The organism is Pseudomonas sp. XWY-1 (assembly GCF_002953115.1).
GTDB classification, from domain to species: Bacteria; Pseudomonadota; Gammaproteobacteria; order Pseudomonadales; family Pseudomonadaceae; genus Aquipseudomonas; species Aquipseudomonas alloputida.
This window is the reverse complement of record NZ_CP026332.1, coordinates 5,293,264-5,350,934: the sequence shown is the minus strand read 5'-3', so window position 1 is coordinate 5,350,934 and position 57,671 is coordinate 5,293,264. Positions and strand designations below refer to the sequence as shown.

Here is a 57,671-nt window from a genome sequence, read left to right as displayed (position 1 = left end):
GCCGCTGCGGTTCTCGTTCGGCCGTGCTGACCGTGAGTACAAGGACCGCTGGTGCAACCCTGTGCCGGTGTATCAAGCGTGAGCCGCAAGCAGCAGTTGCTCAAGCGCCACCGGCGCAACAAACGCCTGGGGCTGCTGGCGGGCCTGGTTGCGCTGGTCGCCCTCGGTGTTTTCAGCTGGTGGTGGATGCCACTGCTGTTGTTGCCGCTGCTCTGGTCTGCCCATGAGGCCTGGTTTGCCGACCACCTGTTCTATGCACCGGGTGAGGACTATGCCTACGACTTCGGCGATCAGGTGCAGCAGGTTCCTGCCAGCCTGCACGATGGCTGGCTCAAGGCTGATTGCACGTTGCAGGGTGACGAAACCCTGGTGCTTGAGCTGCGGCTAAAGAGCAGCTGGTTGGGGCGCTTTCTCGACCCTCGGGTCGAGCTGCTGGCTGGCGAACAGGCCGATCGGCAAGCGTTCGAGCGTGGCGTCGATGGCGTGCGCTTCCTTAACCTGACGGGTCTTGCTGCGCCACTGCAGGCCGGTACGTTGCGACTGCGCGGCCGGCATTGCCGGCTGCAGGGTCAGTTGCGCCTGTGGATAACCCCCTCGGTCGAGCTGCAGCGGCGCCGGGTGATGGTGATCGCGCCACATGCCGATGACGCCGAGTTGGCCGCGTATGGGTTGTACAGCCAGGCCGACGAAAGCTGGGTGGTGACCCTGACCGCCGGTGAGATAGAGGCCGAGCACTATCAGCAGATGGGCCTGGCAAAGGCCGAGGCCGCGCGCCTGAAGGGGCGCCTGCGTGCCTGGGACAGCATCGTCGTGCCGCGTTGGGCCGGCGTGCCGGAGTCGCGTTGCATACAGCTGGGCTACTTTTGCCTGCAGCTGCCTGCCATGCAGGCAGCACCCGACCAGCCGGCCGCCTCACGTGAAGCCGACCTGGCCGATATCCGCGTGTTCCGCCAGTTCAACCCGTTCCCGTTACCGGGCGACCGTGATGGCGCACCCACCTGGCACAACCTGCTGGCCGACCTGCGAGCCTTGCTGGAGCTGGCCAAACCAGAGGTGCTGGTGATGCCGCACCCGCAGCTAGACCCCCATCCGGACCATATCTGCGCTCAGGCGGCGGTATTGGAAGCCTTGCAAGGCATGACCTGGCAGCCACAAACCTTGCTGTGCTACGCCAACCACCTGCACGATAACGACCGCTGGCCGATGGGCGACAGTGGCGATGGCGTGGCTTTACCGCCGCAATTGAGCGCTGCCCAGGCCTGGGCACCCTGCAGCCTGGTGCTGGACTGCGCGACCCAGCGCGACAAGGCGATGGCCTTGGGCATGATGCATGACCTGCAGCCGCCGGCACCGTTCAAGCGCCGCCTGCGCCGCCTGCTGCAACGCTGGCTTGCCGGGCGACAGCCATCGCCTTTTGGGGAGAACGAATTCTTCCGCAAGGCCGTGCGCCGACACGAACTGTTCTGGCGGCGTGAGCTGTAAGCACGCCCCATGGTTGACCGCGAAGGCGCAGAGCGCCCAAGGAAAGCAATGAAAGTCCTATTTCTGGTGCAGAAGGAACAGCGGGCGATTCTTGACCGCCTGTACGATGGCGTCGCGGCCAACTGCGAGTGCGACCTGCGCTGGCTGACCAGCCAGGATCAGCGCAACCTGCGCCGTTACTTCAAGCGTGAGGTGCAAGTCGAGCGCTATGACCGCATCGTGTTCTTCCTGCGTTTCAAGCAGGAGATCCGCCAGGTGGCCTTCATCCGCACTGTGCCGAACCTGGTGATTCTCGAGCACGACGCCTACCAGAACTACATCCCGTGCAAGTACACCGGCAAGTTCAGCGCTCATTACCGCCAGTTGCCATGGGCGCGGGTGATCAGCTCCGGCTACATGGTCAGCGAGCGCTTGCGCCAGGAAGGTTTCGACGCGGTGTTCGTGCCCAAGGGCTATGACGAGCAGTTGCTGGCTGACCAAGGGCGTGAGCGTGATATCGAACTGGCCTTTGTCGGCAGCGTCAACAGTGTGGCCTACAGCGGCCGCAAGGCACTGCTGGACGAGTTGGGGCAGGTCGAGAACCTGTTGGTAACCCGTACCAAGTCGGGCGAGGACTACTGCAACACGCTCAACCGTATTCGTTTCTTCGTCAGTGCCGATGTCGGCATGGGCGAATATATGATCAAGAACTTCGAAGCCATGGCCTGTGGCTGTGTGTTGCTGGCATACGATCAGGGCGAGGAAGAGAACCGTGCGCTAGGCCTGCAAGACATGCACAACGTGGTGTTCTATGACAACATCCCGACCCTTCAGGAAAAGCTCCGTCGTTTGCGCGCGAACCCCGAGCTAGCCCGGCAGATTGCAGAAAATGGCCGCCATCTGGCGGTTTCCCGTTTTAGTTTCGGCGCAGTTGGACGTAGCATCGTCGACCACATGCGCCCGGCGCTCAGGCCCCACCCGCCATTGTCTGCATGGCAGCGGCTGCGTCTGAAGCTGGGCATCTAAACAAGAGCTTTCACGCCCAGGAGCGGGTTGTTGAAGGCCGATAGTCGTAATGCGGAGGGAATCCGGTGCGCTTTTCAAATGAGAGTGACGTCACGCTCGTCGTGACCAGTTGTGGGCGGTTCGATCTGCTCAAAGACACCCTTGAGAGTTTCGATCGCTACAACACCGCGCCCATTCGCGAGGTATTCATCACCGAAGACTCTGGCGACGATGCTGTGCATGCCGCTGTGCCGGCGCACTGGAAGCCGCACTGCAAGGTGTTCGTCAACCGGCCCAAACTTGGCCAGTTGCCGTCTATCGACCTGGCCTACAGCCAGGTCAAGACGCCGTACATTTTTCACTGCGAAGACGACTGGCAATTCTATCGCCAAGGCTTTGTCGAAGACTCGCAGGCCATCCTTGATGTCAGTCCCAACATCTTGCAGGTCTGGTTGCGCAGCCATGCCCACGACCTGGCCATCCACAGCCCATACATCCACTTGGGCGATCGCCAGGTGATCGCTGGGGTGCCGTGCTATCCGCTGCTGTCCGACAAGGCCGAGTGGCAGGCGTTCTCGCTCAACCCTGGGCTGCGCCGATTGAGCGATTACCAGCGCTGTGCGCCATTTGCCGCCTATGCTGGAGAAAAGGCGCTTTCCCGCCGCTACGCTGAGTTAAATCTGACAGCGGTCACCTTGGAGGGTGACGCAGTATTGCACACTGGATTCGGCAATCACGTGACCTTGCCCATTGAAGTGGAGCGTAAGGCCAAGCGTCGTCAGCGTGATCGGTTGAAGCTGGCATTGACGCTGGTTGCGGGGGCCTTGATCGGCATGGGAATCACCATTTTTGTTCAATGAAGTCGCTGTCCCACCTGACTTGAGCGGGAGAGGGCCCATGAACATCGTCAATATGATGTGGGCGGGTGGAACGCCGTACATGTCCATCCACAAGGTGCACCGGCAGGTCTTGTCGAACGCGGGTGCCGATGCCCGGATCAGTAACTGGCTGCTGCTGGGGAGCGGGCTCTGCTGTGGGCTCGGTTCGACCCGGGAATGGCATATGCCCTCACGTGCGCTCAAAGGGCGGCACTTGTGGCGCTTGCTGCGCCCGTGGCTGCGTATGCGCTTGCGCAAGGCATTGGCCGAGGCCGGGGCAGAAGTGGTGCTGCTCGATGGTATTGGCGTCGCCCGGTTGGTGCTGCCGTTGTTGCAGCGCATCGGGCACGTACGTGCCAAGGTCCTGTTCCATGGCAAGACGCGTCTGCATGCCAGCGATATCCGCTTGTTGCAGAGTTTTCCGTCCGAGCGTCTGAGTATCGCGGCGGTATCACAGACGTTGGCCGAGTCGCTGGAGCGTGACCTGGGCAGGCCGGTGCAGACGCTGCGCATGGCGCTCGACCCGCTTGCATTCGTCGAGCCTTTGCTGAACCGGGATCAGGCCAGGCAGGCGCTGAAGTTGCCTCAGGACGCCGAGGTGATGCTGGGTGCGGTAGGGCGATTGGTAGAGAGCAAAGGCTTCGAAATGCTGATCGAGGCATTCGCCAGGGCCAGTGCACGGCAACCGGGCTTGCAGCTGGCGATCATTGGCGAGGGGCCGCAGCATGCCGTGCTGCAGCAGCGTATCGACGCGTTGGGCCTGGCCGAGCGCGTTCATCTGCGCGGTCACCGCGAAGACCTGCAGCAGCTGTATCGGGCATTCGACTGGCTATTGGTACCTTCGCGTTCCGAAGGCCTGGGGTTGGTGGTGCAAGAGGCGGTGATGGCCGATGTACCGGTGGTGTGCAGCGACCTGGAAGTGTTTCGCGAGCAATTGCGCGACACGGGTGGCTACCTGCCGGTTGCCGACGAAAGCGCCTGGGCTGAGGCGATTGAGCGCTGTACGGCGCTCAGTGCATCGACGATCGCCGCGAAGCAGCGCCAGGCACTGGCACCGGAGCAGGCCTGGCAGGCGTTCTGCAGCGGCTCGCAGAGCCTGTTGCGCAGCTGACCTTCAGCGTGTCAGCAAGGCTGCCTCGAAGGCGGCAAGGGGGAACCGGTCGCCCAGGTTCTCCCGCTCGATATAGCGCACCATGTGCTGCACATTGCGTCGAATCATGCGGGCCGACAGTGGCGGGCGCAGAAAGCGCATGTCGGCCACGTCGATCAAGCCCAGACGCTGGTCGGGGGTGACCACCACGTTGCCCAGGTGCAGCGAGCGGAAATAAATGCCGCTGCGGTGCAGCTGACGGATCAGCTCGATCAGGCGTGGCAGGTAAGTGTCCCAGCTGAAGCCGTCATCGCGCGACATCTGCAGCAGCGTTCGCCCGGGTAGCGGGCGGTACAGCACCGCAGTGCGGCCCGGCAGGTCGAGCTTGTGCTGGCTGATCACTTCGAGGGTTGGGATGCCCAGTTGCGCCAGGCGCGCGGCGTTATCGACGAAGCGCTGCGAGTAAGGACGTAGCAGTGCAGATGAAATCAGACGCTTCCTACGAAAAACCTTGAGGAAATTTCCATCTGTGAGCAGGTAGACTTTGGCGCCATGGCTGTCTGCCTCAAGCACCTGTGCGCCGAGTGTCAGCTGATCGAAGTCGACCTGGGTGAGCCGGGAGCATTGCATGAATAGAGCCTTGTCGTCTGGCGAGCAAAATGACCGGCAATAATGCCGAAAATAATGCTGTAGCACCATGGATGGTGTTTCTGATTCATCGGGGGAAAGGATGTTGTATCAAAAAAACTGGGCACAAGCGTGGTTAGGTTTGGGCCTGGTCTGGTTCCTGGCGGCGATTGCCCTGGCACCCAGCAACAAGGTTTATCAGCAAGGTCTGGTGTTGTTCTTGTGGCTGCCAACGCTGGTATTGGCCTGGTCGGCCCGAGGTGTGCTGGTGCAAGCCTGGAGGCGGCAACCGGCGTTGTGGGGGAGTGTGCTGCTGCTGTTGGCCTGGAGCGGCCTGAGCCTGGCATGGTCGCCCGCCGAGGAGCCCATGCGCGAGCTCAAGCGCTTGCTCTACATTCTGGTGTTCCTGCTGGCGTTTCCGCTGTTGGCCCAGCTTGGCCAAGCCCGCATTCGTCAGTTATTGCTGCTTGGCAGCGCGCTGCTGGCCATCGCTGCGTTGGTCTCCATCATCAAGTTCTATGGGGTGCAGCGTGCGCCTTTGTTGTTCAGGCTGGCGGGTATCGGCGAGATATCCCACCCCATCCTGGGGGCTTATGTCATTGGTTCGGCCTTGCTCTTGATGCTCTACGAGCCACCTCGGCGACGTGGCTTGCAGTTGTTGTGGCTGGCGGTACTGGCTTGCCTGGGGGCCTTCGCCATGCTCAGCCAGAGCCGTGGTGCGGTTCTGGCACTGGTGATTACCGTGGTGATGGCGCCGTTGTGGTTCCGTGACCGCCACAGCCGGGTGTTCTCTGTTCTGGCACTGCTTGCCACCGGCCTGGCCTTTTTGGCCGTGTACGACGTTATCGCCCAACGGGGCTCGTCCTACCGGCCGGAAATTTTCCATGCCGTTCTCCAGATGATTGCCGCGCACCCTTGGACTGGTCTTGGCCTGGGGGCTGATTACGAAGTGAGCGCCGTCGGCATGCACTTCGATCACACCCACAACATGTTCACCCATGTTGCCGTTGAAATGGGCTTGCCCGGCATGTTGCTGTGGGTAATGGTATGGCTGCTTACGCTGGGCGAAATCGTGCGCGCCCGTGGCACCCTGTTCGGCAAGGTGCTGCTGGGCTTCTGGGTCTATTCGACCCTGGCCATGCAGTTCGATGCCGCCAGCCTCACCGGTACGCCACGTGCCGAATGGTTCATCAGCTGGCTGCCGGTGGGCCTTGCCATGTTGCTGCCATGGGGGCGTGCCGAAAATGACGCCTGTGGTAAAATTGCCGGTTCAACCTGAACAGCGAGCTCGATAATGGCCGAAACACCGCGACCAGCGGAGCACACCTCCAGCCTGAAGATCTACTTCCGGCTGTTGAGCTATGTGAAACCCTATGTCGGCATTTTCCTGCTGAGCATTGTCGGTTTCGTGATCTTTGCCTCGACCCAGCCAATGCTGGCCGGCATTCTCAAGTACTTCGTCGATGGGCTGAGCAACCCCGAAGCGGTATTGTTCCCCAACGTCCCCTACCTGCGTGACCTGCAATTGCTGCAGGCGGTGCCGCTGCTGATCATCCTGATCGCTGCGTGGCAGGGCCTGGGCTCGTTCCTCGGCAACTACTTCCTGGCCAAGGTCTCTCTGAGCCTGGTGCATGACCTGCGGGTGGCGTTGTTCAACAAGCTGCTGGTGTTGCCCAACCGCTACTTCGACAACCACAACTCCGGGCACCTGATTTCGCGCATTACCTTCAATGTGACCATGGTCACCGGCGCCGCTACCGACGCCATCAAGGTGGTGATCCGCGAAGGCCTGACCGTGGTGTTCCTGTTTGCCTACCTGCTTTGGATGAACTGGCACTTGACCCTGGTGATGGTCGCCATCTTGCCGGTGATCGCGGTTATGGTCAGCATCGCCAGCAAGAAATTCCGCAAGCAGAGCAAGAAGATCCAGGTAGCCATGGGCGACGTCACCCACGTTGCCTCGGAAACCATCCAGGGTTACCGCGTGGTCCGTAGCTTCGGTGGCGAGGCCTACGAACAGCAGCGATTCGGCCAGGCCAGCCAGAGCAACACCGACAAGCAACTGCGCATGACCAAGACCGGCTCGCTGTACACGCCGATGCTTCAGCTGGTGATCTACAGCGCCATGGCTGCGCTGATGTTCCTGGTGTTGTTCCTGCGCGGGGACTCTACTGCTGGTGACCTGGTGGCGTATATCACCGCTGCCGGCCTGCTGCCCAAGCCGATTCGCCAGTTGTCGGAAGTCAGCTCGACCATCCAGAAGGGCCTGGCAGGTGCCGAGAGCATCTTCGAGCAACTGGACGAAGCGCCTGAAGTGGACACTGGTACGGTCGAGAAGGAACGCGTGGAAGGGCGCCTGGAAGTGCGTAACCTGAGCTTTACCTACCCGGGTACCGAGCGTGAAGTGCTGAGCGATATCAGTTTTGTCGCCGAGCCCGGGCAGATGATCGCCCTGGTCGGCCGCTCCGGCAGTGGCAAGTCCACCCTGGCGGCGCTGATCCCGCGCTTCTATCACCACGACAAGGGGCAGATCCTGCTCGATGGCGTGGAGATCGAGCACTATCGCCTGCGCAACCTGCGTCGCCATGTTTCGCAAGTCACCCAGCATGTGACCCTGTTCAACGACACGGTGGCCAACAACATCGCTTATGGCGATCTGGCCGGCGCGCCGCGCGCAGACATCGAAGCCGCCGCGGCCGATGCCTATGCCAAGGAATTCGTCGACCGGCTGCCAAAGGGCTTCGATACCGAAGTGGGTGAGAACGGTGTACTGCTTTCCGGTGGCCAGCGCCAGCGCCTGGCAATTGCCCGTGCGCTGCTTAAAAACGCGCCGTTGCTGATCCTCGACGAAGCGACTTCGGCGTTGGATACCGAGTCCGAGCGGCATATCCAGGCCGCCCTGGATCACGTGATGCAAGGCCGTACCACGCTGGTGATTGCTCATCGCCTGTCGACCATCGAGAAGGCCGACCAGATCCTGGTCATGGACCAGGGCCGCCTGGTCGAGCGCGGTACTCACGCCGAGCTGCTTGCGGCCAATGGCCATTATGCCCGCCTGCATGCCATGGGGCTGGATGAGCCGGCCAAGGCCGATATCACCTGAACCCTCCTTGATCGGGGCCGTCATGGCCCCGATTGTCACGGGAATTTTCCAGGGATGATCTGGCCACAAAGCCATTGACTACCCTGTGCTAATATCCTGCCCCTGTTCATTATTTCCATATGGGTTGCCCATGAAGTTGTCCATGCCGCGTTTCGATCAAGCCCCGGTACTGGTGGTCGGCGATGTCATGCTCGACCGCTACTGGCATGGCGGTACTTCGCGTATTTCGCCTGAAGCGCCAGTTCCGGTGGTCAAGGTCGATCAGATCGAGGATCGCCCCGGCGGCGCGGCCAACGTTGCCTTGAACATTGCTGCGCTGGGCGCGCCGGCTTCGCTGATCGGCGTCACCGGCCAGGATGAGGCTGCCGACAGCCTGGCCAACAGCCTGCAGGCTGCCGGTGTCCGTTCGGTGTTCCAGCGCATCGCGCACCAGCCGACTATCGTCAAGCTGCGGGTCATGAGCCGTCACCAGCAGTTGCTGCGTATCGATTTCGAAGAGCCGTTCGCCACCGACCCACTGTCGCTGGGCGCGGAGGTCGACAGCCTGCTCGAAGGCGTCAAGGTGCTGGTCCTGTCCGACTACGGCAAAGGCGCACTGAAAAATCACCAAAACCTGATCCAGGCGGCGCGGGCCAAGGGCATTCCGGTGCTGGCCGACCCCAAGGGCAAGGACTTTTCCATCTACCGTGGCGCCAGCCTGATTACCCCGAACCTCAGCGAGTTCGAGACCATCGTCGGCCGTTGCGTCGATGAGGCCGAACTGGTCGCCAAGGGCTTGCAGTTGCTGCAGGACCTGGACCTGGGCGCCCTGCTGGTCACCCGCGGTGAGCATGGCATGACCCTGCTGCGCGTTGGTCAGCCGCCGTTGCACCTGCCAGCGCGGGCACGCGAAGTGTTCGATGTGACCGGTGCCGGCGATACTGTCATTTCCACCCTTGCCGCGGCCATTGCTGCGGGTGAGGACCTGCCCCATGCGGTGGCCCTGGCCAACCTGGCGGCGGGCATTGTGGTCGGCAAGCTGGGTACGGCTGCCATCAGCGCCCCTGAGCTGCGTCGGGCCATCCAGCGTGAGGAAGGCTCCGAACGCGGCGTGCTGGGCCTTGAGCAACTGCTGCTGGCCATTGATGACGCGCGGGCGCACAACGAGAAGATCGTCTTTACCAATGGCTGCTTCGACATCCTGCATGCCGGGCATGTCACCTACCTGGAACAGGCGCGGGCCCAGGGTGATCGCCTGATCGTTGCGGTAAACGACGATGCCTCGGTAAGCCGCCTGAAGGGGCCGGGCCGGCCGATCAACAGCGTTGACCGGCGTATGGCCGTGCTGGCCGGTTTGGGCGCGGTGGACTGGGTGATCAGTTTCCCGGAAGGCACCCCGGAAAACCTGCTGAGCCAGGTCAAGCCGGATGTGTTGGTCAAGGGTGGAGACTATGGCATCGACCAGGTGGTTGGCGCTGATATCGTCAAGGGCTATGGCGGCACCGTGAAGGTGCTGGGGCTGGTCGAGAACAGCTCGACCACGGCGATTGTCGAGAAAATTCGCAAGAACTGATCTGACCTTGGGGCCGTTGTGGCGGCCCTCGGCTGGGGCGGGTTTACCCGCCCCAGCAAGCAGGCGAAAGCTCCCGGGATGTCACTTGTTCAGCGAGGTCCGCGCCCGCTCCAGCAGCGCTCGCGCCTTGTCGCCAAACCTTTGCAAGTGCGACGCCCTTGCGGGCTTGCTTTCCACCAACCCCTGCTGCTTCACCCAATCCTTCCAGCGTACCCGTTCATCTGCCACCACCCAGCCTTCCTGCCGGGCAAAACTTTCTGCCAGGTACAGCCCACGCGTACTCGCCGGCACCAGCTCATCCTTTTTCAGCGTGTACAGCTCTGCCAGTGGCTGGCCGTCCTTCAATGGCATCAGGTACAGGTCGGGGCGTTTGCGGTTGAGCCGCGCCACCAGCTGGTCGCCCTCCAGCCGCTCGTCAACGTGGAACAAGCTGAGTTTCTTGGCGTCCCGGGGCACTTGCAGGCGCATGTCATAGATCAGCTGTAGCGAAGCGGTGGGCAAGTGCACATAGGCCCGTGGGCGCTCCAGGAGCATCAGCTTGCCGCAATGCACCGGGCGTGCGGCACCGGACTCCGGAGCCAGCACGAAGTGGGGTGTTTCGCGGTAGTGCAGGGCGGCGGCGTAGGGGATGGGCAGCCAGGTGTCGTTGAAGCGCCCGCCCAGCCAACCTTCCGGGGTTTCCAGCAGGCACTCCTCGGCCACTTCCTGTACGGCCGTGTGCAGCGGCAGGTTCAGCTCCTGCGCCGGTACATAACCGGAAATCAGTTTCAGTACCACATCGCCACGGTCTTGTCGGCGCTGACGCACCAGTACCCAGTAATCGCGGTTCTGCCAATGCAGCGTGAGGCGCACTGACACGCCCAGGTTGGCCAGTTCGACCACGAAGTGTTGTGTATCGGGTAACTGGATGGCCTTGCGCCGTTGCTGGGTCTGGGCAAAGTTCAGCGGCATGCCGATGCTTTGGTAGATCAAGCCTTCGGGCGTGGCCTCGACATGCAGTGGCAGTGTCTTGAAGTTGCTCGGGTTCTTGCGGATCAGCGTTCGCGCCACGAGGCTCCTCCTTGCGTCGGGTCAGTCTTCAGTCCCTGAGTCGGGAGCCTGAGGTAACTCAATGCTGGCCCAGGATGCGGGCGACGGTGGCCACGTTGTGGGCCAGGTGCAACGGGTTGATGGTGCCGACAATAGCACTGCTGACGCCCGGGTGGGCGAATAGCAGCTCGAAGCTGGCCTGCACCGGGTCGACGCCCGGGGCCAGGCAGATATGCCCGCTCGCCAAGGCCTTCTTTACCAGGATGGCCTTGCCGTGTTCGGCAGCGTAGTCCAGCACCGGGCGTTCTGCCTGTTCGTTGAGGTTGTAGGTGACCATGGCGCAGTCGCCTTGCTCCAGTGCCTTCAGGCCGCCGGCGACGGTCTTGCCGGACAGCCCGAAACCGAGGATCTTGCCCTCCTGCTTGAGTTCGGCCAGGGTCTGGTAGACCTCCTGCTGTTCGAGGATGGCCAGGTCATTGCCGTCGGAATGCACCAGCACCAGTTCGATGCGGTCGGTTTCGAGCCGGCGCAGGCTGCGCTCCACCGAGCGGCGGGTGTGGGCAGCGCTGAAGTCGAAATGCGACAGGCCTTCCTCGAACTCTTCACCGACCTTGCTGACGATTACCCATTCATCACGTTGGCCGCGCAGCAGCGGGCCCAGGCGTTCTTCGCTACGGCCGTAGGCCGGGGCGGTGTCGATCAGGTTGATGCCAAGCTCGCGGGCCTGGGCCAGTAACAGGCGGGCTTCCTCATCGCCGGGGATCGTGAAGCCACTGGGGTACTTCACGCCCTGATCGCGGCCCAGCTTGACCGTGCCGAGGCCCAGTGGGGAGACCGTGAGGCCGGTGCTGCCCAGCGGGCGATGGAATGCGTGCAGGGTTGGCAGGCTCATGGCAGCAACTGCTCCCAGGCCGGTACGCTCAGTGGAGGGCGTGGGAGGTCGGCCAGGTCGGCCTGTGCTTGTGGACGAATGCCGTCGCGCTCCAGGTGGCTGATCACCCGGTCGCTGAAGTCCGGTGCCAGTGCCAGTTTGGTCGGCCAGCCCACCAGCAGGCGCTGCTGGTCGGCAAGGAAGGCGTTGTCCGGGCGTGCCAGGCCGGATTGCGCAGGCTCTGCGCGGTCGACGCGCAGTGTGGCCCAGCGCACCAGGCTCTGATCGACCCAGGGCAGGAGGTTGGCGATTTCCTTCTGCGCTGCAGCAATCTGCGCTGCCGGCTCGCGCGCCACGCCATCGGCTTCGGCCAGGTCCCCACCGAGGTACCAGACCCACTGGCCATCGGCTGCCGGATGGGTGGTCACCGTTACCCGCGGCTTGGGCCCGCCGCCAAGGCAGTGGGCGTACAAAGGTTTCAGGTTCGGGCCCTTGGCCATGACCATGTGCAGCGGGCGGGTTTGCATGGCCGGCTGATCCAGGCCCAGCGCCTGCAGCAAGCCTTCGGTGCCGGCTCCGGCACTCAATACGATGCGTTGGGCACGGATTTCCCGGTCGTCCACGCGCAGGCCGACCAACGTATTACCTTCACGCAAGGGTTCGATGCGCTCACCTGCCAGCAAGGATTCGCCGGCCAGCTCGGCCAGGTTGGCCAGCAGGCTCGGGACATCGATCACCAGTTCCGCCAAGCGGTACACCTTGCCCTTGAACGCGCGGTCCTGCAGTGCCGGTGGCAGCTGGTCACCCTTGACCTGGTCGACCCGGCCGCGCACGGCCTTGCTGGCGAAGAAGCTTGTGAGGTTGCCGGCCAAGGTGCCCGGCGACCACAGGTAGTGGGCATCGGAGAGCAGGCGGGTACGCCCGAGGTCGAGTTCGCCGTTGCCGGCCAAGGCCTCGCGCCAGCGGCGCGGCATGTCGGCGATGGCTTCCGAGGCGCCGGTCAGGGCGCCGTGCAGGGCGTATTTGGTGCCGCCGTGGATGATGCCCTGCGACTTGATGGTCTGCTCGCCGCCAAGGCTGGCGCGCTCCACCAGCACTGTCGAGTAGCCCAGGCGGCGCAGGCGGGCATTGAGCCAGAGGCCTGCGACCCCGGCGCCGACGATCAGCACGTCAGTGGAAATGGCAGATGGCATGGCGGTACCTCGAAGACTGGGACAGCTGGCAAGTATACAGGCTATACCTGAGATGGCCCTATCGTCGGCGAGCCCCGCACACGGGCTCTCAATGCCCAGCGGTCTTCGAGAACAGCTGAATCACCACCACGCCACCCACGATCATGGCCATGCCAAGCATCGCCGGCATATCCAGCTTCTGCCCATAGATCACCAGCGCCGCCACACTGATCAGCACAATCCCCAGCCCCGACCAGATGGCGTAGGCAATCCCCACCGGAATGCTGCGGACCACCAGCGTCAGCATCCAGAACGCAATGCCATAGCCAACCACCATCAGCAGCAGTGGCAACGGCGTGCTCAGGCCTTTCACCGCCTTCATCGAGGCAGTGGCGATGACTTCGGCGCAGATGGCAATGGCGAGGTAGGTATAGGCATTCATGGCGGGATCCTCCGTTACTGAGCGGGCATTCTAGACGTTGCCTGGATGGGGTAAAGTCATTACCTATCAATGTGGGAGATAGGTTGATGGCCGAGCAGTGGAACCTTGAACAATTGCGTACCTTTCTGCGCGTTGCAGAACTGCGCTCGTTCTCCGCGGTGGCACGTGAGCAGCACAAAGCCCAGTCGGCGATCAGCAGTGCCATCGCGCTGCTCGAAACCGACCTAGGGGTCACCCTGTTCGAACGCAGCAGCGGCCGGCAACCGAAATTGACTGAAAACGGCAGCGCCTTGCTGGAGGACGCCCGCGAATTGTTACGCCAGTGCGAACGCCTGGATGGCCGCGCCCTGGCCCTGATGCGCGGGCAGGAGGCCTTGCTGCGGGTCGCGCAGGACGAAGCCATGCCGTATCAGCCGGTGATCGACAGCCTCGACGAACTGGCGAGCCGCTACCCGTTCCTGGAGGTGCAACTGGCCAGCGGAGCCCAGGGCGATGTGGCGCGCAAGCTGGTGGAGCGGCGCGCCGATCTGGGCCTGTTCTTCCTCCACGAAAGCATCCCGGCTTCCTTGGAACGCCGTGCCTTGGGCAGCGTGGAGATGGTCACGGTGTGCGCGGTCGGCCACCCGCTGGCGGGCGAAGGCCGGGTCACTCGCCAACAATTGGCCCGCCACCGGCAGTTGCTGATCACGCCACAACAAAGCGGTTACCCCGGCGGCGAGGCGATCAGCCCGCAGGTATGGCGTGCCGACAGCTTCTACGCCATGGCCGAACTGCTGATGCGCGGCCTGGGCTGGGCCTGGTTACCCCGGCATGTGGTGCAGTACCCGACCTACCAGGCGCACATGGTCGAACTGGACAGCAACTGGCGGCCGCCGGCCTTGGTGGCAGAGCTGGCCTGGCGCCGCGATGAACCTCTGGGCCCGGCCGCGCAGTGGCTGGCCGAGCGCTTTGCAGTGCACCTTCGCGCGATCGGGTAGACTTAGCCGCCATGAACAGAACTCTCTATACCTTGCTGTTTCACCTGGGCCTGCCGCTGGTTGCGCTGCGCCTGTACCTGCGCGCGCGCAAGGCGCCGGCCTATGGCCAGCGCATCGGCGAGCGCTTTGCTTTCAAGCTGCCGGCCATGCGCCAGGGTGGTATCTGGGTGCATGCGGTATCGGTGGGCGAGAGCATTGCTGCCGCACCCATGGTGCGTGCCTTGCTCAAGGCTTACCCGGAGCTGCCGATCACACTGACCTGCATGACCCCTACCGGCTCTGAACGCATTCGCGCCCTGTTCGCCAACGAACCACGCGTGCAGCATTGCTACCTGCCCTACGACCTGCCTTGGGCGGCGGGGCGTTTTCTCGATCATGTGCAGCCTAAGCTGGGCATCATCATGGAAACCGAGCTTTGGCCCAACCACATTCACCAGTGTGCCAGGCGCGGCATTCCGGTGGCGCTGGCCAATGCGCGCTTGTCCGAGCGCTCGGCCCGTGGCTATGGGCGCTTTGCCAGGCTGACCCGGCCGATGCTGGCCGAGATGAGCCTGATTGCCGTGCAGACCGAAACCGAGGCCCAGCGCTTCCGTGACCTGGGTGCACGCCCTGAGCGCGTGCAAGTCACCGGTTCGATCAAGTTCGACCTGACGATCGACGAACAGCTGCTGCCGCGCGCCAGGACATTGCGTGAACAGTGGGGGGGCGGCCAGCGCCCTGTGTGGATCGCCGCCAGCACCCATGAAGGGGAAGATGCCTTGATCCTGCAGGCGCATCGGCAGTTGTTGCAGGTGCATGGCGATGCCTTGCTGATCCTGGTGCCGCGCCACCCCGAGCGCTTCAATGCAGTGCATGCGCTGTGCAGCGAGCAGTTCACCACCGTGCGCCGCTCTGCCGGTACGCTGGTCGATGCGCAAACGCGGGTATTGCTGGGCGACACCATGGGCGAACTGCTGTTCCTGTATGCCCTGGCCGACATTGCCTTCGTCGGTGGCAGCCTGGTGCCGACCGGTGGGCACAATCCGTTGGAGCCTGCGGCGCTGGCCTTGCCGGTGCTCATGGGGCCGCATGTGTTCAACTTCCTCGAAATCAGCGCGATGCTGCGCGAGGCGGGTGCGTTGCAGCAGGTGGATGATGCTGACGGGCTGGCCGGTGCGGTGCGCCGTCTGGTGGAACTGCCGCAGGACGCCCAGCGCATGGGCGAGGCGGGCAGGGCGGTGATGCGGGCCAATCAGGGGGCGCTGCAGCGATTGCTCGAGGGGCTGGGGGCCTTGATCCGCTGATAACCGACATATCCACTCAAAGACCCGGTCTAGAGTGGATATGTCTGATTCTGGTTATTTATTCCTACGGCGTAAGTTATAACTTCCTACACTGGATTTCTCGCCGTTAGGAAACTTCCTACGAATAGACTTTAAAAGTCAGAAGTGTCACACGCTTGTGTCGGAAGCTTGTAGGACGGTTGTCCTATTGCTTCGGGCTAGTATCGCCTCATGTCCGGTTTTCATAAGAGGTGGCGTGATGGCTGATTTATCTGATGGCATTGCCAACACTATTGAAAGTGGGCTGGTGTGTCTTATCACGCTGGCGCGTTACCATGGTGTTGCCGTCTCTGCCGAGCAGTTGCAGCACGATCATGCAGCAGCGGGTGAGCGTTTCTCTACCTGCACACTACTTCGGGCATTTCAGCAACTTGGCCTCAAGGCCAAACACCGCAGCGTCGATCCGGCCCGGCTGCAGCAGACGCCCTTGCCCGCTATTGCAGTGGATACGCGTGGTGAGTACTTCATCATCGCGCGCGTGGAGGGCGAGCAGGTTCTGGTGCAGGACCCGCACTCCCGCGCGCCGCAAGCGCTGACCCTCGCGGAACTGGTGGTGCGCTGGTCGGGAGAACTCATTCTGGTTCGCTCCGATGCCCAGTTGCCCCTCGGGCTGTCGCGCTTCGACTTTACCTGGTTCATTCCTGCTCTGGTGAAGTACAGGCGGCTATTTGGCGAAGTGCTCGTGGTTTCCCTGGTCATTCAGATACTGGCTTTGCTGACGCCTTTGTTCTTTCAGGTGGTAATGGACAAAGTCCTGGTGCATCGCGGTTTGACCACGCTGGATGTTATCGCCTTGGGTTTATTGGTCGTCGTTCTGTTTGAAACATTGCTGAGTGGGTTGCGTACCTATGTGGCAGCTCATACAGCGTCAAGAATCGATGTCGAACTGGGTGCAAAACTGTTCAGGCATTTGATCGATCTTCCCACCGCCTATTTTCACGCCAGGCGAGTCGGTGACTCGGTTGCCCGAGTGCGAGAACTGGAGAACATCAGAAGTTTCCTGACCAACAACAGCATCACGCTAGTGCTGGATGTGCTGTTCTCGGTGGTCTTCATCGCTGTCATGTTCCTCTATAGCGGATGGTTGACGCTGGTCGTCGTTGGCTCGCTGCCTTTCTATTTTCTCGTATCCCTGGTCGTTACTCCGCTACTGCGGGCGTTGATTGATCAAAGCTTCCAGCGCGGCGCCGAGAACCAGGCTTTTTTGGTCGAGGCGGTCAACGGCATCGACACACTGAAGTCGATGGCCGTGGAACCTCAGGTGACCCGGCGCTGGAATGATCAGCTGGCCGCTTATGTATCTGCCAGTTTCAAGACCCAGAACCTTTCCAGTCTGGCCAATGAAAGCGTCGGCCTGATCGGCAAGCTGGTCACGGTAGCCACCTTGTGGCTGGGGGCCCGGCTGGTCATCGAAGGCGCACTCACGGTGGGCGAGCTGATCGCCTTCAACATGCTCGCAGGGCGCGTGTCGCAGCCCATCATCCGCCTGGCCCAACTCTGGACCAGCTTCCAGCAGACAGGGGTATCGATTCAACGCCTGGGCGACATTCTCAACACCCGTACCGAGGTCAACCAAGGCAAGGGCACGGTGCTGCCCACACTTGTCGGGCAGATCGAGCTCGATCGTGTGTGTTTTCGCTATCGGCCGGACGGGGGCGAAGTGGTGCGCGATGTCAGCCTGAAGATCGCCGCCGGAGAAGTGATAGGCGTTGTAGGTCGCTCGGGGTCAGGCAAGAGCACGCTGACACGCTTGATTCAGCGGCTGTACTCACCTGAGCGGGGGCGGGTATTGCTCGACGGTGCTGACCTGGCGGTAGCCGATGTGGCGTCACTGCGTCGGCAGATCGGCGTGGTGTTGCAGGACAACGTGCTTTTTCGGCGCACCGTGCGCGAGAACATTGCCCTCGGCAACCCAGCAGCACCGCTTGAAGAAGTGATCGCCGCAGCGACACTGGCGGGTGCTCACGAGTTCATCCTCGAATTACCGGATGGCTACGAAACCCTGATTGGTGAGCACGGCGCCAGCCTGTCGGGTGGGCAGCGACAGCGCATAGCCATCGCCCGAGCGCTGTTCGGCAACCCACGCATCCTCATTTTCGACGAAGCCACCAGTGCGCTGGACTATGAGTCCGAACGGATCATCCAGCAGAACATGGCGCGGATTTGCGCGCAGCGCACGGTCATCATCATTGCCCATCGGCTTTCGGCAGTACGCCATGCCGACCGCATCGTGGTCATGGAGCGTGGGCAGATCATCGAGCAAGGGACTCATGATGAGCTGCTGGGTTATCCACAGGGCACCTATGCCTACCTGCATCAACTGCAGCTCGGGGCCGCCGTATGAGTGTGGCGTTCAAGGACCTTGCCGAGCGCTACCGGGATGCGTGGAGGACGGCATGGCGAAAGCGCCGGAGCATGGACGGCCCCGTACGTGAGCCCGACGAACTGGCCTTTTTACCTGCGGCACTGTCCTTGCAGGAAACGCCAGTGCATCCCTTGCCGCGCTACCTGCAGTGGAGCCTGCTGATGTTCATCGGGCTGGCGCTTGCCTGGGCTTGCATCGGTGAGATCGATGTCATCGCCAGTGCCGAAGGCAAGATCGTGCCCAGTGGCAGGAGCAAGTTGATACAGGCCAGCGAGGTCGCGGTGGTGCAGTCGATCCACGTCGTCGATGGCCAGCCGGTGCGCAAAGGCGATGTGCTGGTCGAGCTGGAAGGGCAGTTGACCGAGGCTGACATCAAGCGTTTGGGCAGCGAACTGCTGGCTGCACAGATCGACCAGGCCCGCGCCAGCACACTGCTGAGTGCGCTGGACGGCGATGTGGCACCTGCCTCCCTGGCACCCTTGATACCGCAGGCCACGGCCGCGCAGCAGGCAGGCGCGCAGCGCTGGTTGGAGGGGCAATACCTGGAGTTGCAGGCCACGCTGGAACAGGCCGATGCCGAAATCGGTCAACGCGCTGCCGAAATCCGTTCCGCCCAGGGCCGGGCTGACGCGCTCCGGCAACTGTTGGTGATCACCCGCCAACTGACGGCGGATTACAAGCTGTTGTTCAGCGAATCGGCCGTGGCCAAGCACACCTACCTGGAAAAGGAGCAGGCCCGCCTGGAGCAGGAACGCGAACTGGCACTCCAGCGCTCGCGCATCGACGAACTGAACGCTGCACGGCTTGCTGCTCAGCACCGCCGTAGCGGTGCCATTGCCCAACTGCGCAGAGCCATGCTCGACCTTCACGGTGAGGCGCAACGGCGCATTGCAACCCTTGAGCAGGAGTTGAACAAGGCCGAGCAGCGGCATCGCCTCAAGGTACTGACATCCCCCGTTGACGGCACCGTCCAGCAGTTGGCGATCCATACACAGGGCGGGGTGGTTACACCCGCGCAGACACTGATGGTCATTGTGCCGACGGGCGAGCCGGTGGAAGTGGAAGTGAAAGTCGAGAACAAAGATATCGGCTTTGTTTTTCCGGGGCAGCACGTGGAAGTGAAGATCGAGACATTCACCTTTACCAGGTATGGCGTTGTACCGGGGGTGGTGGAGAGTATTTCCGATGATGCCATTGAGGATGATAGGCACGGTCTTTTGTATAGCGCTCGAATCAAGTTGGCCAAGGAAGCTTTGCGCGTAGGGGATAACGACTTGCCGTTGACGGCGGGCATGGCTGTGCGTGCAGAAGTGATTGTGGATAGGCGCAGGGTTATCAGTTTCTTCTTGAGTCCCCTGCAGCGGCATGCAAAGGAAAGTCTGAAGGAGCGATAAATGAAATATAAAAATGCGTGCATTGTATATAGAGCGGCTTGGAGCTTACTGCGGATCTGTAGTGCAATAATATTGGCTGGTATGGCGAGTTGCTGTGCTGTCGGTCTCGGTGGTTCAGATGCGTTTGGGGCTGGGAGCAGCATTTCCGTGTTGTACGAAAGAAATTTTGGAAAAGTTCATGCATTGTCTGAAGCGAAGTTTGCTTAGTGGCTGATATGGGCAGGCTGGCTCTAGGGAGGGGTGATGATTAGTTATAGGTATATCTTTATCTTTGGGAAGGTGCTGTTCGGAAAGCTAATTGCGCTGTGTAGAAGATTTGGTTTGGTGCTGTGGGGTTTTAGCAAGTTGTTGTTGTTGCTAAGTGTGGTGTGGTTATTGGTCGCCATTGTTATTACTCCGACTTGGGCGCCGAAGAAGCTGAAGACCCCTAATCCAATGGTGTGTGGAAAGATCTCGGGTGTTGTTTATGAGCTCCCTAGGAAGTATGTGATCTATTGGCCTGAGTATGAGGGTAAGAGTTCTTGGGAGCCGGGATTTACAAATAACAAAAAAGGCTGTGGTGCAAACTTGGTGTCACTCTATATGGCAATGAGTTGGCCGGAGATGCAGCCCGTCTCTTACGGTGAGGCGACGTCTTTTAGTTTTGATGGAATATCGGTCGCAATTGAGCCTTGGCCGCATGGGGAAGCGGGGTTGAGAAAACAGCTCCAGCATTACCTTCGTGAAACACCTGCGCCTCTAGTTCAGGCTAGCAAGCTGAACGAAGATCTCGGTCTAAATTTTCTCGAGGGAGTTGATAGTGCATTTCCTAATCAGCGCAAGGGCTTTTTCTGGCTGGAGGCCAAGGGGCGCATGCAATATATCGGTTATTGCAACTGGGTCGAGCATAAGGCCAATTACTCGCGTTGCTATTTGGAGTTTTTGATGCCCGGAGACAACGCAATTGTAAATGTGGAGTTTTTATGGGGGCGGCTAGGGGAGTGGCATAACATTGTTTTGACGGTGGGTGAGTTTTTCATGAATGCTGTAAAATATGGAGTCGATAAATGATTAGGATAGAGCTGTCCGATGTGGATGAGGCACGTCAGGCTTTGCGTGATAAGGGGCCGGATGCAATGTATGATGTCCTGGCAAAAAAGGAGACAAATACGCTGTCCTTGCAAATGGCGTTGCGCGCGGGGACTCTTTGTCAGGTGTTGCGGCAATAAATTATATGAAGTCGGTAGCGGCAGGTGTCGGTCGTCCGATGCAAGAAATCGATGTGGATAAGGTGAGGGTTGAAATGGCAAATAAATATATGGAGGTGTTGCTAAAGAAGATTAGTAAAGGTCCTATTGTCGGTCAGGTAAGCCAAAAAGAGGTCGCGGCATTTCATAAGGAAACTTTCGAAAGCCTTGAATATCCTGAGAGGGCATGGACGTTGAGTCCGGTGTTTGATGTGATTGCTGTCGAAAATCGAGAGGACTACTGGCGGCATGTGCTTTCCTCAGCGGGGAATCTAACGGATGAATTTACACTTTCCTTTCACACTCACCGCATGATGGCAATGGCATCAGTAGTTTCTTCCGCCGAAAACCGTTTAATTGCTAAGGAGTGGATATCCAGGGTCGAGTCACCCACTGGTGTTCCTGACCTTATCAGTGCTGCCGCAGCTTCGCTTTTCAATTCCATCAATAATGCCTTTAAAGCCGCTAGTCACTTTGATAATGCAACTGATCAAACACTGCAGATCGAAATCACCCCCACAACCGAATCCCGCCGCGACCTCCAAGGCCAGGACGATATCCGCAATGACGTCTCCAACGGCTACGTCGATCGTCGCCTGACCCACAGTATCGCATTCACCGACAGCACCCTCGACAACACCGACTTCACCTCCGCTCAGTTGGGCAGTTTGGCCACCGGTGGTGTTCGCCCCGGCGAGCTCCAGATCGACCCCAACGTGCGACCCAATCAGCATCTGGCTCAGTTCTATCGTGATGGCAATGAACAACCGGATTTCAGCCTGCGCAATGCCGTAGTACTCAACGGGTTGGCAGCAATGACTACGGTGAACACGTTTGTCGACCCGCTCTTGCTCGACCTCAGCGGCAAGGGCGTTGGTCTGACGGGTATCGAGGAAGGCGTACTGTTCGATATCGATAACAGTGGTTCACTGCGCCGCACCGGCTGGGCAGACCGGCTGACCGGCATGCTGGTGCATGATAACGGTACCGGCCAGGTGAGCAACGTCAGCCAGCTGTTCTCCGAATACTACGGCGGCAAGGCAGGCAGTGATGGCAGCTCTGGTGAAACGCCGTTCAAGGATGGCTTCGCCGCCCTGGCAAGTGTTGACGCCAACGCCGATGGCGTCATCAACGTTGAAGACGCCGTCTGGGCGCAATTGAAGGTGTGGGTCGATGGCAACCACGACGGGCGTGCCGATGCCGGTGAGCTGAGGGCATTGCAGGAGCATGGCATTAGCCAGATCAAGCTCGGCCAGGTCGAGCCGGTAGGAGAGGTGCGTCAGGGTAACGAGGTCATTTCCCGAGGCGCTTTCACTGTCAATGGTGAGGACCGGGAAGTACTGGCGGTGAGGTTTCTCGCCGATACCGTCGGTAATCGGATCGAGGCCCAGGAGGGTGGCACTCTACTGACTTCGTCAAGCGGGCCCACTTCCCGAAGGGCCTACATCAGCCAGAGTGCTCAAGGCAGCACGCTGGACGCCGCAGCGCTCGGCGTACAGACGCTGTACGGCAGCGCGGGCGATGATGTCTTGACCGCGGCTCCAGAGGGCAGTTGGCTGGTTGGTGGCGGTGGCAGCAACACCTATCACGGCGGGGCGGGCGACGATGTATTCGTGATCAGTGCCAGCGACGATTGGGCGAACATGCAGGGCAATGGTGGGCGCGACACGGCGCTGATCGTGGGGGAGCATGGCGTTGGGCTGAACATGGCCAAGGCCGGGCTGACCATTGCGCAAGGCGGGCGGGGTAAGGACATCATCGCCAGCGGCGGTCAACGCGGAGTTTTCATCAAGGGCGGCTCGGGCGACAGCTTGCTGATCGGTGGTGGCGGCAACGATGTGCTGGTTGGCGGTACGGGCCGTAACGACATCATTGGTGGTACCGGCAAGTCGGTGATCTATGCGGGCCCCAAGGGGGATCGCATCCGGGCCTCGGCGGGCGGAAGTATCATTTACGCCGGTGGTGGCGCTGATCAGATTACGGGCGGTGCTGCCGATGACGTGATCGAGGCCGGACGCGGCGATGCCACGATCGACGGAGGCGCGGGCACCAACCTGGTCAGTTTGCATGGTGCTCACGACGAGTACCTGATCACACGTACCGAATCGGGCCACCTGATCACCGACACCGTGGCGGGACGAGATGGCCGTCTGAGCTTGAGCAACATCCAGAAACTCAGCTTCGCCGACATTGCTGCCATCGATCTTCTTGGCGGGGGCGCCATGCCAATCGGCGACAGGCTCTCGCCTGAGCAACTGGCTACATTCGCCACCACTGACACGGCGCTGATAGTCCCTGCAACGGCGCTACTGGGCAATGATCAGCCACTTGGCAGCAGCGGGCCATTGCGCATCGCCTCAGTCAGCGCTGGCAAGGGTGCAACAGTGCGGCTGAATGAGCAGGGTGATGTGGAGGTCACGCCGTTGCCAGGCCATGACGGTGATGTCAGTTTCCGTTACGACTTGGTCGATGCTGCCGGCAACGCGTCCATGAGTGTGACCGAGGTGGGCAGTGCTGCATCAGCACCCTTGCGGGCAACGGTAACGTTGCGCCATGAACAATCCCCCGCTGACCCACTGTCGGGGCGGCAGTGGTATCTGGACGAGATCAATGTCGCGCCGGTATGGCGTGACTTCACGGGCAAGGGGGTGAGGATAGGGCAGTTCGAGCCGGGTGGGGAGTTTGCCGTGGCGCCGGAAATCTTCGACATCGGGCACCCCGATCTCAAGCCGAATATCGATCCCATCTGGCTGCAAACCCAACGCACCAATGGCACGCTGCCCGCTCTGGCGTCCAATCATGCCACTCAAGTGGCTGGGGTCATGGTTGGCGCGCGCAATGATCAAGGAGGGATCGGCATCGCATATGAGGCGAAGATCGGCGGGCACTACCTGGCCAACAAAGGCGATGACCTGACCAATCTGGGGCAAATGGTCAACTACGACATAGCCAACAACAGTTGGGGTTTCAAAACGGACTTCGGACTTACAAATGTTCCAGAAGGAAAAGTCGATACTGCTCTGGCGCTGGCATTCAGCACTACGCTTGCCGCCACCAACGGCCGTGGCGGGCTAGGCACCATCGTCGTCGCCTCTGGTGGCAACCAGCGCCATAAAGGCGGTAATGCACAGGGCTCACTGACCAACAACAACCGCCACGCCATTGAAGTGGCGGCCATCAATGCAAAGGCAGACCTCTCGGTACTGCAAGCTGCCACGGCACCCTTTTCCAATCCAGGCTCCAGCTTGCTGGTCGCTGCACCGGGGAGCCATGTTTTATCCAGTGGCGTCAGCCTTGAAGCGGAGCGCGGTGCGTCGGTCGGCAGCGCCTACAGCACGACTCAGGGCACCAGCTTCGCCGCGCCGATCGTCTCAGGCGTGGTGGCGTTGATGTTGCAGGCCAACCCGGGGTTGGGTTACCGGGATGTTCAGCAGATCCTCGCACTGTCTGCGCGCAAAGTGGATGACGCATCAACCCAATGGGCTTACAACGCAGGGCGCAATTGGAATGGCGGTGGCATGCACGCCAGCCACGACTATGGCTTTGGCATGATCGACGCCCGCGCCGCAGTGCGCCTTGCCGAGTCCTGGGGGAGCCGGGCGACCAAGGCCAATGAACGGCTGCTGACAGCCAGCAGTGAACCAGTGGCTCAACAGGTTGCGGCGGGGCAGGTTGCGACTTTGTCTTTGACCCTGCCGGCTGATTTGCTGGTGGAGCATGTGGAGGTCGATGTCCACTCGATGGTCGGCCGCCTTGGCGACATGACGCTCACGCTGGTGTCGCCTGGCGGCACGCGCAGCGTACTGCTCGATCGCACAGGCAAGGCGCCGGGCTCTGGTGATGACGATCTGGGCGATTCGCGTTCAGGGGCGTTCAAATATGGGTTCATGTCGACCCATCATCGCGCAGAGCGCTCGGCTGGGGAGTGGAAGCTTGAGGTGCGTAATGCTGTTGCTGGCTTACCGCTAACGCTTGATCGCTGGACGCTGCGCCTCGTCGGCAGCCCCGGCACCACCGATGATGTCTATTACTTTACCGACGACTACGCGAATCTGGTGGCAGAAAACCCAGGGCGCGCGAAGCTTGACGATGCCATCAGCGGCACCGCTGGCGGGCGCAATACGTTGAACGCGGCTGCAGTAAGTCGCAGTATCTCGGTGGATCTGGCCAGCGGCAGCGCCAGTATTGCCGGTGCGGCGCTCACCATAACCCCTGGCTCGGTGCAAAACCTTATCAGTGGTGATGGCGACGATACCTTGATCGCCGGGCCCACCGGGGCATTACTGGATGGTGGCCGTGGGTACAATCTCCTCAAGGGGGGGGAGGGTACCGACCGCTTTGTCATCCACAGGCGTGCAGGCGGTAACGATGTACTCAAGCAGTTCGAGACTTCGCGTGAGGTGATCGACCTGATCGGCTTTGGTGGTTCAGGGTTTGCTGACTTGCAGATGCAACAGGACGGCAATTCGACTGTGCTCGACCTTGGCAGTGGGCAGAAGCTGACGATTGCGGACACTACGATTGCTGAACTGCGGTCAGCGAACTTCCGTTTCCTTGACGCTTTCACCGCTGCGCCAGGTTATTTCGAGGGCAGCCCTGAAGAGCAGACGACCCCGCCTGTCAGCGCGAATGTTCTGCTTACCGGTGGTGCAGGTGGCGTGTCGCTTGCCAGTGACGCATCCGGGCAGTTGGTGGCTTCTTTGGCAGGCACGATATATTCCCCGCCGACGGTTGCGCCCAGCGTGTTTCTGGTGACAAAACAAGAAGGTGTGAGCGACTACAAGAACACCCTTCGGGGGTTCCGACACGGTATCGACAAGATTGACCTGACCCAGGTAGGCATCAGTCGCTTCGAGGATCTGCACGTCAGCAAAGTCCAGCGCTTCAAACTCAATGACTTTGCGCAGATTCACGGTGTAGCCGTTGATACCCAGGCAGTGCCGGGGCAGGAAGGTATTGTGAAGATGCTGTACTTGGATGCGCTCGAAGTTGCGCAGGTGACCGCGGAGGACTTTATCTTTGCGCAGCCGGCAATGGTCACATCTGAAGCGGTTGCCGTGCCAGAGATTTCCGCCCTTTCAGCAGGGTCATCGCTGGTTGCTGTCGAGCACTCGCTACCGAGCCTGGGGAATCTTGTTGACGCAATGGCTGCGTTCGCCCCTGAACCTGCGGGGCCTGCGCTAATTGGTGATATGTCGGTTCAACGCATCGACTCGACGATTGCCGTAGCCGCCTAGGCGTTGTCATTCAGGGCTGGAGTGATATTGGAGGCCTATCGCCAGCAAGCCAGCTCTCACAGGTGCATCATGCCTTCAGGCCTGGCACCGTGTGGGAGCGGGCAAGCCCGCGAAGAGTCCAGCCCCTATCTCAAGGCCTGCGCTCGAAGTTCTTGGCCGCTGCTGCCGCCAGGTCCGGTGGCAGGAAGTCCTTGTCCGGGTTGTAGTCAGGTTTCAGGTAGCGCTTGAGGTCCTGCAGGTCTTGCGGGCTCAGGGTGCCGGCTGCCTGCTTCAGGCTCAGGTTGTCGAGGATGTAGTCGTAGCGGCTATTGTTGTAGTCGCGCACCGAGGTGTACAGCTGGCGCTGGGCATCAAGCACGTCGACGATGTTGCGGGTACCGACCTGGTAGCCGATTTCGGTGGCTTCCAGCGCGCTCTGGTTGGAAATGATCGACTGCTTGCGCGCCTGTACCTGTTCCACATCGGTGTTCACTGCGCGGTGCAGGTTGCGGGTGTTTTCCACGACCTGGCGGCGCAGGCTTTCACGCTGTTGCTCGCTCTGGCTCAGGCGCTGGTAAGCCTCGCGTACCTGCGAGCTGGTCAGGCCGCCGCTGTAGATCGGTATGTTCAGTTGCAGGCCAACGCTGGTCTGCTCGACATCGCCGCTGTAGCGCACCCCCAGTTGCGATGGGTTGGTGAAGCCAAGGCTGTCGTTGTCACCCTTCTGGTACTTGGCCACTGCGTCCAGGGTCGGTGCATGCCCGGCCTTGCGCTGACGCAGGGTCTCTTCTGCGGCAGAAACCGCGTAGTTGGTGGCCAGCAGGTTGAGGTTCTGGCGCCCGGCGGTTTCGACCCAGGCTTTGGCATCGTTGGGCGTTGGCACTTGTACCGGCAGGCTATGCACTACGCCTTGGATAGAGGTGTACTCACGGTTGGTCAGGGTCACCAGGGCCTCGAAGGCATCCTGCACCTGGCGTTCGGCGATGATCCGGTTAGCGCGTGCAGTGTCATAACTGGCTTGGGATTGCAGCACGTCGGTCTTGTCCGAAAGGCCCACGTCGAAACGCTCGTTGGACTGATCCAGCTGGCGCTTGAAAGCCGCTTCCTCTGCCTTGGTGGCGGCCAGGTTGTCCTGGGCGCGGAGGACGGCGAAGTAGTTTTGCGCGGTTTGCAGGATCAGGTTTTGCTCGGTCGCCGACAGCTCCAGTGCTGCCTGTTCGTTGACGGCTTCGGCGGCTTGCAACTGGAACCAGCGATCAGCGCGGAAGATGGGCTGGGCCAAAGTTGCGCTCCAGGAGTTGCCGCTGCGATTGGACGTCATGGACGGCTCGTCCAGCTTGGTGCGGGTGTTCATCATCTCGGCACCGGCCGACAGGTTTGGCAGCAACCCGGCGCGGGCCTGCGGCACCACTTCGCGGCGCGCCCCGTAATCGGCGCGTGCGGCAGCCAGGTCGGCGTTGTTGTCCACTGCCTCCTGGTAGACGCTGACCAGATCGGTCTTGACTGTCGAGGGCACGTCCGCTGCCCAGACCACTCCGTTGGACGCACAAGACACGGCTATCGCCAGTGAGAGTTTGCGCAGCATAGAGGCAATCCTTGTACGAAATTTAATTACTGAACTGTTGAGTATCGAGCGATGGGCCAGTGTAGTGCCATGCGCACCCGGCAACAATCGCTCGGTGTGCCTTTCATCATCCGCGCATTTACCTGCTTGGCTTTGCTGACCACTCCAGTCTAGACTGCGCATGTTCTTGTCGGGGTGCCTTGAAGCAAAGGCTGAGATCGCAGAGGTGCGGATCCCGTTGAACCTGATCAGGTTAGCGCCTGCGTAGGGAACAAGATTGCTCGCCTTCCCGGGGAGCCTCTTGTGCCAGGTCCGGGATTGTCACAGCTGCATACAGCTTCAGGCACCCCCATGTCCGGCACTGCACCCAAAGAGGGTGCGTCCGCGCGTTTCAGGTTCACCCCGACATTCCACTGCTAGGAAGCCGTCAGGAGAGCCTGTGATGACCAAACAAGAAAAAGCGATCAACCTCAGCGAATCGGCACAAGTCGATCAGCAGTCCGTGCAACCTTTTCCGCGTTCACGCAAGGTGTATGTCGAAGGCTCGCGCCCGGACATCCGTGTCCCCATGCGTGAAATCAGCCTGGATGACACCCCGACCGATTTCGGCGGCGAGTCCAACGCCCCGGTGCTGGTGTATGACACGTCTGGCCCGTACACCGACCCCGACGTGATCATCGACGTGCGCAAAGGCCTGGCCGATGTGCGATCGGCGTGGATCGAAGCCCGCGGTGACACCGAGCGCCTAGAAGGCCTGAGCTCCGACTTCGGTCAGCAGCGCCTGAACGATGCAGAGCTGGCCAAGCTGCGTTTCGCCCATGTGCGCAACCCGCGTCGTGCCAAGGCCGGCGCCAACGTCTCGCAGATGCACTATGCCCGTCAGGGCATCATCACCGCCGAAATGGAATACGTGGCCATCCGCGAAAACATGAAGCTGCAGGAGGCCCGCGCCGCCGGCCTGCTGAATGAGCAACATGCCGGCCACAGCTTCGGTGCCAACATCCCGAAAGAAATCACCCCTGAATTCGTTCGCCAGGAAATCGCCCGTGGCCGCGCGATCATTCCGGCCAACATCAACCACCCGGAAGTAGAGCCGATGATCATCGGTCGCAACTTCCTGGTGAAGATCAACGGCAACATCGGCAACAGCGCCCTGGGTTCCTCGATCGAGGAAGAGGTGGCCAAGCTGACCTGGGGCATCCGCTGGGGCTCGGACACGGTCATGGACCTGTCCACCGGCAAGCACATCCACGAAACCCGCGAGTGGATCATTCGCAACTCGCCGGTGCCGATCGGTACCGTGCCGATCTACCAGGCCCTGGAAAAGGTCAACGGCGTGGCAGAGGACCTGACCTGGGAACTGTTCCGCGACACCCTGATCGAGCAGGCCGAACAGGGCGTGGACTACTTCACCATTCACGCCGGTGTGCTGCTGCGCTATGTGCCCCTGACCGCCAAGCGGGTCACCGGCATCGTCAGCCGCGGTGGCTCGATCATGGCCAAGTGGTGCCTGGCGCACCACAAGGAAAACTTCCTGTACACCCACTTCGACGAAATCTGCGAAATCATGAAGGCCTACGACGTCAGCTTCTCGCTGGGCGACGGCCTGCGCCCTGGCTCGATTGCCGACGCCAACGACGCGGCGCAATTCGGTGAGCTGGAAACCCTCGGCGAGCTGACCAAGATTGCCTGGAAGCACGACGTGCAATGCATGATCGAAGGCCCCGGCCACGTGCCGATGCAATTGATCAAAGAGAACATGGACAAGCAGCTGGAGTGCTGCGACGAGGCGCCGTTCTACACCCTCGGCCCACTGACCACCGATATCGCGCCGGGTTACGACCACATCACCTCGGGCATTGGTGCGGCGATGATCGGCTGGTTCGGTTGCGCCATGCTCTGCTACGTAACGCCGAAGGAGCACCTGGGCCTGCCGAACAAGGACGACGTCAAGACCGGCATCATCACCTACAAGATCGCCGCGCATGCCGCCGACCTTGCCAAGGGCCACCCGGGTGCACAGATCCGCGACAACGCCTTGTCCAAGGCGCGTTTCGAGTTCCGTTGGGAAGACCAGTTCAACCTGGGCCTCGACCCGGACACCGCCCGTGCTTTCCATGACGAGACTCTGCCGAAGGAATCGGCCAAGGTCGCGCACTTCTGCTCGATGTGCGGGCCGAAGTTCTGCTCGATGAAGATCACCCAGGAAGTGCGTGAGTACGCTGCCAAGATCGAGGCCGTGGATGTGACGGTCGAGCAAGGCATGCGTGAGCAGGCCGAGCGGTTCCGCCAGGAAGGCAGCCAGCTGTACCACAAAGTCTAAACCGCAGCACCTTACCCTGTGGGAGCGGGCTTGCCCGCGAAGCAAGCACTGCGGTGCATGGCACCGGCTTTGCCGGTGTTCGCGGGCAAGCCCGCTCCCACAGGGTGGTGCATGCCACTCACCATCACTCCTGCGGACATGACCATGACATCACCCAGCCAGTTCTCTCCCGACCATCCAATCCCCATCCAGCAGCGCATTTTCGGTGCTCGCGACCTGTTTTCACTGTGGTTTTCCCTCGGCATTGGCCTGATGGTGCTGCAGGTCGGCGCCATGCTGGCGCCAGGCCTGGGCCTTGCTGGCGCCGTGCTGGCCATCGCCCTGGGCACCGGTGTCGGTGTGCTGTTGCTGGGTGCGGCGGGGGTTATCGGCAGCGACACCGGCCTGTCCGCCATGGGCACCCTGAAACTCAGCCTGGGCAGCCATGGCGCGCGCTTGCCGGCGCTGCTCAACTTGCTGCAACTGGTGGGTTGGGGCGCTTTCGAGATTATCGTCATGCGCGATGCTGCCAGCTTGCTGGGGGCGCGAGCGTTCGGTGAGGACAGTGCCTGGAACAGCCCCATGCTCTGGACGCTGTGCTTCGGTGCCCTGGCCACCCTGCTGGCCGTCAGCGGGCCACTGGCCTTCGTGCGCAAGGTGCTGCGCGCCTGGGGGATCTGGTTGTTGCTGGGCGCTTGCCTGTGGCTGACCTGGAACCTGTTCGCCAAGGCCGACCTGGCCGAACTGTGGAACCGTGCCGGGGATGGTTCGATGTCGCTGGCGGTTGGCTTCGATATCGTCATCGCCATGCCGCTGTCCTGGCTGCCGCTGATCGCTGACTACTCGCGCTTTGCCCGCAATGGCAAGCATGTGTTCGGCGGCACGGTCGTTGGCTACTTCATTGGCAACACCTGGCTGATGAGCCTGGGCGTGGCCTACACGCTGGCGTTCGCCGCCAGTGGCGAAGTCAATGCGCTGTTGCTGGCCCTGGCGGGCGCCGGTATGGGGATCCCGCTGCTGCTAATTCTGCTGGACGAGTCGGAAAAGGCCTTCGCCGACATCCACTCGGCGGCGGTTTCCACCGGTGTGCTTATACCGCTGAAGGTCGAGCACCTGGCGTTGGCCATCGGCGTGTTGTGCACCCTGATCGCCCTGTTGGCGCCACTGGCACAGTACGAAAACTTCCTGTTGCTGATCGGTTCGGTGTTCGCGCCGCTGTTCGGCGTGGTGCTGATGGACCACTACGTGGTCCGTCGACGCCGTCTGCCAGCGCAGGTCAATGGCTTGCACTGGCAGGCGTTGGTGGCCTGGTTTGCCGGGGCGGTGGCCTATCACCTGATTGCCGCCAAGGCGCCGGAACTGGGCGCTACCCTGCCCGCATTGCTGCTGGCAGGTGTGCTGCATGGGCTGCTAAGCCTCAGCCGCGGCCGGGAAACAGTTCAGGCTTGAGTACGCCATTCAGGCGCGGGTAGGGGATCTTCAGTTCCACGTGGCCCATGGAATAGGGCGCGATGGCATAGACCTCGTACTTGACCACTACCGCGCCGTACGTCAGGGCGACGTGCGGCGATTTCTTGAACGGCCAGGTCTTGACGAACTCGGCATCCTTGTCCATTCCCACACTCATCAGCCAGGCACGGTGCGATTCTTCGACGGTTTTCCAGAAGGTGTCTTCCTGGCCGGGCACCAGCATGTCCTGCAGGGTCAGCACCTTGTCCAGCTTGCGTGAATAGTTGATGAAGCCGCGCCCGGGCATGCCGTGGGCGCCACCGCTGTCCAGGTAGCTGGACAACTCGATGATCACCAGCCCGTCATGCTGCTCGCGTACCTTGGCTTGCAAGTAGCTGCTGTTACGTTTGTCGGCACTGGCCAGATATTGCTGTTCGTAGGCCTGCAGGGTGGCTGGTGCGGTGCCATGCTGATTGTCTTCGGTCAGTTGCAGCAGGCGTTTTTCGACGATGCCGTCGAGCTTGGGCAGGGCCGGGAAGTGGATCATGTCGATGTTCACCAGCGGGCAGTCGCTCTCGCTGCAGCCGGGTTTGACATGCTCCCAGGCGTCGCGCTTGACCTCGAGCGGGGCCCGGTAGTTGGGCGTGAACAGGCTCTGGCAGGCGCACAGCGCGAGCGCCAGCACGGCCACGGAAGTCAGTTTGACAAGTGTCATGATGATCCTTGCAGAACAGGGAAAAGTCGGCCTTTGACCGTCTGCGCGGCCTTCAGTTCGCCACTAAGCTAACAGAGTGAAGGGCTGCTGTCCCGAGTGCGCCAGCGGTTGCTGGAAAGGGGTGAAACCAACAGGCGTGCGGAGTAGGATGGCGCGAAGCAGTATTCGAGGTAATGAGGATTTCCATGTCAGACGCGTTGAACGCCGTGCCCAAGGGCTTCGAAATCATCGAGCGGGCCAATTGCTTCCAGGGCTTTTACAAGCTCGACAAGTTACGCCTGCGCCACGAGCTATTTGCCGGGGGCATGGGGCGCGAGATCAGTCGCGAACTGTTTGTGCGCCACGATGCGGTATGCGTGCTGCCGTACGACCCTGCGCGCGATGAAGTGGTGCTGATCGAACAGTTTCGCGTGGGCGCCCTGGACAAGGTCGCCAACCCTTGGCTGATCGAGATGGTTGCCGGGCTGATCGACAAAGACGAGCAGCCCGAGGAAGTCGCCCATCGCGAGGCTGAAGAAGAAGCCGGCCTGACCTTCAGCGCCCTGTGGCCGATGACCCGCTACTTCCCGTCGCCTGGCGGCAGTGACGAATACGTTCATCTGTTCCTCGGCCGTTGCAGCAGCGAGGGCGCGGGAGGGCTGCATGGCCTGGAGGAAGAGGGCGAAGACATTCGCGTACGCGTGTGGGCGTTCGAGGATGCCCTGCAGGCAGTGCGCGACGGGCGCATCTGCAATGCGGCCACCATCATTGGCCTGCAATGGCTGGCGCTGAACCGTGACGAAGTAAGAGGTATGTGGAAGTGAACCTGCTGCGCGAGCGCTATCGAGTTGACCTGGTCGGGCTGCAGGCAGCCTGCGAGGCCAACTATGCCCGGCTGATGCGCTTGTTGCCCGACATGCGCACCACCCAGAGCTCGCGCCGCATCGGCATGACCCAGGGTGACCAGATGCTTGGCGTGCTGGTGCTCGACGTGGTGCTGGCCTGCCCGTATACCACCACCCTGCATGTGCGCCAGGAACACAGCCTGCCGTGGTTGCCAGTGCCACACCTGGAAGTGCAGGTGTATCACGATGCGCGCATGGCCGAAGTGGTCAGCGCCGAACACACCCGGCGCCTGCGCAGCATCTACCCGTATCCGAACGATGCCATGCACCAGCCGGACGAAAAGGCCCAGCTCAACCTGTTCCTGGGTGAATGGCTTAGCCACTGCCTGGCCTGCGGCCACGAACTGGCAAGTGTTCGCTGAATTGTGACGTGAGTCGGTTGCGGGTGTTTGCTCGTCACCGTCGCACAGCCATAATTCCCGCTGAATCCATTCGAGGAGATGGCCGTTGTCGCCGCCAGACCAATCCCGCCCCGTGCATGTGGTGCAACTGACCGATGCCCACCTGTTCGCCGACCCGGCTGGCAGCATGCTGGGCCTCAAGACCCGAGACAGCCTGCGCCACGTGGTGGCCCAGGTGCGGCGCGAGCAGACGCTTGTCGACTTGCTGCTGTGCACGGGCGACCTTTCCCAGGATGCCAGCGTGGCTTCCTATGAAGCGTTTCGTGAGCTGACCGCACCGTTTGCCGTGCCCACGCGCTGGCTGCCGGGCAACCATGACGAGGCTCAGGTGATGGCGCAGGTGGCGCCGGAGCTGGTGCAGGCAGTGACTGATATCGGCGCGTGGCGGGTGGTCATGCTCAACACCGCCGTGCAGGGTGCTACCCACGGGTTTCTGCAAGATGACCAGCTGGCCTTACTGGAAGCCGCCTTGAAAGAGGCCGGCGAGCGGCATTGCCTGGTGTGCTTCCACCATCAGCCAGTGGATATCGGCTGCGCCTGGATCGCGCCGATCGGCTTGCGCAATGCCCAGGCGCTGTTCGATATCGTTGAAGGATATCCACAGGTGCGGGCTTTGTTATGGGGGCATGTGCATCAGGAATGGGATGAGGTCCGAGAGGGGCGGCGCCTGCTGGCCACGCCGTCGACCTGCATTCAGTTCGCGGCGCGCAGCGAAGACTTCCAGGTGAGCGAAGAGCATCCGGGGTACCGCTGGTTGCGCCTGCATGCCGACGGGCGGCTGGAGACCGGGGTGGAGCGGGCGCTGGATTTCGAGGTGCAGCTCGACTTCGACAGCCCAGGGTATTGAGCAGGCCACGTCAGCCTGCCGGAAATGTATTGCGAAATCCGTGGCACTGCGTCAAAACCCGGCGAACGCGCTACACTGCGCGTCCCTGCGCCCGCATTACCAGGCGCGAAGCCACAGATTCCGGGGGCAGCATGTCGGGTTCCATCCTCTATATCCATGGCTTCAACAGCTCGCCGCTTTCGACCAAGGCGCGTCAGCTGGAGGCAGTCATGCAGCAGCTCGGCCTGGCCGACCAGCTGCGAGTGCCGGCCCTGCACCACCACCCACGGCAAGCCATGGTCCAGCTCGAAGCGGCCATCGCCGAACTGGGGGCGCCACTGCTGGTGGGCAGTTCGCTCGGCGGCTACTATGCCACCCATCTAGCCGAGCGCCATGGCCTCAAGGCCCTGCTGGTCAACCCGGCGGTAACCCCGCACAAGCATTTCGACGGTTACCTGGGCACCCAGCGCAATCATTACAGCGGTGAAACCTGGGAGCTGACCCACGATCACGTGCAGGCCCTGGCCGAGCTGGAAGTCGCGGCCCCGGCCGATGCCGACCGCTATCAAGTGTGGCTGCAGACCGCCGATGAAACCCTGGACTATCGACACGCCGAGCGCTATTACCGTGCTTGTGCCCTGCGTATCCAGGCCGGTGGCGACCACAGCTTCCAGGGCTTTGCCGAGCGCCTGCCGGCGCTGCTGGCCTTCGCTGGCATTGCCCGTGGGCAGTATGCGGCGCTCGATTTTTCTGTATTTTGACTTTTTTGCATTCACCAGACTGACGACGAGACCCTATGGCCAATCCCAGCGCTAGCGCCTATAACGCAGACGCCATCGAAGTCCTCTCGGGCCTTGATCCGGTCCGCAAGCGGCCGGGCATGTACACCGATACCAGCCGCCCCAACCACCTGGCCCAGGAAGTCATCGACAACAGTGTCGACGAAGCACTGGCCGGCCACGCGCGTTCGGTGCAGGTCATCCTGCATGCCGACCACTCGCTGGAAGTCAGCGACGACGGCCGCGGCATGCCGGTGGACATCCATCCGGAAGAGGGCGTGTCCGGGGTCGAGCTGATCCTCACCAAGCTGCACGCCGGCGGCAAGTTCTCCAACAAGAACTATCAGTTTTCCGGTGGCCTGCACGGGGTGGGCATCTCGGTGGTCAACGCCTTGTCGACGCAGGTGCGCGTGCGCGTCAAACGTGACGGCAACGAATACCAGATGACCTTTGCCGATGGCTTCAAGGCCAGCGAGCTGGAAGTGGTCGGCTCGGTCGGCAAGCGCAACACCGGCACCAGCGTGTACTTCAGCCCCGACCCGAAGTACTTCGACTCGCCCAAGTTCTCCATCAGCCGCCTCAAGCACGTGCTCAAGGCCAAGGCGGTACTGTGCCCGGGGCTGCTGGTCAGCTTCGAGGACAAGGCCAGCGGCGAAAAGGTGGAATGGCACTACGAGGATGGCCTGCGCTCCTACCTGGTCGACTCGGTCAACGAATTCCAGCGCCTGCCCGACGAGCCGTTCTGTGGCAGCCTGGCGGGTAACAAGGAAGCGGTTGACTGGGCTTTGCTGTGGCTGCCCGAAGGCGGCGACAGCATTCAGGAAAGCTACGTCAACCTGATCCCCACCGCCCAGGGCGGCACCCACGTCAACGGCCTGCGCCAAGGCCTGCTGGATGCCATGCGTGAGTTCTGCGAGTTCCGCAACTTGCTGCCGCGCGGGGTGAAGCTGGCACCGGAAGACGTTTGGGAGCGCATCACCTTCGTACTGTCGATGAAGATGCAGGACCCGCAGTTCTCCGGGCAGACCAAAGAGCGCCTGTCATCGCGCGAGGCCGCCGCGTTCGTCTCCGGTGTGGTCAAGGATGCTTTCAGCCTGTGGCTCAACGCCCACCCCGAGCTGGGCATGCAACTGGCAGAACTGGCCATCAGCAACGCCGGTCGCCGCCTCAAGGCCAGCAAGAAGGTCGAGCGCAAGCGCATCACCCAGGGCCCGGCATTGCCCGGCAAGCTGGCCGATTGTGCGGGCCAGGACCCGATGCGTGCCGAGTTGTTCCTCGTCGAGGGTGACTCGGCCGGTGGTTCGGCCAAGCAGGCGCGGGACAAGGAATTCCAGGCTATCCTGCCGCTGCGCGGCAAGATCCTCAACACCTGGGAAGTGGACGGGGGCGAAGTCCTGGCCAGCCAGGAAGTGCACAACATTGCCGTGGCCATTGGCGTCGATCCGGGTGCAACCGACCTTGCACAGCTGCGCTATGGCAAGATCTGCATCCTCGCCGACGCTGACTCCGATGGTCTGCACATCGCCACATTGCTGTGTGCGCTGTTCGTTCAACACTTCCGGACACTGGTCGAGGCTGGGCATGTTTACGTGGCCATGCCGCCCCTGTACCGCATCGACCTGGGCAAGGAAATCTACTACGCGCTCGATGAAGCCGAGCGTGACGGCATCCTCGACCGCCTGGTGGCCGAGAAGAAGCGCGGCAAGCCGCAGGTAACACGCTTCAAGGGCCTGGGCGAGATGAACCCGCCGCAGTTGCGCGAAACCACCATGGACCCGAACACCCGGCGCCTGGTGCAACTGACCCTGGACGACGTAGAGGCCACCTGCGAGCTGATGGACAAGCTGCTGGCCAAAAAGCGCGCCGGTGACCGCAAGAGTTGGCTGGAAACCAAGGGCAACCTGGCCGAGGTCATGGTTTGATTCGGCAAGTACTTGCCGTTTGCCTGGCGCTGGTTGCCCTGCCTTGTCTGGCGGGCAACTGGCCAGAGCTGAAGATGACAGCCGAGCACCCGATCGACGGTATGCGCGGTGGCAACCTGTCGGGGCTGGTGGAATGCCGGGGTGGGTTGTGGGGCGTGTCCGACCGTGACGACGACCGTATCTACCGCTTCGATCAGCAGAACCCCACCTGGCGCGCGCAGCCGCTTACCTTCACCCCGCCGGCTGTCCCGGAAAGCGGCCTGCCATGGGGGTTGAAGTCGCGCAACTGGGCGGCATCGTACATTCGCGGTGGCGAGCTGGATTTCGAAGGTATCACCTGTGATCAGGCGGGTAACCTCTATCTGGTCAGCGAAGCGCATGCCGCAGTGCTGCAATTGCCGCTGGAAGGCGAGCCGGACTGGTTGCGGATCGACTCGGCCATGGTGCGCCAGGCCCGGGCAAGCGGCATGCTGCTGAACTTCAATGCCCTGTTCGAAGGTTTGGCGATCAACCCGGCGGGTGACCGCCTGTGGCTGGCTGCCGAGCGTGAGCGCCGTGGCCTGGTGGCCATCGAGCGCCAGCAGTCGGTCTGGACCTGCGGGCGTGGTTGCGTGCTGCTGAGCGAGGCGGGGGTCGAAATGCAACCCGCGCAGATGCCCAATGCCAGGGCCCTGTCGCGCGACTTCGCTGACCTGGCCTGGTTCGAGGGCAAGCTGTTTACCCTCGAACGTAACGCCTACCGGGTGTGCCGACGTGATGTCGACAGTGGCAAGGTCGAGCGTTGCTGGTCGTTCGCTGCTGATGCGCTGGTCGAGTCACGGCGCTACGCGCAGCCGTTTGGCCTGGCCGAAGCACTGGTGATCGATGCCAAGGGCGCCTGGATTGGCCTGGACAACAACAACGGCGCCCGTGCCGATGGTGAAACCCGCCCGGTCGTCTGGCGCTTCGACGCACCTGAAGGCGGCTGGAGCGCCAAACCATGAGCCAGGCGCCGGGCAAGCGCGCGGGCAAGTTACTGATGATCGTCGCCTGGGCGGCGGCGCTGTTTCTTGCCACGCGTTTTTTCGGCCAGTGGGAAGACAGCCAGCGTAACCCCAACCGCCAGGTGCAATCCGAGCATGGGCAAGGCTTTATCGAAGTGCGCCTGCTGAGTAATGGCCAGGGCCACTTCGTGGTGGATGGTGCCATCAACGGCCAGGTGGTGCATTTCATGCTCGACACCGGCGCCACCGACGTGGCGATCCCGGAGGCGTTGGCTCATGAACTGAGCCTGGAGCGCGGTAGCCCGGTGCTACTGAGCACCGCCAATGGCCGTACCGAAGGCTATCGCACGCGCCTGACCAGCCTGCAACTGGGCGATATCCGCCTGCAGAACGTACGCGCCATCGTGGTGCCAGGCCTGGATGGGTCCACCGTACTGCTGGGCATGAGTGCCCTGCAACAACTTGAATTTACCCAGCGCGGTGGCACCATGCTGCTGCGCCAGAACCTGAAATAATGACGAGGCCCGCATGAGCGACTCACTGGAACTCAGCCTGGACGGCGTAGAACGCCGCTCGCTGGCTGACTTCACCGAACAGGCCTACCTCAACTACTCCATGTACGTGATCATGGACCGTGCCTTGCCGCATATCGGCGACGGCCTGAAGCCGGTGCAGCGCCGCATCGTCTACGCCATGAGCGAGTTGGGGCTCGATGCCGATGCCAAGCACAAGAAGTCGGCACGTACCGTCGGTGACGTGCTCGGCAAGTTCCATCCCCATGGCGATTCGGCCTGCTACGAGGCCATGGTGCTGATGGCGCAGCCGTTCAGCTACCGCTATACCCTGGTCGATGGCCAGGGCAACTGGGGTGCGCCGGATGATCCGAAGTCGTTCGCCGCCATGCGCTACACCGAGGCGCGGCTGTCGCGTTACGCTGAAGTGCTGCTCAGCGAAGTCGGCCAGGGCACTGTGGACTGGGTGCCGAACTTCGATGGCACGTTGCAGGAACCGGCCGTGCTGCCCGCGCGCCTGCCCAACATCCTGCTCAACGGTACCACCGGTATCGCCGTGGGCATGGCCACCGACGTACCGCCGCACAACCTGCGAGAGGTGGCCAGTGCCTGTGTGCGACTGCTCGATGAGCCCAAGGCAACCATTGAGCAGTTGTGCGAGCACATCCAGGGGCCGGATTACCCTACCGAGGCAGAGATCGTCACGCCGCGGGCTGAAATTCTCAAGATGTACGAAAGCGGCCGCGGCTCGATCCGCATGCGCGCCGTGTACCGCGTCGAGGATGGCGACATCGTCGTCACTGCGCTGCCGCACCAGGTCTCCGGGGCCAAAGTGCTGGAGCAGATTGCCGCGCAGATGCAGGCCAAGAAGCTGCCGATGGTCGCCGACCTGCGCGACGAGTCGGACCACGAGAACCCGTGCCGTATCGTCATCATCCCGCGATCCAACCGCGTCGATGTCGACGAGCTGATGCAGCACCTGTTCGCTACCACCGACCTGGAAAGCACCTACCGGGTCAACGTGAATATCATCGGCCTGGACGGCCGGCCGCAGTTGAAAAACCTGCGAACCCTATTGGTGGAGTGGCTGGAGTTCCGCACCAATACCGTTCGTCGCCGCCTGCAGCACCGTCTGGATAAGGTCGAGAGGCGCCTGCACCTGTTGGACGGTTTGCTCACCGCATTCCTCAACCTGGATGAAGTGATCCACATCATCCGTACTGAGGAATACCCCAAGCAGGCCCTGATCGAACGTTTCGAGCTGACCGAAATCCAGGCCGACTACATCCTCGAGACCCGCCTGCGGCAGTTGGCGCGCCTGGAAGAGATGAAGATCCGCGGTGAGCAGGATGAGTTGCTGAAGGAGCAAGCCAAGCTGCAGGCCTTGCTGGGGAGCGAGGCCAAACTGCGCAAGCTGGTGCGCAGCGAGCTGATCAAGGATGCCGAAACCTATGGCGATGATCGTCGCTCGCCGATCGTAGCGCGTGCCGAAGCCAAGGCCCTGTCGGAAAACGAGCTGATGCCGACCGAGCCCGTCACCGTGGTGCTGTCGGAGAAGGGCTGGGTGCGCTGCGCCAAGGGCCACGATATTGACGCCACTGGCCTTTCCTACAAGGCCGGCGACGGCTTCAAGGCTGCTGCGGCCGGGCGTTCAAACCAGTTTGCCGTGCTTATCGATTCCACCGGTCGCAGCTACTCGCTGGCCGCCCACAGCCTGCCATCGGCGCGTGGCCAGGGCGAGCCGCTGACTGGCCGTCTGACGCCGCCACCGGGGGCGACTTTCGAATGTGTGTTGTTGCCTGACGACGATGCGCTGTACGTGGTGGCTTCGGATGCCGGTTACGGCTTCGTGGTCAAGGGTGAAGACCTGCAGGCCAAGAACAAGGCCGGCAAAGGCCTGCTCAGCTTGCCCAACGGGGCCAAGGTCATGACCCCGCGTCCAGTGGCCGATCGCGAGCAGGACTGGTTGGCGGCAGTGACCACCGAAGGCCGCCTGCTGGTGTTCAAGGTCAGCGACTTGCCACAGCTGGGTAAAGGCAAGGGCAACAAGATCATTGGCGTGCCGGGTGACCGGGTGGCCAGCCGTGAAGAATTTGTTACCGATCTGGCCGTGATTCCCGAAGGCGCGACCCTTGTATTGCAGGCCGGCAAGCGTACCCTGTCTTTGAAGGCGGACGACCTGGAGCACTACAAGGGCGAGCGCGGTCGGCGCGGCAGCAAGCTGCCACGCGGGTTCCAGCGTGTCGATGGGTTGCAGGTGGAAGTGCCGACATAACCGGTTGTAATGTCTGGAACGGCAATTTCAACGCCGTTTCGGGCAGAAATGCTGGAGTCGGACGGTTATTTCGCGGATGATATGCCCCTTGCGGTGCCGGCGTGGCCGTGTGCCCGTTTGAATATACATGTATCACTGCGGTGTGCCTTGTGGCAGCCGCCTGGATGGGATGATGAAATTTCTGCGCCTTCCATTTGCGCTGTTGATGACTGGCCTGCTGGGCCTTGGCGGGTGCACCATGCATCAGCCGGTTGCCCTGTATCAGCTCGACAGTGGTGATCCTGGCCAGCCGTCGCAGAGTGCGGGCATGGCCGTGGTACTCGGCCCGGTATCGGTGGCCGATTACCTTCAGCGTGAGACATTCCTGCAGCGTCAACCTGATGGCAGCCTGAGCGCGGCGACCGACGGTCGTTGGGCTGGCAGCCTTTCATCGGATATCGACCAGCTGCTGGTGCGTCAACTGGCCTGGCGTCTGGACAGCCAACGCGTAGTACTGGCCCCGGCGACCGCAGGCTTCAGCCCGGACGTACAAGTGCTGTTGTCGATTACACGCCTGGATTCTGGCAAGAACCAGCCGGCCATCCTGGATGCCCAGTGGCGTCTGCTTGACCGCCGTGGCCATGTGCGTGACAACCGTATCATCCACCTCGAGCAGCAGCACGAGGGCAGTGAGTCGTCGCAGGTGCAGGCTCAGGGCCAACTGCTGCAGAAGCTGGCCGAACAGCTGAGCACGGCGGTGAAGCCGCTGGCCAACCAGCCGGCGATTGCCGAAGAGGCACCGAAAAAGCCCGCTGCACCGACGCAGGTGAAGAAGGGGCCGGAGAAACCCAAAATCCCGATGGCCTCGCCGATTCGCACCGATATGGAAGTTTATCGGTTCTGATCAAACGGCCAGATACGACAAAGCCCGCATTCGCTGCGGGCTTTTTTGTATCTGCTGGTCTTCGTAGGAGCGGGTTTACCCGCGAAGAGGCGGGCCCTGCTGGCCAATTACCACCCGCCGTTCACCGTTGCCGCCGCTACCGTATTCGCGGGTAAACCCGCTCCTACGCAGATTGGTGGTGGACACACATCGGGGGTTGGGCACAGGTCGCCGTGTAGGAGCGGGTTTACCCGCGAAGAGGCCGGCCCTGCTGGCCAATTTCTACCCGCCGTTCACCGTTGCCGCCGCTACCGTATTCGCGGGTAAACCCGCTCCTACCGGGGGTTTGCGCTATTGGCTGGATCTTGCGCCAGGCAGGTGATCGCAAGGAAACCAGCCTGGCTCAAAACATGCGCTGTAGATGTGCGTCTACCTGTCAGGCGCGGTGCTCATGCATGCGCGCCAGTTGCCGTTCCAGCATTGACGGGTAGGGCTCCATCAGTCGCTCCACACAGCAGGCGCCTTCGGGGCTGGCGATCGGGCGAATACGTGCACGTTGGCGGATCAGGGCGTCATCGTTGATCTGCCGCTCCACCAGCAACAGGTTGCGGCTGTGCTGCGACAACGCCAGGGCATCCTGGACCTTCTCGGCCATCAGCAGGTCAACCAGTTCCAGCCCATGCAGGTCGTTGCCCAAGACCAAGCCTAGCTGCAGTTGCAGGGTAATGCCGCTGTCAGCTACCTCGATCTGCAGGGCGTGGCCCAGGGCGCGCAACAGTTCGCCACAGCAAATGGCGTTGGTCAGGTAGTCCTCGCCACACTCGCGGCTGTGGAACAGCACCAGGGTGCTGCCGTCGTTCAGCGTGTGCGTTTCGCCGTCGTAGAGCGAGGCCGCGTGCTCCAGGCAATCACGGTAGCGCTCGGTCAGCTCGGCCAGGCGTGTGCGTGGCAGGCGACGCAGTTGCTCCTGCGAGCCCAGCTGCACGGCAAGCACGGCGCTGTACTGCGGCTCGTCGGACTCGACCTCTGCGGCGGCTTTGGGGGCAGTGTCGTCGTCCAGCAGGCCGGCGAAGGCTTCGTCGTCATCCTCGTCTTCCAGGGCAACCTTGGCGCGCGGTGCGGCCTTGGGTGCCGGGGCAGCTGCGTGCAGGTCGTCGAACTGCTCGTCGTCTTCTTCCTCGGGCTCCGGCTCCGGGGGCGGAGGCGGGGCCAGGCGTGCATGCAGCTGGCGGGCGATGTCGCCAATCTCGTCCTGGCGGTCGGTGGCCGGGGTATAGGGCTGCGGGTCGCGCAGCCATACCCGTAGCTGCAGCAGTGGCAGGGTGATGAAGCGACCCTGACGCAAGCTGAGGGCCAAGGCCAGGGTAAGCAGGATGGCGGCCAGAATGCCCATGCTCTGCAGGCTGATCAGCATCGGCTGCTGGAACTGGCTCATGTCCAGACTTATGCGCAGCTGCCCGGCCGTCACGTCCTGGAACGTGATTTTGGTCTGGTACAGGCCTTCGGCCTCGCCCAGCAGGCTGTTGCGCGGGCGCTGGCCAGCTTCGGCGAGGATGCGGTTATCCACGCTGTAGATTGCCGCATGGGCCACCAGCGGGTTTTTAACCAGGTTGCCCAGTAGCACGTTGAGGCTGAGGATGTCGTTGGACACCAGCAGCTCGGTGGCCGATGTTGCAGTCTGGGTGGTCAGGCTCTGGCCCAAGGCATCGGCCTGCTCATGCATGGCCTGCTTGAACTGCAGGCCCATCACGCAGGCGTAGATCACCAGCGCCAGCGCCACCAGGAAAATGTTGGTGCAGGCGATGCGCAGTGCCAGCGGCACGCGACGTTGACTCAGGGCGCGATAGATCATCAGGAAGAAATTGTCTGGTTTGACTGGCGTGGGCCGGTTCACAGAGCTCGGCTCTTAATGGCATGAAAGTGGGGGGAGTATAGCGAGCCGGGTTTTGTCGGCAAAGTATCGTTGGCGCCCGATGGTCATGGAAAATCGGTAGAATGCGCATTTTTCATCGAAGTCGGAGCCAGGTTGTGCGCGAAATCGTCCTGATCAACATCACCGGTGAGGACCGTCCCGGTCTCACTGCGGCTATCACCGGCGTCCTGCTGCAGGGCGGTGTGAGTATCCTCGACATCGGCCTGGCGGTCATGCACGGCACCTTGTCGTTTGGCATCCTGGTCGACATCCCGGACAACGAAGTGGCTACCGCGCTGTTGCAAAGCGTGCAGGCCAAAGCCCACGAACTGAACCTGCAGGCCCGTTACACGCCGATTTCCGAGGCGGACTACCAGCATTGGGCCGATGGGCATGGCGAAGCGCGCCACATCGTTACCCTGCTCAGCCGCAAGATCACACCCGAGCAGCTGCAGCGGGTGAGTGCGGTGATCAGCCAGTACGGCCTGACCATCGAGCGTATCGAGCGCCTGTCGGCCCGGGTGGCACTGGATGCCGAAATCGACAAGGGCAAGGCAGCCGTCGAGATCTCCGTGCGCGGCGTGCCGAGCGATGCCCAGGCCCTGCGTGCCGACTTCTTTGCCCTGGCTGAAGAGCTGAGCGTCGACATCGCCTTCCAGAAGGACGATCTGTTCCGCCGCAACCGCCGCCTGGCGGTGTTCGACATGGACTCCACGCTGATCGAGGCCGAAGTCATCGACGAACTGGCCAAGGCGGCGGGTGTGGGGGAGCAGGTGGCGGCGATCACCGAGCGCGCCATGCGCGGTGAACTGGACTTCCGCGCCAGCTTCAAAGAGCGCATGGCACTGCTCAAGGGCCTGGATGTGGGGGTGCTGGACGAGATCGGGGCATCGCTGCGCCTGACCGAGGGTGCCGAGAACCTGTTTGCCGAGCTCAAGCGCCTGGGATACAAGACCGCGATTCTGTCCGGTGGCTTTACCTACTTCGCCCGTCAGGTGCAGGCGCGCCTGGGTATCGACTATGTGTTCGCCAACGAGCTTGAAGTGGTTGATGGCAAGGTGACCGGCGTGGCTGTTGAGCCGATTGTCGATGCCCAGCGCAAGGCCGATTTGTTGAAGAAGCTGGCCAGTGACGAAGGCTTGCAACTGGAGCAGACCATCGCCGTGGGCGATGGCGCCAATGACCTGCCGATGCTGTCGCTGGCCGGGTTGGGCGTGGCGTTTCGTGCCAAGCCGCTGGTGCGCCAGTCGGCCAAGCAGGCGATTTCCACCTTGGGGCTGGACGGGGTGCTGTACCTGCTGGGCCTGCGTGATCGCGACGCCCGCGGCTGATCCGTGAATCCGGGGCCGCAAGGCGGCCCAACGAAAAAGGCCCTGCATATGCAGGGCCTTTTCATATGGCTCGAATCAAGCCTGCGCAGGCGCCGCCAGCTGCTGCCCCATGCGAACTGCAGAGCCCGCACCCAGGCTCTCAGCCCACTTCACCTGCTCTGGCCCGAACAGCACGATGGCGGTCGAACCCAGCTTGAAGCGGCCTAGTTCGGCACCTTTCTCCAGGTGGATCGGCGTGCGGCTGGCTTCGTCGTAACGGAAGGTCTTCAGCTCACGTTTGGGCGGCGTGACCAGCCCGGCCCATACCGTTTCGATCGAGGCGACGATCATCGCGCCGACCAGTACCACAGCCATTGGCCCACGCTCTGTATCGAACAGGCAGACCACGCGCTCGTTGCGAGCGAACAGCTCGGGAACATTCTCTGCGGTGGTCTGGTTGACCGAGAACAGGCGGCCCGGCACATAGACCATTTCGCGCAGGGTGCCGGCCAGCGGCATGTGCACGCGGTGGTAGTCCTTGGGCGACAGGTAGATGGTGGCAAACTCGCCGCCCATGAACGGCGCGGCCATGGCCGGATCACCGCCCAGCAGCTCTTGCGCGCTGAAACCGTGGCCTTTGGCCTGGAAGATACGGCCGTGCTCGATCGGACCGAGCTGGCTGACCGCACCGTCGGCCGGGCACAGGATGGCGCCCGGGGTTTCGTCCAGCGGACGGGCACCAGGTTTCAGGGCGCGGGTGAAGAACGCATTGAAGTGCTCGTAAGCGCTCAGGTCTTCGACCAGAGCCTCGCTCATGTTGACCTGGTAGCGCTTGGCGAACCATGCGGTGAAGGCGTTCTTGAACCAGCGCACGCGGCACTCGGCGATGCAGCCGGCCAGCCGCGACAGCAGGTGGTGCGGCAGCAGGTACTGGCTGATGATGAACAGACGGGATTTCATGCAGGTTCCTTAGACTTCTACAGGCGTGTCCGGGTGGTTGCCCCATTCGCTCCACGAGCCGGCGTAGGCCTTGACGCGTGGGTAGCCGAGGGCCTTGGCCACCAGGTAAGTGAAACCGGAGCGGCGGTGGGTCTGGCAGTGGGTGATCACCTCCTTGTCAGGGGTGATGCCCAGTTGCTCGAGGACTTGTTTGATGTCCTGGCGAATGCGCAGGTGGTCGTTGAGGTCCATGCCGGCGGTCCACTCGAAGTTGATCGCGCCGGGGATGTGGCCGCCTTTGGCTGCCAGCACTTTTTCGCCGCTGAATTCCTGCGGGCCGCGTGCGTCCCAGATGACCAGGTCATCGGCGCCCAGGCGGCTTTGCAGGTACTCGCGGGTGGCAGTGGGTGCGCTGTCTATGTGCAGGTGCACCGGGGCGTTGCCAATGGCAGGCACTTCGGTGGACAGTTTGTCTGCCGGCCAGGCCTGGATACCGCCATTGAGGTAGTGGTAGCGCTTGTGGCCGATGACATCGAGCAGCCAGATGAAGCGCCCGGCCCAGCCGCCGCCTTCATCGTCGTACACCACATACACGGCATCGGCGCGGTGGCCGAGTTCGCTGAACAGTTTTTCGAGCTCGCCCAGGGCTGGCAGCAGGCCGGGCGCCGGGGGCTGGCCGAGCTGGGTGCGCTTGCCTTCGACAAAGCGCGCGCCGGGGATATGCCCGCTGACATAGCGGTTGGCGCTGCTCAGGTCGACCAGGATCAGCTGCGGCGAATCCAGGCGTGGCAGCAGGTCTGCAGCTTCGATCACCAGGGGCAGGCTGGAAAAGTCGGTCATCCACGGTCTCCAGTGTGGAAAGAGGGGCGATTGTAGCGCAAGGCTCAACCCTTGCGGTTGGTAAACACCGACAAGGCCCGCTCGATGCATTGCGCGGTCTTGCCGAAGGCTTGCACGCTGATATCGGCCAAAGGCCGGCAGCCCTGGTCGGCCACCAGCAGCATCAGCACCTGGTCGTTGGCTGCCAGCGAGCGAAGCAGTACATGTTCGCTGCGGAACAAGGTGCGCAGCGGGGCGGGCAACAGCGCCGAGAACTGGCTGTGGTTTTCCGGTGTGATGCGCAGCTGCCCGGCCTGACTCAGCAGCTTTTGCAGCAGCTTGTTCTGCGATACCTGCAGGGCCAGGGCACCGGCCTCCTTGGGCAGGCCGGCAATTTGCTGCACGCGCAGGTAGTCGCTGGCCTTGTCCAGGCTAAGCAGCATGATGCGTTGCATGCCGCAGGCCAGCAGGGCTTCTTGGGCCTGGGTAGCCAGGTGCACGGCGTTGGTGAACGGGCTGGGTTGGGCCAGCAGGTGCTGGCACAATGTGCGCCAGCGTGCCAGGTCGTCGCTGCTGGGCGGTGGCGGGGCCAGCATGTCCGGGTGAGGGCGGCGTTGGTGCCACGGCCAGATCAAGGCCTCGGCCGGGTGGAACAGGGCGTGCCGGGCGTGGCGGCGGGCGCTGGCGGCCGCCTGCTGGTGCACCTGCTGCTGCACGTCTTCCAGCGAGGTTTGCAGGTACAGCGCGGTCAGCAGTTGCCAGCGCAGCAGGTGCGGGTTGTCCCAGCCGACCTGTGCCGCCAGGGCCAGGTTGTTGGCCAGCAGTACGGTATTGGCCGGCTGGTTGAACCAGCGCCGCAGGCCGGGCTCGGCGTCCATGCGGTGCTGCTGGCTGAGCAGGTCTTCGTCGCGGGCGATATTCAGCACCTGGGCCAGTTGCTCGCGCTCTTCCAGCAGCAGGCGATAACCCTGAGTGACCCACTGGGGCAGGCGCCAATACTCGGCCATGGTCTGGCACAGCGCCATGATGCGCACGCCAAACAGTTCTTCCTCGACGTGGGCGGCGTCTTCACCTTTGTGGATAACCCGCAGCTCCCAGGTGTCGAGCAGCTTGGGGTAGGCCAGTGCCAGTGGCCAGAGTGGCGACAGGAACAGCAGGCTGCCCCAGTGAATCTCTTGCCACAGCCGTGCCAGGCGGCTGGCGAACAGGCCGCTGGCCTGCTGTGCCGCATGCTGGCTGATCATCTGGAACTGGCACAGTACCGGCGGAATTTCCTCCACGGGCAGCGCCGGCAGGCGTTTGAGAAGCTGCTCGCTGCGCTCCAGGCCCAGGCGGTTGAGAGCAACCTCCAGGCTTTCGGCGGGTTCGGCGAGGCTGGCATTGGTGGGGTGATTGGCTTCGCGCATCACTGACAGCACCAGTGCCGGGCTATCCTGCATCAGTTCGGCGATGTCGCGCAGCGAGCGGCGGCTATCGTGGATGGCAGCCATGACCCGGTCGTAGCTGTGCTTCGGCACGGGGATGCGAACACTCTCGAGCAGCTTTACCCAGGCCTCTAGCGTACGCGGGGCCTGAGTGGGCACCTTGGTTTCAATTGGCATTTTGACATCAGTCCGAACTGGCTTTTCGCATTGAGTGGCTATAGTCTGGCGCAGTTCTGCCGATAAGTAGAAGAAGAGTTTTAAAGCTCCCGTCTCTTCCCCTGACCACGACAGCAAGTGCTTTGAACCTATGGCTAAAATTATCGGCATCATCGTCGTATTCGCGAGCGTGCTCGGCGGCTACGTGCTCTCCCACGGCAAGATCGCAGCGCTGATCCAGCCGTTCGAAGTACTGATCATCGGCGGTGCGGCCTTTGGTGCATTCCTGCAGGCCAACCCTGGCCACATGACCATGCACGTCATCAAGAAGTCGATGAAGATGTTCGGCTCGCGCTTCAGCCATGCCTTCTACCTGGAGGTGCTGGGCCTCGTTTACGAAATCCTCAACAAGAGCCGTCGCGAAGGCATGATGGCCATCGAGGCCGACATCGAGGACGCCGCTGCCAGCCCGATCTTCGCCAAGTACCCGACGGTACTGGCCGATGAGCGCATGACCGCGTTCGTCTGCGACTACCTGCGCATCATGTCCACCGGCAACATGGCCCCGCACGAGCTCGAGGGCCTGTTCGACATGGAACTGCTGAGCATGAAAGAAGAGCTGGAGCACCCGTCCCACGCGGTGACCGGCATCGCCGACGGTATGCCCGGCTTCGGTATCGTTGCGGCGGTACTGGGTATCGTGGTGACCATGGCCTCGCTGGGCGATGGCGATCAGGCGGCCATCGGCATGCACGTAGGTGCGGCGCTGGTGGGTACCTTCTTCGGTATTCTGGCGGCTTACGGTTTCTTCGGCCCTTTGGCCAAGTGCCTGGAGCACGATGCCAAGGAAGAACTGAACCTCTACGAATCGATCAAGGCTTCGCTGGTGGCCTCGGCGTCGGGCATGCCACCTTCGCTGGCGGTCGAGTTCGGGCGCAAGGTGCTGTACCCCAAGCACCGCCCAAGCTTCGCCGAACTGGAACAAGCGGTTCGCGGTCGCTGAGTCATGGAGAACAATCAGCCCATCATCGTCAAGCGCGTCAAGCGCTTTGGCGGCGGCCACCATGGTGGCGCCTGGAAAATCGCCTTTGCCGACTTCGCCACGGCGATGATGGCGTTCTTCCTGGTGCTGTGGCTGTTGTCCACGGCCACGCCTGAGCAGAAGATCGCCATTGCCGGCTACTTCCAGGACCCTATCGGTTTCTCCGAGAGTGGCACGCCTTATGTCATCGACCTGGGTGGTTCACCGGAGATGGCGCCGGACAAAACCATCAATCCGGAAGTGAAGACCGAGCCGACGCAGCAGTCCCCCACTCAGCTGAGCAAGGACCAGGTCGAGACCATGGCCGAGCAGGTCGAGCGCGAGCGTCTGGAGCTGCTGCTGCAGGAACTGCAGAACAAGGTGGAAGAGAACCCGCAGCTGCAGAAGTTCAAGGACCAGATCCTGTTCGAGATCACCCAGGACGGCCTGCGCATCCAGATCATGGATGCCGAGAACCGACCGATGTTCGACATCGGTAGCGCGCGCCTGCAGCCCTACTTCGAAGATATCCTGTTGGCCATGGCCGACACCATCAAGGCGGTGCCGAACAAGATCAGCATCAGCGGCCATACCGATGCCAAGCCGTATGCCGGCACTGGCGAGTACGGTAACTGGGAGCTGTCGGCCAACCGAGCCAACGCCGCGCGGCGCGCCCTGGTGGCGGGTGGTTACCCGGATGGCCAGGTGGCACGGGTGGTGGGGTACGCCTCGTCGTCACTGTTCGACCGCAAAGACCCGTTCAACCCGGTCAACCGCCGTATCGACATCATCGTGCTGACCAAGAAAGCCCAGCGCAATATCGAAGGTGAGCAGGGTGCGCCGGAAACACCGCCAGCTGCGCCAACTGCTCCTGCAGCGCCAGCCAGTGGTGCAGCGCCAGGGGCTTCGGCACCGGCTGCCCCAGGGGCAACTGAACAGCCACCGATGCAACCGCGCGAGCTGCGCCAGAAGCTGAACATCTTTGAAGATGGCACGCTGAAGATGGATGAAGCCAAGGAGCAGTAAGCGGCTTTTCTGTGTGGGCACCTGTGCTACCCAACACCTGAACGTTGGCGCGATCACTGTAGGAGCGGGTTTACCCGCGAAGCCTCCAGCGCGGTGAATGGCACCGGCGTTGCCGGTGTTCGCGGCTAAAGCCGCTCCTACATACGCATCGGTGATTGGGCGCAGGCCGTCGTAGGAGCGGGTTCACCCGCGAAAGGGCCGGACCTGCTGGCCAATTTCCACCCGCCGTTCACCGTTGCAGTCGCCACCGTATTCGCGGGTAAACCCGCTCCTACAAGGGATCGCGGCAACTTTCAATTCGAGCGTTTCAGTAGCTGTCTTCTGCCAGGCTGGCGATGATCGAGCGGTAGCTGTTCATGCGCTGCGGCTTGATGCGCCCCTCTTCCAGTGCCTTGAGCAGCGCGCAGCCCGGTTCGCGGTCATGCTTGCAGTCGCGGAAGCGGCAGGTGCCGAACAGGTCGCGGAACTCGATGAAGCCATCCTCCACGTCGTCGCGGCTGACATGGCCAAGGCCGAACTCGCGGATACCCGGCGAGTCGATCAGGTCGCCGCCGTTGGGGAAGTGGTACAGCCGCGCCGTGGTGGTGGTGTGGGTACCCTGGCCTGACCATTCCGACAAGTCGCCGACGCGGGTGCCGGCGTCTGGCAGCAGGCTGTTGACCAGCGACGACTTGCCCACCCCCGACTGGCCGACGAACACGCTGATATGGCCGTCGAGTTGCTGCTGCAGGCGCTGCATGCCATCGCCGTGGTGTGCCGAAACTTCCAGCAGCGGGTAGCCCAGTTCGCGGTAGACCTCCAGCAGCGCATGCAGGCCGGGGCCGTTCTCGTCGTTGATCAGGTCGGCTTTGTTCAGCAGCAGCAGCGGGCGCAGGCCGGCGTGCTCGGCTGCTACCAGATAGCGGTCGATCAGGTTCGGGTGCGGCTCCGGCGCCGGGGCGAACACGATCACGATCAGGTCGACGTTGGCTGCCACCGGCTTGAGTTGACCATGATTGTTCGGCCGGCACAGCTCGGTGCTGCGCGGCATCTGCGCCACGATCACGCCGATGCCCTGGTTACCCGCACGCCACACGACACGGTCGCCGGTGACCAGTGCTGGCAGGTTGGCGCGCAAATGGCAGCGGAACACCTGGCCTGCGGTTTCGCCATCCTGAGCTTCAACTTCTACCTGCACGCCGAAGTGCGCGATCACCAGGCCCAGTTGCTCCGGCCCCAGGTCGCCACCTTCCAGTTCCTGCAGTGCATGCTGCTCGCGTTTGGCCGCGCGAGCGGCGCGCTCGCCCTGGATTTTTTCGATCCGCCAGTTTTGGCGGCGATTGAGCTGGCGTTTGGCCATGAAGGTACCGTAAGAGAGGCCCGGCGTGGGGCATTGAAAACGGCAGGCAGTTTAGCACGCCCGCCGCTGGACTATTCTGCTCAGCTTTATGCCGTGAATGGGCGTGCCTTGGCCACTAGGCTAATATGACCGCCTATATGAGGAGCCCCTGCATGCAAAACCCACAGAACCTGATCTGGATCGACCTGGAAATGACCGGCCTGGATCCGGACAGCGACGTCATCATCGAAATGGCCACCATCGTCACCGACAGCGAGCTCAATACCTTGGCCGAAGGGCCGGTGATCGCCATCCACCACAGTGACGAAGTGCTGGCGCGCATGGACGAGTGGAACACCCGCACCCATGGTGCTTCGGGGCTGACCCAGCGCGTACGCGAGAGCAAGGTCAGCATGGCCGAAGCCGAGGCACAGACCATCGCCTTCCTCGAGCAGTGGGTGCCTAAAGGCAAGTCGCCGATCTGCGGCAACAGCATCTGCCAGGATCGTCGTTTCCTCTACCGCCACATGCGCAACCTGGAAAACTACTTCCACTACCGCAACCTGGATGTCTCCACCCTCAAGGAACTGGCCGCGCGCTGGGCGCCGGACGTGCGTGACAGCTTCAAGAAGGGCAATACCCACCTGGCGCTGGACGATATCCGCGAATCAATCGCCGAACTGCGTCACTATCGCGAGCACTTCATCAAGCTGTGAGTCGAAACGGCGCAGATATTGTATCTGCGCCCCCTTTTGGTGCCTTGGGCAACTGGTTAGACTGCGCGCCTTTCCTGCACGGACCCGCACCATGTTGTTGATGCTCTACCTTATTGCCATTACCGCCGAAGCCATGACTGGCGCGCTGTCTGCCGGGCGTCGCGGCATGGACTGGTTTGGCGTGGTGCTGATCGCCTGCGTCACTGCGCTTGGGGGCGGCTCGGTGCGTGATGTGCTGCTCGGGCATTATCCGCTGACCTGGGTGAAGCACCCTGAGTACCTGGTGCTGACCAGTTTTGCGGCGCTGCTGACTATTTTCATCGCGCCAATGATGCGCCGCCTTCGCTCGCTGTTCCTGGTGCTCGATGCCCTGGGGTTGGTGGCGTTTACCTTGATAGGTTGCATGACGGCGCTGGAGATGGGGCAGGGCATGCTGGTGGCGTCGATCAGCGGGGTGATCACCGGGGTGTTCGGCGGGATCCTGCGGGATATCTTCTGCAACGACATCCCGCTGGTGTTCCGCCGTGAGCTGTATGCCAGCGTGTCATTTGCGGCGGCCTGGTTCTATCTGGGATGCGTGTATTTCAAGGTGCCGGCGGAGCAGGCGATGTTGCTGACTTTGTTTGGCGGCTTCCTGTTGCGCCTGTTGGCGATACGCTTCCACTGGGAAATGCCCAAGTTCCACTACAACGACCAGCAGTGACGCAATTTACAAGCGCAACATGGCCCTTGTGGGCGCGGGCGTGCCCGCGAACACCGGCGAAGCCGGTGCCATTCCCTGTGTTGCCTGCTTCGCGGGCGCGCCCGCTCCCACAAGGATGGCGCATGCTCTGAGGCTGGTCGCTATTGAGCTCCGTGTCGGGCCAGCGCCCACTCCACATGCTCGCGCACCAATTCCGATTCATCGTCACGCCTGGCCTTCAGCGCTTCGATAACCGGAATCGTGGAGGGCGCATTGCCCAACCCCACCGCCAGGTTGCGCAAGAACCGCTCGTACCCCGCCCGCCGCAAAGGCCCGCCCTCGGTCTTGCGCAGGAAGGTGCGTTCATCCCACAGGAACATCGCCGCCAGGTCGGTATTTTCCAGCCCGTGCCGTGGCTGGAAGTCCTGCTCCTGGCTGTGCTTGGCAAAACGGTTCCAGGGGCAGACGATCTGGCAGTCGTCGCAACCGAACACTCGGTTGCCCATCTTTGCGCGTAAATCGACAGGGATCGCGCCCCTTAGCTCGATGGTCAGGTACGAGATACAGCGCCGCGCATCCAGCACATAGGGCCCCACAAACGCCTGTGTCGGGCAGATGTCCAGGCAGGCCTGACAACGCCCGCAGTGCTCGCTGGTGGTGGCTTCGTCCACCGGCAGCGGCAGGTCGACGAACAGTTCGGCAAGGAAGAAGTAGCTACCCGCCTTGCGGTTGAGCAACAGCGTGTTCTTGCCGATCCAGCCCAGCCCGGCCTGTTCGGCCAAGGCTTTTTCAAGTACCGGGGCGCTGTCTACAAAGGCGCGGTAGCCGAACGGGCCGATGGCCTCCTGAATGCGGTCGGCAAGGAATTGCACGCGCTTGCGCACCAGCTTGTGGTAGTCCCGGCCAAGCGCGTAGCGTGACACGTAGGCCTTCTCGGGCTGGGCCAGGCGCTGCGCCATCTGCGTGTCGCCGGGCAGGTAGTCCATACGTAGCGAGACCACGCGTACCGTGCCGGGGATCAGCTGGTCGGGATGTGACCTTTTGCTGCCGTGGGCGCCCAGGTATTCCATTTCACCCTGATAACCGGCGTCGAGCCAACGCTGCAGGTGGTGTTCGTGTTCGCCAAGGTCGACCCCGGCGATGCCAACATGGGCAAAACCGAGTTCCTGGCCCCAAATCTTGATCGATTGGGCCAGTTGGGCGAGGTCAGGTGTAGAGGCGGACATGGATGGGCAAGGCAATACGGGCTCAGGTGCGTATAATTCTGCCAGACATTGGAGCCTTTGACCCCATGCCGCAGACCAAACACCCCAGTAATGCCCCACAATTGCTCAGCAGCGTGACGGTTGCCCGCCTGCCGCCACGGCAGGCGCATGCCCACAAAGGCGACTTTGGCCATGTACTGGTGGTCGGGGGCGACCTGGGTACCGGAGGCGCTGTGTTGCTCAGTGCCGAAGCCGCCCTGCGTTGCGGCGCCGGGCTGGTCAGCGTGGCAACCCGGCCCGAGCACGTGTCGGCCAGCCTGGCGCGCCTGCCCGAAGTCATGTGCCTGGGTGTCTGTTCGGCCAACCAGCTGATGGGCGTGCTGGAGCGCGCCTCGGTGCTGGTAGTCGGGCCCGGCCTGGGGCAGGCGGCGTGGGGCCGCAGCCTGCTGTCGGCGGTGGCCAACGCCGAGCGGCCGCAAGTGTGGGATGCCGATGCCCTGAATTTGCTGGCGCGCACCCCGCTGGCCCTGCCCAGTGGCAGCATCCTTACTCCACACCCGGGGGAGGCGGCGCGGCTGCTGGGGATTGCCACCGAGGCGGTGCAGGCCGACCGCCCTGGTGCCGCGCGCAAGCTGGCGCGCCGTTATAACAGCGTCTGTGTGCTCAAAGGTGCTGGCACACTGGTGGCAGCCCCGAGCGGGCAGCTGGCGTTGTGCGAGCGCGGGCACCCGGCGATGGCCGGCGCCGGCCTGGGCGATGTGCTGACGGGGGTGCTGGCAGCCCTGTTGGCCCAAGGCCTGGATGCCTGGGGAGCGGGCTGTCTGGGGGTGTGGCTGCACGCCTGTGCCGGCGAGCGCCTTGGGAAAAAAGGTAGAGGCCTGGCGGCCAGTGATCTGGCGCCGGCCATTCGTGAGTTGTTGGAGGAGCATTCTGCGTGTCTGGCTTAAATCTGTTTCTGGCCGATGAAGAGGCCACGGTCAAATTCGGTGCAGCACTGGCTGAGGTGACCGGCGGTCGCGGCGTGATTTTCCTCGAGGGCGACCTGGGCGCGGGTAAAACTACCCTGTCGCGTGGCCTGATCCGCGGTCTGGGCCATACTGGTGCTGTGAAAAGCCCGACGTTCACCGTGGTCGAACCCTATGAAATCGGCGAGGTCCGAGCCTTTCACTTCGACCTGTATCGCCTGGTCGACCCGGAGGAGCTTGAGTTCATGGGCATTCGTGACTATTTCGAGGGCGACCCGCTGTGCCTGTTCGAATGGCCACAAAAGGGTGCGGGCGTTTTGCCAAAGCCTGACCTGACCATTACCATAAGCCCCCAAGCGAGTGGACGCTCGCTGAACCTTTCGCCGCAGGGGGCTCGCGGCGAGGCTTGGTGCGTGGCACTGGCCGAACACTATAAACAGTAAGTGGGGTAGGTATGCGCATACGCGCACTGGTCGCCATCGTTGGGCTGCTGCTGACAACGGTGACCGTTGAGGCTCTGGCCGTCACTCAAGTCAAGAGCATGCGCCTGTGGCGCGCACCGGACAACACGCGGCTGGTCTTCGACCTGTCTGGCCCCGTGCAGCACAGTGTCTTCACCCTGAGCGCACCCGATCGCCTGGTCATCGACATCAATGGCGCAACACTGGCCGCGCCACTGAATGTGGCCACCTCCAACACGCCGATAAGCAATGTGCGTTCGGCACAGCGTACGCCAACCGACCTTCGGGTTGTGGTCGACCTGAAAAAGTCGGTTACCCCGAAAAGCTTCACCCTGGCGCCCAATGCACAGTACGGCAACCGCTTGGTGGTCGACCTGTATGACCAGGAAGCTGACGCTATCGCGGCCAGCGCGCCGCCACCTGCTCCGGCCCCGGTACAAACGCCTGCGACCACGCCGGCGGTACCAGTGACGCCGGCCCAGCCGGCGATCAAGCTACCACCGGTACCCAGTGGCAAGCGTGACATCGTGGTTGCCATCGATGCCGGGCACGGCGGCGAAGACCCTGGCGCTTCCGGCTCGCGTGGCCAGCACGAAAAAGACATCGTGTTGCAGATCGCCAAGGAGCTGCAGCGTCAGATCAACAGCGAAAAAGGTTTCCGTGCAGAGCTGACCCGCACCGGCGATTACTTCATCCCGCTGCGCAAGCGTACGGAAATCGCCCGCAAGAAAGGCGCCGACCTGTTCATTTCGATTCACGCCGACGCGGCCCCGTCACGCGCAGCCTTTGGCGCCTCGGTGTTCGCCCTGTCCGATCGTGGCGCCACCTCCGAGACGGCGCGCTGGCTGGCCGACACGGAAAACCGTTCTGACCTGATCGGTGGTGCGGGTAATGTCAGCCTCGACGACAAGGACCGCATGCTCGCTGGCGTGCTGCTTGATCTGTCGATGACCGCTACGCTCAGCTCCAGCCTCAACGTGGGGCAAAAGGTATTGGGCAACATGGGGCGGGTTACTTCGTTGCACAAGCAGCGCGTGGAGCAGGCCGGGTTCATGGTGCTGAAATCGCCGGATATTCCGTCGATCCTCGTTGAAACCGGGTTCATCTCGAACAACAACGAAGCAGCCAAGCTGGCCTCGTCGAGCCACCAGCAGGCGCTGGCCCGGTCGATCCGTACCGGGGTGCGCCAGTATTTCCAGCAGAACCCGCCGCCCGGCACCTATATCGCCTGGCTGCGTGACACCGGCAAGATCGCCGCCGGCCCGCGTGAACACACCGTACGCCCTGGCGAAACCCTGGCGATGCTCGCCGTGCGTTACCAGGTCAGTGTGGCCAGTCTGCGCAGCATCAACAGCCTGAAGACCGATGAGCTGAAGGTTGGCCAGCGCCTCGATGTACCCGCCACCACCTTGGCCGCGCAATGATGAGTGGCGGTTCGCGAATTCAGCTGCTCAGCCCGCGGCTAGCCAACCAGATTGCCGCCGGCGAGGTTGTCGAGCGGCCTGCGTCTGTGGCCAAGGAACTGCTGGAAAACAGCCTGGACTCCGGTGCCCGGCGCATCGATATCGAAGTCGAGCAGGGCGGCGTCAAACTGCTGAAGGTGCGGGACGATGGCAGCGGTATTTCTGCCGACGATTTGCCGCTGGCCCTGGCCCGACATGCCACCAGCAAGATCCGCGAGCTGGAAGACCTAGAAGGGGTATTGAGCCTGGGCTTCCGTGGCGAGGCCTTGGCCTCGATCAGTTCGGTGGCGCGCCTGACCCTGACCTCGCGTACCGCCAGTGCCAGTGAGGCCTGGCAAGTAGAAACCGAAGGCCGCGACATGACGCCGCGGGTGCAGCCGGCGGCGCACCCGGTCGGTACCTCGGTGGAAGTGCGCGATTTGTTCTTCAATACCCCGGCCAGGCGCAAGTTCCTCAAAGCCGAGAAAACCGAATTCGATCACTTGCAGGAAGTGATCCGGCGGCTGGCGCTGGCCCGTTTCGATGTCGGCTTCCACCTGCGCCACAATGGCAAGAGCATCCTCAGCCTGCACGAGGCCCACGACGAAGTCGCCCGTGCGCGGCGGGTGGGTGCCATCTGCGGCCCGGGCTTCATGGAGCAGGCGCTGCCGATCGACGTGGAACGCAACGGCCTGCGCCTTTGGGGCTGGGTCGGTTTGCCGACGTTCTCGCGCAGCCAGGCAGACCTGCAGTACTTCTTCGTCAATGGCCGGGCAGTGCGCGACAAACTGGTCGCCCATGCCGTGCGTCAGGCCTACCGGGACGTGCTGTTCAACGGCCGCCACCCCACGTTCGTGCTGTTCCTGGAACTGGAGCCCAACGGCGTCGATGTGAACGTGCACCCAACCAAGCATGAAGTACGGTTCCGCGAAGGGCGCTCGGTGCATGACTTCCTGTATGGCACCTTGCACCGTGCCTTGGCCGATGTACGTCCGGAAGACCAGCTGGCCGCACCTGCTGCCGTACCTGAGCTGGTTCGCCCCACCGGCCAGCAGGCCGGTGAGTTCGGGC

The 57,671-nt window shown here is 62.3% G+C and carries 48 protein-coding genes and 1 riboswitch (2 of these 49 only partly in view); of the genes, 35 read left to right on the top strand and 13 right to left on the bottom strand.

The genetic code is table 11. From position 1 onward, the window contains the following. From PRJ_RS25040 to PRJ_RS25020, 5 genes are all read left to right on the top strand, one after another. Nucleotides 1-82, top strand: the 3' end of a protein-coding gene (locus PRJ_RS25040) for an antimicrobial resistance protein Mig-14 (RefSeq protein WP_104962664.1). The gene continues 815 nt to the left of window position 1, outside the view; the window shows 82 of its 897 coding nt (coding positions 816-897); the start codon falls outside the window, past its left edge; it ends in the stop codon at nt 80-82. Continuing rightward, on the top strand, nt 79-1,482 hold the full coding sequence (locus PRJ_RS25035) for a PIG-L deacetylase family protein (RefSeq protein ID WP_104962663.1): 1,404 nt from the start codon (nt 79-81) through the stop codon (nt 1,480-1,482). The genes PRJ_RS25040 and PRJ_RS25035 overlap by 4 nt, the downstream gene beginning before the upstream one ends. 48 nt (nt 1,483-1,530) lie before the next feature. Beyond that, entirely contained in the window at nt 1,531-2,487 is a 957-nt protein-coding gene (locus PRJ_RS25030; protein WP_003249439.1) for a glycosyltransferase, read from the top strand. A 65-nt stretch (nt 2,488-2,552) separates the two neighbouring features. Then, nucleotides 2,553-3,326, top strand: a complete 774-nt coding sequence (locus PRJ_RS25025; RefSeq protein WP_010955517.1) for a glycosyltransferase family 2 protein — start codon at nt 2,553-2,555, stop codon at nt 3,324-3,326. 37 nt (nt 3,327-3,363) lie between these two features. Then, nucleotides 3,364-4,455: a glycosyltransferase gene (locus tag PRJ_RS25020; protein ID WP_020191476.1), complete on the top strand. Its 1,092-nt coding sequence runs from the start codon at nt 3,364-3,366 to the stop codon at nt 4,453-4,455. A 3-nt stretch (nt 4,456-4,458) separates the two neighbouring features. Here the strand turns inward: PRJ_RS25020 and PRJ_RS25015 are convergent, their stop codons facing one another. Continuing rightward, entirely contained in the window at nt 4,459-5,064 is a 606-nt protein-coding gene (locus PRJ_RS25015) for a hypothetical protein (protein WP_020191475.1), read from the bottom strand. A 100-nt stretch (nt 5,065-5,164) separates the two neighbouring features. On the opposite strand from PRJ_RS25015, the gene PRJ_RS25010 reads away from it, so the two are divergent. The 3 genes from PRJ_RS25010 to hldE all read left to right on the top strand — a co-directional run bounded on the left by PRJ_RS25010 (nt 5,165) and on the right by hldE (nt 9,716). Beyond that, the gene (locus tag PRJ_RS25010; protein ID WP_104962662.1) at nt 5,165-6,340 is read left to right on the top strand and encodes an O-antigen ligase; all 1,176 of its coding nucleotides are present in this window, start codon (nt 5,165-5,167) and stop codon (nt 6,338-6,340) included. Between the two features lie 15 nt (nt 6,341-6,355). Further along, the gene (gene msbA, locus PRJ_RS25005) at nt 6,356-8,164 is read left to right on the top strand and encodes a lipid A export permease/ATP-binding protein MsbA (protein WP_064492585.1); all 1,809 of its coding nucleotides are present in this window, start codon (nt 6,356-6,358) and stop codon (nt 8,162-8,164) included. Nucleotides 8,165-8,294: 130 nt separating this feature from the next. Then, nucleotides 8,295-9,716, top strand: a complete 1,422-nt coding sequence (gene hldE / locus PRJ_RS25000; RefSeq protein ID WP_104962661.1) for a bifunctional D-glycero-beta-D-manno-heptose-7-phosphate kinase/D-glycero-beta-D-manno-heptose 1-phosphate adenylyltransferase HldE — start codon at nt 8,295-8,297, stop codon at nt 9,714-9,716. A gap of 81 nt (nt 9,717-9,797) precedes the next feature. Here the strand turns inward: hldE and PRJ_RS24995 are convergent, their stop codons facing one another. The 4 genes from PRJ_RS24995 to PRJ_RS24980 all read right to left on the bottom strand — a co-directional run bounded on the left by PRJ_RS24995 (nt 9,798) and on the right by PRJ_RS24980 (nt 13,230). Further along, nucleotides 9,798-10,766: a hypothetical protein gene (locus PRJ_RS24995; protein ID WP_003249451.1), complete on the bottom strand. Its 969-nt coding sequence runs from the start codon at nt 10,764-10,766 to the stop codon at nt 9,798-9,800. Between the two features lie 58 nt (nt 10,767-10,824). Further along, nucleotides 10,825-11,637, bottom strand: a complete 813-nt coding sequence (locus tag PRJ_RS24990; protein ID WP_064492584.1) for an aldo/keto reductase — start codon at nt 11,635-11,637, stop codon at nt 10,825-10,827. Further along, complete coding sequence (locus PRJ_RS24985; RefSeq protein ID WP_104962660.1) at nt 11,634-12,809, bottom strand: FAD-binding oxidoreductase; 1,176 nt, start codon at nt 12,807-12,809, stop codon at nt 11,634-11,636. The genes PRJ_RS24990 and PRJ_RS24985 overlap by 4 nt, the downstream gene beginning before the upstream one ends. An 88-nt stretch (nt 12,810-12,897) precedes the next feature. After that, the gene (locus PRJ_RS24980; protein WP_004577390.1) at nt 12,898-13,230 is read right to left on the bottom strand and encodes a multidrug efflux SMR transporter; all 333 of its coding nucleotides are present in this window, start codon (nt 13,228-13,230) and stop codon (nt 12,898-12,900) included. A gap of 86 nt (nt 13,231-13,316) precedes the next feature. Here PRJ_RS24980 and PRJ_RS24975 point away from each other — a divergent pair, with 86 nt between their 5' ends. From PRJ_RS24975 to PRJ_RS24950, 7 genes are all read left to right on the top strand, one after another. Beyond that, nucleotides 13,317-14,207, top strand: a complete 891-nt coding sequence (locus PRJ_RS24975) for a LysR family transcriptional regulator (protein ID WP_104886980.1) — start codon at nt 13,317-13,319, stop codon at nt 14,205-14,207. Nucleotides 14,208-14,218: 11 nt separating this feature from the next. Beyond that, nucleotides 14,219-15,490 carry a lipid IV(A) 3-deoxy-D-manno-octulosonic acid transferase gene (gene waaA, locus PRJ_RS24970; RefSeq protein ID WP_004577391.1) on the top strand — a complete coding sequence of 424 codons (1,272 nt, stop codon included), beginning with the start codon at nt 14,219-14,221 and terminating at the stop codon, nt 15,488-15,490. Nucleotides 15,491-15,728: 238 nt separating this feature from the next. Further along, complete coding sequence (locus PRJ_RS24965; RefSeq protein WP_104962659.1) at nt 15,729-17,873, top strand: type I secretion system permease/ATPase; 2,145 nt, start codon at nt 15,729-15,731, stop codon at nt 17,871-17,873. After that, the gene (locus PRJ_RS24960) at nt 17,870-19,288 is read left to right on the top strand and encodes an HlyD family type I secretion periplasmic adaptor subunit (protein ID WP_104962658.1); all 1,419 of its coding nucleotides are present in this window, start codon (nt 17,870-17,872) and stop codon (nt 19,286-19,288) included. The genes PRJ_RS24965 and PRJ_RS24960 overlap by 4 nt, the downstream gene beginning before the upstream one ends. A gap of 243 nt (nt 19,289-19,531) precedes the next feature. Continuing rightward, a complete protein-coding gene (locus PRJ_RS24955; RefSeq protein ID WP_104962657.1) occupies nt 19,532-20,338 on the top strand; it encodes a hypothetical protein in 807 nt (268 codons plus the stop codon). After that, nucleotides 20,335-20,496, top strand: coding sequence for a hypothetical protein (locus PRJ_RS29880; RefSeq protein WP_158682573.1), 162 nt, complete (start codon nt 20,335-20,337; stop codon nt 20,494-20,496). The genes PRJ_RS24955 and PRJ_RS29880 overlap by 4 nt, the downstream gene beginning before the upstream one ends. Nucleotides 20,497-20,534: 38 nt before the next feature. Then, nucleotides 20,535-25,751: a S8 family serine peptidase gene (locus PRJ_RS24950; protein WP_256597885.1), complete on the top strand. Its 5,217-nt coding sequence runs from the start codon at nt 20,535-20,537 to the stop codon at nt 25,749-25,751. 130 nt (nt 25,752-25,881) lie between these two features. Here PRJ_RS24950 and PRJ_RS24945 read toward each other — a convergent pair whose 3' ends face one another. Continuing rightward, complete coding sequence (locus PRJ_RS24945) at nt 25,882-27,315, bottom strand: TolC family outer membrane protein (RefSeq protein WP_021783855.1); 1,434 nt, start codon at nt 27,313-27,315, stop codon at nt 25,882-25,884. Nucleotides 27,316-27,475: 160 nt separating this feature from the next. Then, nucleotides 27,476-27,582: riboswitch (TPP riboswitch) on the top strand. A 154-nt stretch (nt 27,583-27,736) separates the two neighbouring features. On the opposite strand from PRJ_RS24945, the gene thiC reads away from it, so the two are divergent. Next, nucleotides 27,737-29,617, top strand: a complete 1,881-nt coding sequence (gene thiC, locus PRJ_RS24940) for a phosphomethylpyrimidine synthase ThiC (RefSeq protein WP_003249473.1) — start codon at nt 27,737-27,739, stop codon at nt 29,615-29,617. Nucleotides 29,618-29,761: 144 nt separating this feature from the next. Continuing rightward, nucleotides 29,762-31,045: a putative hydroxymethylpyrimidine transporter CytX gene (gene cytX, locus PRJ_RS24930; protein ID WP_104962656.1), complete on the top strand. Its 1,284-nt coding sequence runs from the start codon at nt 29,762-29,764 to the stop codon at nt 31,043-31,045. Here cytX and PRJ_RS24925 read toward each other — a convergent pair. Beyond that, the gene (locus tag PRJ_RS24925) at nt 31,014-31,760 is read right to left on the bottom strand and encodes an RsiV family protein (protein WP_104962655.1); all 747 of its coding nucleotides are present in this window, start codon (nt 31,758-31,760) and stop codon (nt 31,014-31,016) included. The genes cytX and PRJ_RS24925 overlap by 32 nt on opposite strands. A gap of 185 nt (nt 31,761-31,945) precedes the next feature. Between PRJ_RS24925 and PRJ_RS24920 the strand changes: the two genes are divergently transcribed. The 9 genes from PRJ_RS24920 to PRJ_RS24880 all read left to right on the top strand — a co-directional run bounded on the left by PRJ_RS24920 (nt 31,946) and on the right by PRJ_RS24880 (nt 41,225). Continuing rightward, nucleotides 31,946-32,563, top strand: a complete 618-nt coding sequence (locus tag PRJ_RS24920; RefSeq protein ID WP_003249478.1) for an NUDIX domain-containing protein — start codon at nt 31,946-31,948, stop codon at nt 32,561-32,563. Then, nucleotides 32,554-33,006, top strand: a complete 453-nt coding sequence (locus PRJ_RS24915; RefSeq protein WP_003249480.1) for a DUF1249 domain-containing protein — start codon at nt 32,554-32,556, stop codon at nt 33,004-33,006. The genes PRJ_RS24920 and PRJ_RS24915 overlap by 10 nt, the downstream gene beginning before the upstream one ends. Nucleotides 33,007-33,091: 85 nt before the next feature. Next, nucleotides 33,092-33,892: a 3',5'-cyclic-AMP phosphodiesterase gene (gene cpdA / locus PRJ_RS24910; RefSeq protein WP_104962654.1), complete on the top strand. Its 801-nt coding sequence runs from the start codon at nt 33,092-33,094 to the stop codon at nt 33,890-33,892. 131 nt (nt 33,893-34,023) lie between these two features. Then, nucleotides 34,024-34,632, top strand: coding sequence for a YqiA/YcfP family alpha/beta fold hydrolase (locus PRJ_RS24905; RefSeq protein ID WP_003249484.1), 609 nt, complete (start codon nt 34,024-34,026; stop codon nt 34,630-34,632). A gap of 35 nt (nt 34,633-34,667) precedes the next feature. After that, nucleotides 34,668-36,572 (top strand): DNA topoisomerase IV subunit B, encoded by a 1,905-nt coding sequence (gene parE, locus PRJ_RS24900; RefSeq protein ID WP_010955497.1) that lies wholly within the window; start codon nt 34,668-34,670, stop codon nt 36,570-36,572. Then, entirely contained in the window at nt 36,569-37,555 is a 987-nt protein-coding gene (locus PRJ_RS24895; RefSeq protein ID WP_104962653.1) for an esterase-like activity of phytase family protein, read from the top strand. Before parE ends, PRJ_RS24895 begins: the two co-directional genes overlap by 4 nt. Further along, entirely contained in the window at nt 37,552-38,070 is a 519-nt protein-coding gene (locus PRJ_RS24890; protein WP_010955495.1) for a TIGR02281 family clan AA aspartic protease, read from the top strand. Before PRJ_RS24895 ends, PRJ_RS24890 begins: the two co-directional genes overlap by 4 nt. Nucleotides 38,071-38,083: 13 nt before the next feature. Then, a complete protein-coding gene (gene parC / locus PRJ_RS24885) occupies nt 38,084-40,342 on the top strand; it encodes a DNA topoisomerase IV subunit A (protein WP_104962652.1) in 2,259 nt (752 codons plus the stop codon). Nucleotides 40,343-40,514: 172 nt separating this feature from the next. Further along, on the top strand, nt 40,515-41,225 hold the full coding sequence (locus PRJ_RS24880) for a membrane integrity-associated transporter subunit PqiC (protein WP_019437569.1): 711 nt from the start codon (nt 40,515-40,517) through the stop codon (nt 41,223-41,225). Nucleotides 41,226-41,640: 415 nt separating this feature from the next. On the opposite strand, the gene PRJ_RS24875 is transcribed toward PRJ_RS24880, so the two are convergent. Next, on the bottom strand, nt 41,641-43,098 hold the full coding sequence (locus PRJ_RS24875) for an AhpA/YtjB family protein (RefSeq protein WP_104962651.1): 1,458 nt from the start codon (nt 43,096-43,098) through the stop codon (nt 41,641-41,643). Nucleotides 43,099-43,232: 134 nt separating this feature from the next. Between PRJ_RS24875 and serB the strand changes: the two genes are divergently transcribed. Continuing rightward, complete coding sequence (gene serB / locus PRJ_RS24870) at nt 43,233-44,447, top strand: phosphoserine phosphatase SerB (protein ID WP_019437570.1); 1,215 nt, start codon at nt 43,233-43,235, stop codon at nt 44,445-44,447. A gap of 75 nt (nt 44,448-44,522) precedes the next feature. On the opposite strand, the gene asd is transcribed toward serB, so the two are convergent. Genes asd through PRJ_RS24855 form a run of 3 tightly spaced genes read right to left on the bottom strand, consistent with a single transcriptional unit; the run spans nt 44,523 to nt 47,785 of the window. Then, the gene (gene asd / locus PRJ_RS24865; RefSeq protein WP_010955490.1) at nt 44,523-45,386 is read right to left on the bottom strand and encodes an archaetidylserine decarboxylase; all 864 of its coding nucleotides are present in this window, start codon (nt 45,384-45,386) and stop codon (nt 44,523-44,525) included. 9 nt (nt 45,387-45,395) lie between these two features. Beyond that, nucleotides 45,396-46,205, bottom strand: a complete 810-nt coding sequence (locus PRJ_RS24860) for a rhodanese-like domain-containing protein (protein WP_104962650.1) — start codon at nt 46,203-46,205, stop codon at nt 45,396-45,398. 44 nt (nt 46,206-46,249) lie between these two features. After that, on the bottom strand, nt 46,250-47,785 hold the full coding sequence (locus tag PRJ_RS24855; protein ID WP_010955488.1) for an HDOD domain-containing protein: 1,536 nt from the start codon (nt 47,783-47,785) through the stop codon (nt 46,250-46,252). Nucleotides 47,786-47,915: 130 nt separating this feature from the next. Here PRJ_RS24855 and motA point away from each other — a divergent pair, with 130 nt between their 5' ends. Then, on the top strand, nt 47,916-48,767 hold the full coding sequence (gene motA / locus PRJ_RS24850; protein WP_003249507.1) for a flagellar motor stator protein MotA: 852 nt from the start codon (nt 47,916-47,918) through the stop codon (nt 48,765-48,767). 3 nt (nt 48,768-48,770) lie between these two features. Next, nucleotides 48,771-49,811, top strand: coding sequence for a flagellar motor protein MotB (gene motB / locus PRJ_RS24845; RefSeq protein WP_104962649.1), 1,041 nt, complete (start codon nt 48,771-48,773; stop codon nt 49,809-49,811). A 307-nt stretch (nt 49,812-50,118) separates the two neighbouring features. Here motB and rsgA read toward each other — a convergent pair whose 3' ends face one another. Next, the gene (rsgA, locus tag PRJ_RS24840) at nt 50,119-51,150 is read right to left on the bottom strand and encodes a small ribosomal subunit biogenesis GTPase RsgA (RefSeq protein WP_003249512.1); all 1,032 of its coding nucleotides are present in this window, start codon (nt 51,148-51,150) and stop codon (nt 50,119-50,121) included. Between the two features lie 152 nt (nt 51,151-51,302). On the opposite strand from rsgA, the gene orn reads away from it, so the two are divergent. Together orn and PRJ_RS24830 are read left to right on the top strand one after the other, a co-directional pair. Then, nucleotides 51,303-51,845 carry an oligoribonuclease gene (gene orn / locus PRJ_RS24835; protein WP_003249514.1) on the top strand — a complete coding sequence of 181 codons (543 nt, stop codon included), beginning with the start codon at nt 51,303-51,305 and terminating at the stop codon, nt 51,843-51,845. 91 nt (nt 51,846-51,936) lie between these two features. Next, a complete protein-coding gene (locus PRJ_RS24830) occupies nt 51,937-52,548 on the top strand; it encodes a trimeric intracellular cation channel family protein (protein ID WP_020193322.1) in 612 nt (203 codons plus the stop codon). A gap of 140 nt (nt 52,549-52,688) precedes the next feature. On the opposite strand, the gene queG is transcribed toward PRJ_RS24830, so the two are convergent. Beyond that, nucleotides 52,689-53,753 carry a tRNA epoxyqueuosine(34) reductase QueG gene (gene queG / locus PRJ_RS24825; RefSeq protein WP_104962648.1) on the bottom strand — a complete coding sequence of 355 codons (1,065 nt, stop codon included), beginning with the start codon at nt 53,751-53,753 and terminating at the stop codon, nt 52,689-52,691. 65 nt (nt 53,754-53,818) lie between these two features. Between queG and PRJ_RS24820 the strand changes: the two genes are divergently transcribed. The 4 genes in view from PRJ_RS24820 to mutL are tightly spaced (at most 11 nt apart) and all read left to right on the top strand, a layout consistent with a single transcriptional unit that may run on beyond the window. Further along, complete coding sequence (locus PRJ_RS24820; RefSeq protein WP_104962921.1) at nt 53,819-54,679, top strand: NAD(P)H-hydrate dehydratase; 861 nt, start codon at nt 53,819-53,821, stop codon at nt 54,677-54,679. Then, nucleotides 54,667-55,140 (top strand): tRNA (adenosine(37)-N6)-threonylcarbamoyltransferase complex ATPase subunit type 1 TsaE, encoded by a 474-nt coding sequence (tsaE, locus tag PRJ_RS24815; RefSeq protein ID WP_003249523.1) that lies wholly within the window; start codon nt 54,667-54,669, stop codon nt 55,138-55,140. Before PRJ_RS24820 ends, tsaE begins: the two co-directional genes overlap by 13 nt. Nucleotides 55,141-55,151: 11 nt before the next feature. After that, nucleotides 55,152-56,582 (top strand): N-acetylmuramoyl-L-alanine amidase, encoded by a 1,431-nt coding sequence (locus PRJ_RS24810; RefSeq protein WP_104962647.1) that lies wholly within the window; start codon nt 55,152-55,154, stop codon nt 56,580-56,582. Beyond that, a protein-coding gene (gene mutL / locus PRJ_RS24805; protein ID WP_104962646.1) for a DNA mismatch repair endonuclease MutL crosses the window boundary here: on the top strand, nt 56,582-57,671 show its 5' portion. Its footprint extends 809 nt past the window's final position; the window shows 1,090 of its 1,899 coding nt (coding positions 1-1,090); it begins with the start codon at nt 56,582-56,584; the stop codon falls past the right edge of the window. Before PRJ_RS24810 ends, mutL begins: the two co-directional genes overlap by 1 nt.

Coding starts and splice junctions, on each gene's coding strand:
- PRJ_RS25030 (WP_003249439.1), top strand. CDS start 1,531: ATGAAAGTCCTATTTCTGGTGCAGAAGGAACAGCGGGCGATTCTTGAC.
- PRJ_RS25020 (WP_020191476.1), top strand. CDS start 3,364: ATGAACATCGTCAATATGATGTGGGCGGGTGGAACGCCGTACATGTCC.
- PRJ_RS25015 (WP_020191475.1), bottom strand. CDS start 5,064: ATGCAATGCTCCCGGCTCACCCAGGTCGACTTCGATCAGCTGACACTC.
- PRJ_RS25010 (WP_104962662.1), top strand. CDS start 5,165: ATGTTGTATCAAAAAAACTGGGCACAAGCGTGGTTAGGTTTGGGCCTG.
- msbA (WP_064492585.1), top strand. CDS start 6,356: ATGGCCGAAACACCGCGACCAGCGGAGCACACCTCCAGCCTGAAGATC.
- hldE (WP_104962661.1), top strand. CDS start 8,295: ATGAAGTTGTCCATGCCGCGTTTCGATCAAGCCCCGGTACTGGTGGTC.
- PRJ_RS24990 (WP_064492584.1), bottom strand. CDS start 11,637: ATGAGCCTGCCAACCCTGCACGCATTCCATCGCCCGCTGGGCAGCACC.
- PRJ_RS24985 (WP_104962660.1), bottom strand. CDS start 12,809: ATGCCATCTGCCATTTCCACTGACGTGCTGATCGTCGGCGCCGGGGTC.
- PRJ_RS24980 (WP_004577390.1), bottom strand. CDS start 13,230: ATGAATGCCTATACCTACCTCGCCATTGCCATCTGCGCCGAAGTCATC.
- PRJ_RS24975 (WP_104886980.1), top strand. CDS start 13,317: ATGGCCGAGCAGTGGAACCTTGAACAATTGCGTACCTTTCTGCGCGTT.
- waaA (WP_004577391.1), top strand. CDS start 14,219: ATGAACAGAACTCTCTATACCTTGCTGTTTCACCTGGGCCTGCCGCTG.
- PRJ_RS24965 (WP_104962659.1), top strand. CDS start 15,729: ATGGCTGATTTATCTGATGGCATTGCCAACACTATTGAAAGTGGGCTG.
- PRJ_RS24960 (WP_104962658.1), top strand. CDS start 17,870: ATGAGTGTGGCGTTCAAGGACCTTGCCGAGCGCTACCGGGATGCGTGG.
- PRJ_RS24955 (WP_104962657.1), top strand. CDS start 19,532: ATGATTAGTTATAGGTATATCTTTATCTTTGGGAAGGTGCTGTTCGGA.
- PRJ_RS29880 (WP_158682573.1), top strand. CDS start 20,335: ATGATTAGGATAGAGCTGTCCGATGTGGATGAGGCACGTCAGGCTTTG.
- PRJ_RS24950 (WP_256597885.1), top strand. CDS start 20,535: ATGCAAGAAATCGATGTGGATAAGGTGAGGGTTGAAATGGCAAATAAA.
- PRJ_RS24945 (WP_021783855.1), bottom strand. CDS start 27,315: ATGCTGCGCAAACTCTCACTGGCGATAGCCGTGTCTTGTGCGTCCAAC.
- thiC (WP_003249473.1), top strand. CDS start 27,737: ATGACCAAACAAGAAAAAGCGATCAACCTCAGCGAATCGGCACAAGTC.
- cytX (WP_104962656.1), top strand. CDS start 29,762: ATGACATCACCCAGCCAGTTCTCTCCCGACCATCCAATCCCCATCCAG.
- PRJ_RS24925 (WP_104962655.1), bottom strand. CDS start 31,760: ATGACACTTGTCAAACTGACTTCCGTGGCCGTGCTGGCGCTCGCGCTG.
- PRJ_RS24920 (WP_003249478.1), top strand. CDS start 31,946: ATGTCAGACGCGTTGAACGCCGTGCCCAAGGGCTTCGAAATCATCGAG.
- PRJ_RS24905 (WP_003249484.1), top strand. CDS start 34,024: ATGTCGGGTTCCATCCTCTATATCCATGGCTTCAACAGCTCGCCGCTT.
- parE (WP_010955497.1), top strand. CDS start 34,668: ATGGCCAATCCCAGCGCTAGCGCCTATAACGCAGACGCCATCGAAGTC.
- PRJ_RS24890 (WP_010955495.1), top strand. CDS start 37,552: ATGAGCCAGGCGCCGGGCAAGCGCGCGGGCAAGTTACTGATGATCGTC.
- parC (WP_104962652.1), top strand. CDS start 38,084: ATGAGCGACTCACTGGAACTCAGCCTGGACGGCGTAGAACGCCGCTCG.
- PRJ_RS24880 (WP_019437569.1), top strand. CDS start 40,515: ATGAAATTTCTGCGCCTTCCATTTGCGCTGTTGATGACTGGCCTGCTG.
- asd (WP_010955490.1), bottom strand. CDS start 45,386: ATGAAATCCCGTCTGTTCATCATCAGCCAGTACCTGCTGCCGCACCAC.
- PRJ_RS24860 (WP_104962650.1), bottom strand. CDS start 46,205: ATGACCGACTTTTCCAGCCTGCCCCTGGTGATCGAAGCTGCAGACCTG.
- PRJ_RS24855 (WP_010955488.1), bottom strand. CDS start 47,785: ATGCCAATTGAAACCAAGGTGCCCACTCAGGCCCCGCGTACGCTAGAG.
- motA (WP_003249507.1), top strand. CDS start 47,916: ATGGCTAAAATTATCGGCATCATCGTCGTATTCGCGAGCGTGCTCGGC.
- motB (WP_104962649.1), top strand. CDS start 48,771: ATGGAGAACAATCAGCCCATCATCGTCAAGCGCGTCAAGCGCTTTGGC.
- rsgA (WP_003249512.1), bottom strand. CDS start 51,150: ATGGCCAAACGCCAGCTCAATCGCCGCCAAAACTGGCGGATCGAAAAA.
- orn (WP_003249514.1), top strand. CDS start 51,303: ATGCAAAACCCACAGAACCTGATCTGGATCGACCTGGAAATGACCGGC.
- PRJ_RS24830 (WP_020193322.1), top strand. CDS start 51,937: ATGTTGTTGATGCTCTACCTTATTGCCATTACCGCCGAAGCCATGACT.
- queG (WP_104962648.1), bottom strand. CDS start 53,753: ATGTCCGCCTCTACACCTGACCTCGCCCAACTGGCCCAATCGATCAAG.
- PRJ_RS24820 (WP_104962921.1), top strand. CDS start 53,819: ATGCCGCAGACCAAACACCCCAGTAATGCCCCACAATTGCTCAGCAGC.
- PRJ_RS24810 (WP_104962647.1), top strand. CDS start 55,152: ATGCGCATACGCGCACTGGTCGCCATCGTTGGGCTGCTGCTGACAACG.